The organism is Streptomyces sp. NPDC001604 (genome assembly GCF_042893475.1).
In the GTDB taxonomy this organism is placed as follows: Bacteria; Actinomycetota; Actinomycetes; order Streptomycetales; family Streptomycetaceae; genus Streptomyces.
Genome location: NZ_JBIAUY010000029.1, coordinates 57,672 through 104,578 on the forward strand (window position 1 = coordinate 57,672; position 46,907 = coordinate 104,578).

The window sequence follows — 46,907 nt, forward strand, 5'->3', positions numbered from 1 at the left end:
CCCTGCCAGCCGGGCGCGTCGCGTTCGGGATCCTCCGGCAGCGTCACCGCCGTACCGGCCCCGACGATGCTCACCACACCGTCCTGTGCCCGCACCTCTGCGGTCCCCCAGGGCTCGGCTGTGTCCAGACGCGCCCGCCCCAGACAGGGCAGGAACACGGCTGAGTCCCGCACGGGGACCCGCACCCGGAAGGGGGCGCCCGCCATGATCGACACGGTGGCCGCGAACTGGGCGAGGAAACCCAGCTCCACCCACAGCGGCACGTCCTGCGCGCTCTCGTCCCGCTCGGCCCGGGACAGCCGCCGGAGCAGGGCGGCAGCCCACAAGCCGACCTGCGGATCGAGCAGTACGGCGCGAACGGCCTCGGGGGCCCGCTTCTCGACGCTCTCCAGCAGCCGCCAAGCCTCCTCGACCCCGGCGGTCTCGGCCTCGGGAGTCCCGGCGCAGGAGTCCAGGATTCCCCGCATGAGCAGCAGCCGGCGGCTGTACTCCACGTCCAGGAGCACGGCTACCGCAGTGTCGTCCTCGGTGGTGGCCAGCAGGGAGCGCAGGACGGACACGGAGAGCTGGTGATGGTGCATCGGCACGATTTCCTCGATCCCGGCCAGGGTGACGTGCGGTGCAATCTAGTCGGTGACACCCGGCGCGGAGACTGCGTTGCCGAGTCTCGTGGGGACTGTGCAGGGGCGGTGCGGGAACTAGCTGCCGTTGCTGCCACCGATGGTGGACAGCGGTTGGTTGACGCAGAGCCTCAGGTGTTTGACGGAGGGCTCCAGAACCATGCTGTCCAGGCTGCTGAGCTCTCCGAGAGAAAGCCCCGAGAGGTCGGGAAGCCAGCTGGACATGGCTGTTTCCGACACTGCCACCTCGGATGGAGTGGCCTGATTCCTCGATGCCATGACGTCCCGCCGCTTCCCCAGATTCCACTACACGCGGAACGGTCGCCCGCGCAGGATAGACATGTGTCGAAGATTACACAACACCCTGCCCCTGCACAGACTCGGGGCAGGGTGTCAGGGGCGCTAGCGGACCGAAGCGAGATCCCCCTGGCGTGCGGGGGCATCCTGCGCGCCCCCGGTGCGCAGCTCCGCAGCATCGGCCCCCTCCGCCTGCTCCCCCGCCCGCTTCGGCAGAGCGAACATCAGGACGAAGATGGCCCCCATCACCGCGGCGACCCACCCCAGCGCATGCTGGAAGGCGTTCACGAACGCCGGGCCCACCTCGGATTGCGTCAGCCGGTCGCCGATCTCCCCGAAGAACACCACCGAGACCAGCCCGAGCCCCAGCGCGTTCCCCATCTGCTGCACGGTGTTGATGAGCCCCGACGCCGAGCCGGCGTGCTCGCGCGGCACGTCCGAGAGCACCGCGTCCGTCAGCGGGGCCACGATCAGGCCCATGCCGACGCCCATCACGACCAGGGGCAGCGCCATCTGCCAGGACGCGATGGCGAGGCCGTAGCGGCCAGACTCCCAGATGTAGATCAGGACACCCGCGGCCATGAGCAGCGCGCCCGCCTGGAGCACCTTGCGGCCGAAGCGCGGCACCAGCTTCTGCACGGACAGGCCGGCCGCCGTGGAGACGGAGATCGAGAACGGCACCCCGGTCAGCCCCGCCCGCAGCGGGCTCCAGCCCAGCCCGGTCTGCATGTAGAGCGTCCACACCAGGAAGAAGACCCCGAGCGCGATCCCGAACACGGTCTGCACGGCGATACCGGCCGCGAAGCTCTTCACCCGGAACAGCGAGAGCTCCACCAGCGGAGACCCGTCCCGTACGGCCTTGCGCCTCTCGTACGCCACCAGCACCGCGAAGACGACGAGCGCGCCGGCCATCGAGAGGTACCCCCACAGCGGCCAGCCCAGCTCACGGCCGCGGGTCAGCGGGTAGAGCAGCATCGTCAGCCCCAGGGTGACGAGGGCGACCCCGACCAGGTCCAGCTTCAGCGCCCGCGGCGCCTTCGACTCGGTGATGAAGCGGCTGCCCAGGACCAGGCCCGCGATACCGACCGGGAGGTTGATGAGGAAGATCGGCCGCCACTGAAGACCCCACAGGTTCCACTCGGTCAGCAGTGCGCCGAGCAGTGGGCCCGAGACCGCCCCGAGCCCCACGATCGCGCCGAACAGGCCGAACACCTTGCCCCGCTCGTGCGCCGGGAAGGTGGCGTGCACGATCGACAGCACCTGAGGCACCATCATCGCCGCCATGCCGCCCTGCAGGATCCGGGAGGCGACCAGCATCTCCGGGTTCGCGGCGAAGCCGCACAGCGCGGAGGCGAGGGTGAAGCCGCCGATGCCGACGAGGAACAGCCGCTTGCGGCCGTGGACGTCGCCGAGCCGCCCGCCGGTGATCAGCCCCGCGGCGAAGGCGAGCGCGTAGCCGGCGGTGATCCACTGGATCTGGCTGACGGAGGCGCCGGCGTCCCGCCGGATCGACGGGATCGCGATGTTGACGATCGTGACGTCGACGAGGTCCATGAAGGCCGCGGTCATCACGATGGCGAGGGCGAACCAGCGCCTGCGGTCGCCGGAGGCGGAAACGGATGGGATCTCGGTGGAGGTCATACCTCGAAGCTAGACCCCTACTAGGTCAGATCGTGTCCTAGTTCTGCGGCATGCTCTCACCATGACGACGGACACCCCGGCGCGACTCCTCCAACTCCTCTCCCTCCTCCAGACTCCCCGCGAATGGCCCGGCGGCGAGCTCGCCGAGCGGCTGGGCGTGTCGCGGCGCACGGTGCGGCGGGACATCGACCGGCTGCGCGAGCTCGGCTATCCGGTGCAGGCGACCCTGGGTGCCGAGGGCGGCTACCGGCTGGTCGCGGGCAAGGCGATGCCACCGCTCGTACTCGACGACGAGGAAGCCGTGGCGATCGCGGTCGGGCTGCGGGCGGGCGCCGGACACGCCCTGGAGGGCGTGGACGAGGCCTCCGTACGGGCCCTGGCCAAGCTGGAACAGGTGCTGCCCTCCCGCCTGCGCCACCGCGTCTCCACGCTCCAGGCCGCGACCACACCGCTGACCAGCGGGGACGGGGCGAGCATCGCACCCGAGACACTGACCGTCATGGCGTCCACAGTGGCCGGGCACGAGCGCCTGCGCTTCGCCTACCGCGCCGGCGACGGCACCGAGTCCCGACGCCTGACGGAGCCGTACCGCCTCGTCTCCACCGGCCGCCGCTGGTACCTCGTCGCCTACGACCTCGACCGCGCCGACTGGCGCACGTTTCGCGTCGACCGGGTGAGCGACCCGTTCGCAACCGGCGCCCGGTTCGCCCCGCGCGAGCTGCCGACCGGAAACGCGGCGGAGTATCTGCGCCGCTCGATGCAACGACACCAGGAGTCGTACGACTTCGAGGTCACCTTCGCCGCCCCCGCGGAAACCGTCGCGACCCGCATCCCGTCCTGGCTGGGCACCCCGGAACCACTCGACGACCACAGCTGCCGCCTACGCGCCCGCACAAGCGACGCAGCGGACTGGCTCGCGGTCCGGCTGGCCCTGCTGGGCTACGAGTTCACGGTACGGGAACCACCTGAACTGGCGGAGAGCGTACGAGAGTTGGGCGGACGGCTCGTACGGGCGGCGGGTAATTGACGCATCCTGCAAGTGGCCTCGCCGTGCGGCACAACCGCACCCTGAAGGGGCGCGGGGAGCTGCGCGAGCAACCCCCCAGAGACCCGCAGACGGATCACACGAGATCCGCCCACGGACGTCTCACCTCGGGCGGGTTAGCGAAACGTGACGACCCTATGGCAGAGTGTCACGCCGCGGGACACATGCGACGGCGGGCCACCCCAGTGTTCAGGTCTGGGGTGGCCCGCCGTCATGTGTGTCCCGGCGAGATCTCAGTGCGCCCCGAAAGAGAGCCGGGCCCCGGCGCCCGGGGGGAGGGGCGCCGAGGCCCGGCTCAGGAAAGTCCCGCCGCCGGGGGGGATGTGCGTCGGGACTTGGTCCGGTGGTTGCAGTGGGTCCGGTCGTTCAGGGGGTGGGACGGTGCCGCCGAACTCCTGTGCCCTGAAGTCTTGTTCCCTGCTTCTGACGGTTGAAGCGGCGTCGAACCGCCATGTTTGCGCGGTCTTTCGCCACCCGGCGTGCGCGGCCTCCGGCGCGTACGCCACCCGGCTCTGACCGCGTGCCGTACGCGCCCTGCGACCGCTCGTCAGGCCGCCGCCTCGAAGCCCGTGTCGCGGGCCAGCTTCTTCAGCTCCAGCAGGGCGTGCTTCTCGATCTGCCGGATCCGCTCGCGGGTCAGACCGTGCTCCTTGCCGACCTCCGTCAGGGTGCGCTCGCGGCCGTCCTCGATGCCGTAGCGCATCTTGATGATGGACGCCGTGCGCGGGTCGAGCCGGCCGATGAGGTGGTCGAGTTCCTCGCTGCGCAGCAGGGTGAGGACGGACTGCTCGGGGGAGACCGCGGAGGTGTCCTCGAGCAGGTCGCCGAACTGGGTCTCGCCCTCGTCGTCCACCGCCATGTTCAGCGAGACCGGGTCGCGGGCCCAGTCCAGGACGTCGATCACGCGGTCCGCGTTCGAGCCGAGCTCGGCGGCGATCTCCGCGGGCTCCGGGTCGCGGCCGTGCTCGCGGTTGAACTCGCGCTGCACACGGCGGATCCGGCCCAGCTCCTCCACCAGGTGGACGGGCAGGCGGATGGTGCGCGACTGGTCCGCTATCGAGCGGGTGATCGCCTGACGGATCCACCAGGTCGCGTACGTCGAGAACTTGAAGCCCTTGCGGTAGTCGAACTTCTCGACCGCGCGCACCAGACCGGCGTTGCCCTCCTGGATCAGGTCGAGCAGGGGCAGACCGCTACGGGGATAACGGCGGGCCACGGCCACGACCAGGCGGAGGTTGGAGCGGATGAAGATGTCCTTGGCGCGCTCGGCCTCGGCCACGAGGGCCTCGAGCTCCTCGCGGGTGGCCTCGGCCTTGGACTCCTCGTACCCGTCGAGAACCTGTCGCGCGAACACACCCGCCTCGATGATCTGGGACAGCTCGACCTCCTTGGCGGCGTCGAGCAGCGGTGTGCGCGCGATCTCGTCGAGGTACATGCCGACCAGATCACGGTCGGCGATCTCGCCGGCGTGGGCGCGAACACTGCTTGCCGCGTCGGCCGTCTCGCCGGTGGCGGACTTACGACGGGCGACGGCACGGGTTGCCATGCGTGCTCCCTTGCGATGGTGGGCTGGCGGGTGGTCTCTCAGACGCCGGGCACTCGCCTTCGAGTGCCGCTGAGCACTTTGGTCGGGTGCCCTGCATCCGATGGAAACAACGACTGGAATCCGGACAGAATTCCCAACCCGCCCCCCGATTTTTCTGATCATGCAGTACCCTGTCCGGCCACAGAGGGAGGCCGGAGGGTGTCGGAACGTACAGAGGTGCAGGTCAGACCGGGAGTCGAGGAGGACCTCGACGCCCTCACCGACATCTACAACCACTACGTACGTGAGACGCCCATCACATTCGATACCGCCGTCTTCACTCCGGAAGAGCGTCGTCCTTGGCTGCTCTCCCACCCTGTAGACGGGCCGCACCGGCTGATGGTTGCCACGGATGCGGACACACAGGAAATTCTGGGCTACGCCACATCCAGCCCTTACCGTGCGAAACCGGCCTACGGGACGTCGGTCGAGGTCACGGTGTACGTGGCCCCGCACGCGGGCCGCCGCGGCATCGGCACGCTGCTGTACAAGGCCCTCTTCGAGGCCCTGGCGGAGGAGGACCTGCACCGCGCCTACGCGGGCATCGCACAGCCCAACGAAGCGTCCACGCGGCTGCATGAACGCTTCGGGTTCCGCTATGTCGGCACGTACCGGGAGGTGGGCCGGAAGTTCGGCAGGTACTGGGACGTCGCCTGGTACGAGAAGGAGCTGTAGGCCCACAGGGTCTTGAGGCCCACAAGGTCATGAGGCCCACACGGTCACGAGGCCTCAGCCGAACTGCACCGACCGCTTCGCCATCCCCATCCAGAAGCCGTCGATCACGGACTTCTGCGCGTCCAGCTCGCCGGTGACGTCCGCCGCGCCCATGGTCACGAACAGCGGGGCGAAGTGCTCGGTGCGCGGGTGGGCGTAGCGACCGGCCGGGGCCTTGTGGAGGAAGTCCAGCAGCCCGTCCCAGTCCCGGGCCTCCAGCGCCCTGCGGCCCCAGTCGTCGAACTCCGAGGACCAGCTCGGCACTCCCCCGCCCGTGTGCCGCAGCGCGGCCAGGTTGTGGGTGAAGAAGCCGGAGCCGACGATCAGTACGCCCTCGTCGCGCAGCGGCGCGAGCTTGCGGCCGATCTCCATCAGCCTCACCGGGTCGAGGGTCGGCATCGAGATCTGCAGGACCGGGATGTCGACGGCGGGGAACATCTCGACGAGCGGGACGTAGGCGCCGTGGTCGAGGCCGCGGTCCGGGATGTCCTGCACGGGTATGCCGGGGGCGCGCAGCAACTTCCGTACGGAATCGGCGAGTTCGGGCGCGCCGGGGGCCTCGTACTTCACCTGGTAGTAGTGCTCCGGGAAGCCCCAGAAGTCGTAGACGAGCGGGACGGTCTCCACCGCGCCCAGCGCGAGCGGGGCCTCCTCCCAGTGGGCGGAGACCATGAGGATCGCCTTGGGGCGCGGCAGGTCGGCGGACCAGGCGGCGAGTTCGCCGGGCCAGATCGGGTCGTCCGCGAGCGGCGGCGCGCCATGGCTGAGATAGAGGGCGGGCATGCGCTCCTGAGTGGCGGCGGACATGACAGTTGCTCCCAATGCTTGAACTCTCAAACTCCCTGCTTCAGAGCATACGCCCCATTTGTTTAATATTCAAGGAGCCCTCTCGTACGATGGATACATGAATACGGCACCCGCATCCGCTGAAGAAGCAGACGCAGCGGCGAAACCCGCCGGGCAGACCCGCTGGCTCACCGACGACGAGCAGCGCATCTGGCGCTCCTACCTGCACGCCACCATGCTTCTCGAGGACCATCTCGACCGCCAGCTGCAGCGGGACGCGGGCATGCCGCACATCTACTACGGGCTGCTGGTCGGCCTCGCCGAGGCCCCGCACCGGCGGCTGCGGATGACCGAGCTGGCCATGAAGTCGAAGATCACCCGGTCCCGTCTCTCGCACGCGATCGCGCGGCTGGAGAAGAACGGCTGGGTGCGGCGCGAGGACTGCCCCTCCGACAAGCGGGGGCAGTTCGCGGTGCTGACGGACGCGGGCGCCGAGGTGCTGGGGCGGACCGCGCCGGGCCATGTGACGGCCGTACGGCAGGCGGTGTTCGAGCGGCTCACCCCGCAGCAGCAGGAGGCCCTCGGCGAGATCATGGAGATCGTCGCCGAGGGCCTGCAGCCCAGCGATGCGGGCGCGGACCTGCCCTGGCTCCGCTGAGCCGCTCACTCAGGAAGCCAGGACAGTTCCTGGGGTCGTACGCGAGAGGCGTCCCCTTCCTCTCGCGTACGGATGGTTCCGAAGGGGTACCGCCGGACGGTCGCCGTCAGTGGGCGACCACCGGGACGGCCAGCTCGTCCTCGACGCCGTCCGCCGAGCCCGACACGGTGGTCGAGCCGGGGCTGCCGGCGTTGACGAGGGTCACGACGATCGCGGAGGCCAGCACCAGCATGCCGACGGCGAACCAGATCGCGTTGGTGTAGCCGTGCACCGCGCCCTGCATCTGGACCAGCTGCGCCTGCGACTTGGAGGTCGCGGTCGCGATGTGGTCCTTGATGTACGCCGTCGTCGCGGACGCCGCGATCGTGTTCAGCAGGGCCGTGCCGATCGCGCCGCCCACCTGCTGCGAGGTGTTGACCATCGCGGAGGCCACACCGGCGTCCCGGGGCTCGACGCCCAGGGTGGCCAGGGACATCGCCGGCATGAACGCCGTACCCATGCCGAGGCCGAGCAGCAGCATCGCCGGCAGGACCAGCGAGGCGTACGACGAGCCGATCTCCAGCCGGGTCAGGAAGAACATGCCGCCGGCCGCGACCAGGAAACCGGGGCCCATCAGCGCCCGGGCCGGAACCCGGGTCATCAGCCGGGCGCCGATCTGGGTGGAGCCGACCATCATGCCCGCGATCATCGGCAGGAAGGCGAAACCGGTCTTGATCGGCGAGAAGCCCTTGATGACCTGGAGGTAGTAGGTCAGGAAGAGGAACGTGCCGAACATCGCGATGATCGCGATGCCGAGCGAGAGGTAGATGCCGCCCCGGTTGCGGTCGGTCACCACGCGCAGCGGCAGCAGCGGCGCCTTGACCTTCGCCTCGGTGACCACGAAGGCGATCAGCAGGACGGCCGACGCGACGAACAGCGAGACGGTGGTGGTGTCGCCCCAGCCGTCGGACTCGGCGCGGGTGAAGCCGTAGACCAGCGAGACCAGGCCGGCGGTGGAGAGCAGCACACCCGGGATGTCGAGCGGGTTGCGGTTGCGGCCGCCCTCCGGCTCACGGATGACGAAGTACGCGCCGAGCGCGGCGATCACGGCGAACGGGATGTTCACGAAGAACGTCCAGCGCCAGTCCATGTACTCGGTGAGCACGCCGCCGAGGATGAAGCCGACGGCGCCACCGCCACCGGCGATCGCACCGTAGATGCCGAACGCCTTGGCGCGCTCCTTGGCGTCCGTGAACATCACGGCGAGCAGGGACAGCGCGGCGGGCGCGAGCAGCGCGCCGAAGACGCCCTGCAGGGCACGGGCGCCGAACATCATGGCGCCGGTGGTGGCAGCTCCGCCCAGCGCGGAGGCAGCGGCGAAGCCGACGAGGCCGACGACGAAGGCACGCTTGCGGCCCCACAGGTCGGCGATCCGGCCGCCGAACAGGAGCAGACCGCCGAACGCGAGGGCGTAGGCCGTGACGACCCACTGCCGGTTGCCGTCCGAGATCCCCAGGTCGGTCTGGGCGGACGGCAGGGCGATGTTCACGATGGTCGCGTCGAGCACGACCATCAGCTGGGCGAGCGCTATGAAGACGAGCGCTTTCCAGCGGTTGGCGTCGCCGGTGTTCTCGACAGCGCCTGGAGCCTTTGAGGCTGTTGCAGACATGGGGGTACCCACTTCGGGACTTCGTGACGGAAAAAGGTGTCGTGACGGGGACGGCTCGCCTGCCGAGACGGCCGGTGAGTTTCGAGAGTGTCGACTCGCTTGGAGTCCTGAACTAATCGGTGCGGGTCCTAGTCGGTGCGGGTCCTAGTCGGTGCGGGCCCTGATCCGTGCAGGGCCCTGGTCGGTGCAGAGCCCTAGTCGGTGCAGGGGCGGCGCAGATCCTCCACGGTCACGGCTGCACCCGGCAGGACGGAGTGGGCCGGGGCCCGTAGTCCGTCCAGGAACAGTTGCAGATGGCGGTGTACGAAGCGGTCGCTGACGACGCAGTCGGTGCCGGCCGGGGGCCGGCTGAGCTGCGCCACGACGATCATCAGGTCCCCGACGCCCACGTCCGGGCGGAGCTGTCCGGCCCGCTTGGCGCGGTCCATCAGCTCCTCCACGAACTCCTCGACCCGCTTGCGGGCCGCCTCCAGGTCGGGGTGGTTCTGGTCGAAGGTGCTCTGGACCATCGGGCACAGCGCGCTGATCCGCTCGTCGGCGGCGGTGTGCACAAAGCGCTCGAGCGCCTCGAAGGCGTCCCCGGTCTCGGCGAGCGCGAACTCGGCCGCCTCCGACGTCCGGTCCATGACGGAGCAGACGACTTCGCGTACGAGTGCGTCGCGGTCGGGGAAGTTGCGGTACACCGTGGCGTTGCCCACGCCGGCCCTGCGGGCGATCTCGTCGAGCGGCACCTCGGGGCCGAACTCGGTGAACATCTCCCGGGCGGCAGTGACGATCCGCTCCCGGTTGCGCAGGGCGTCGGCGCGCGGCCGGGTCACCTTGCGCTGCGGGACCTTCGCGGTCGTCGTGGCGATCACGGTGTGCTCCTCGGTTGAGAGTTTCTGCGAATGGTCGGTGGTGCTGCGATGACCGATGGTGCTGCGATCCGGGGAAGCACTCCCCGTTTCACTCGGACACTGACTAAACGGGGAGACGCTCCCCGCTTATTTCAGGTTGACGAAGAGATTTAATGTGACCTGAGTCACAGCTCCCTCTCGGCGAAACCCCACGTTCGGGCTCCTCCAGCGCGCGCCCGCGCAGCCCCCGACCCAGGGTGATCGAAAGGGCGCAGTCCGATGCCGCCGGCTGCCATGGACGAAGGACGCGTGCATGCAGCTCTGCCGTGGGATACGTCCACGCCGCGCGGCCGCCCTCGCGTCCGTGACCGCCCTGACCTTCGCGGTCAGCACCTCGGCCGGCACCGGGCATCTGACGGTGCCCTCCGCGACCGCCGGAGCGGGCCCGATCGCGCCGGCCCGCAGCGCCGTGCTCAACCCCTGCATGATCAGGGGCGGCCACGCCATCCAGCTGTCGGAGGGCGTCCCGACGGGCGCCGGCTACTCCCGCTCCACGGGCACCGTCCACGCCCTGACCCTGATGGTCGACTTCTCCGACGCACCCGGCCCCGGCAACGCCCTCGACCGCTTCCACGAGTTCTTCCCGAAGACCCGCCAGTGGTTCCGCACCGCCTCCTACGGCCGCCTGGACTACCGCCCCGAGACCCCCATCCGGCACTGGCTGCGCATGCCGAAGCCGTTCAAGGCGTACGGCATAGAACGCGGCGCCCCCTTCGACTCCGGCTACCGCGAGCTCGTCCAGGACATCGTGAGCGCCGCCGACCCCAAGGTGAACTTCCAGGACTACGACTTCCTGAACGTGCTGGTGACGCCGAACGCCGGCCCGTCCGCCCTGGACACGGTCCTGTCGGTGACCTTCGCCGGCAACACGGAGGCACCGGTCGCCGACGGCATCCCCGTCGCCAACGTCTCCTTCGTCTACTCCCGCCAGGACGACGGCTCCGGCTCCTACGGCAGGACCGGCTACCGGGTGCTGCCGCACGAGAACGGCCATGTCTTCGGCCTGCCCGACCTCTACACCCAGGCGGGCGGCGGCGCGGTCGGGCACTGGGACATCATGAGCGAGGACTGGGGGGCCAACAACGACCTGCTCGGCTGGCACAAGTGGAAGCTCGGCTGGCTGGACCCGTCCCAGGTCAGCTGCGCCTCACGGCACGGCACCACGGAGCACACACTGACCCCGCTGGAGCGCACGGGCGGCCCGAAGCTGGTCTTCGTACCGCTCAGCAGCCGCACCGGGTACGCCGTGGAGGTGCGCACCCACGCGGGCAACGACGAGGCCGTGTGCCGCCCGGGCGTACTGATCTACAAGGTCGACGCGGCCGTCGACACCGGCATGGGACCGGTGAAGGTCTACGACTCCCGGCGCGACAGCGGCGGCTGCACCCGCAGCCCCAACGTGCACGCGGAACTCTCGGACGCCCCCTTCACCCCCGGCGAGGTCTTCAAGGACCCGAAGCGGGGAATCCGCATCGCGGTGGCGGGGACGGACGGCTCCGGAGGCTCGCGAAGCTACCGGGTGCTGGTGACCCGGCGGTGAGCGGCCCGCAATGCACCGGGGTTCTCCGCATTACGGTAGGCATGCCCCGACCGCCGTACCGGAGACCCGATGCCCGCCAAGCCCATGATGGACGCCGACGCCGCTGCTCCCGACGTACGGGCCGCGTCGTCCGCCGCACCGGCCGACGGCTCTGTCGACGTACCGGCCGAGGCGGTCGCGCCGCTCATCCGGGGGGTGGCCGTGCTGCGACGGCTCACCGAAGCAGGCGGGACGCTGAGCCCGAGCGCCCTGGAGCGGGCCACGGGCCTCGCCCGCTCCACGGTCGACCGGATCACCGCCACCCTCGCCCGTATGGGATACGTCCGCCTCGACGGCCGGGACGTGATCCTGACCCCCCGCCTGATGGAACTGGGCAACGCCTACCTCTCCGCCCTGCGCCTGCCCGCCCTGCTGGACGCACGCGCCGACGCCCTCGCCGACGAACTGGACGAATCCGTGTCCCTGGCGGTCGCCGACCGCGACGGCATCCGCTTCATCCACCAGGCCACCCGCCGCCGCGCGATGTCCCTGAGCTTCCGCATCGGCGACCTGCTGCCGGCCGAACGCACCGCGCCGGGCGCCCTGTTCGCAACGGAGTGGACGCAGGACGACTGGCGGGATTGGCGGCAGCGCAGAGCAGCGGACCCGGAGGGGACACTCTTCCCGGCCGTGCCCCCACCCCAACATCCGTCCCCCGACGAGGACTTCGAGCGACGGGTGGCCGAATCGACCGCGAACGGCTGGGCCTTGGACGACCAGCTGATCGAACCGGGCCTGGTCGCCGTGTCCGTCCCCGTACGGGACCCACGCACCGGCCGTATCGCCTGCGCGGCCAACGTGGTGAGCCACACCAGCCGGCACACCGCCGCGGACCTGCGCGACACCCTGCTCCCCCGGCTGCGGGCGGCAGTACGGGTGATGGAGGACGACCTGCGCGAGGTACCGCCGCCCCAGCCGTCCGCCGCGCCCTCCGGCCTCGCGACCTGGACCGGCGCGTCGAAGCAGGAACTGGGCCGGGAGTTCGTCGAATCCCTGGCCCGCGGCCTGACGGTCCTGACGGCCTTCGGCGAGGGCCGCGCCGCCCTGACCCTGACGGAGGTGGCAAAGGCGACGGGCCTGGCCCGCGCGACGGCCCGCCGAGCCCTGATCACCTACGAACACCTCGGCCTGGTCCACGCACAGGACCGCACCTTCACCCTGACCCCCCGCGTCCTGGCCCTCGGCTTCCCGCCCCTCTCCCGTACGTCCCTCCCTGAGATCGCAGCCCCGCACATGGCCGAACTCGCCCGGACGGTCCACGAGTCGACGTCCCTGGCTGTGCTGTCGGGCCACGACATCCGGTACACGGCCCGCGTCGCCACGAGCCGCATCATGAGCGTGAACATCACGGTGGGCACCCGGCTGCCGGCCTACGCGACATCCATGGGCCGCGTACTGCTGTCGGACCTCCCCCCGTCCGACCGCCCTCTCCCCCTCCCCCTGCACCCCCTCACCCCCCACACCCTGACCGACCCGGAGGCCCTGTCCCGCCTCCTCACCGAGATCCGGTCCCAGGGCCACGCCCTGGTCGACGAGGAACTCGAGGAGGGCCTCCGCTCGATCGCAGTCCCGGTCCGCGACCGCACGGGCCGAGCGGTCGCCGCCCTCAACGTGGCCATGCACGCGGCCCGCCACACGCCCGAGGAGTGCGAACGGGACATCCTGCCCCACCTCCGCGCCACGGCGACCCGCATCGAGCAGGACCTCCACGTGGCGGGCCGCTTCACCCGAGTACCGACGACCTGACCCCACCCCCCACCCGAACAGATCCGGTACGCTGACGCCTGTGGCCTCCACGGCCACGACCCCGCCTTCGTAGCTCAGGGGATAGAGCACCGCTCTCCTAAAGCGGGTGTCGCAGGTTCGAATCCTGCCGGGGGCACCAGGTCTGACCAGCGCGTTTACCTCTCCGAGGTAGGCGCGCTGTTCGTCGTAGCCGTGGCATTAGCCGTCAGTAGGTTCCACGTCATGGCAAACACCAAGGTCGAGACCACCCAACGAGGCCGCATCCGGCGCAATGGATCCGGCTAACAAGCGAGCGTCTACGTCGGCCGCGATCCGCTCACAAAGAAGAAGATCTACCTCTACGAGCAGGCCGCGACGCTCCCCGAAGCGGAGAAGGCCCGCACGAAACCTCTCCACCAGGTCGACGCGGTGCTGCAGCTCAACCACACCGGCTGAGCAGGATCGGGGACTCGCCTCTTCAGGGGCGATGTGGGGCGATCACACATGTGCCGTGCGGATTACCTGTCTTGGGCGGAGCTTGGCCGAGTTCACCGCTCCGTACCCTGACTCCCCGTTCGTACTGGTACCAGAGTGGCTCGGCCCTGGGACCGTGCCATGCCTCGTGAGTCCGCAGGAGGCCTGCCTCTGTCGTTCCTCAACTTGCGTTCGGGGGTGGAGCCTGCAGCGGCATCCAATGCGCCACCTCTGAGCAGGAAAGGGTCGTCGTCCACTGTCGTCGTCTGTCGGCGGCGGTCTTTCTCGGACGGCCCGAAGGCGGCCCGATACGTAGGGCGTGGTCTCGGTTCCTTCCACTGCCCGTGCTGTCGGCTTTGGTGCGAGCGCCACCGAGGTCGAGGCTTTGGAGAGGGACTGTGGGAGCGAAGCCGGGACTGCTCGTGTACGCCGACGGCGTGGTGCCGGGACTTCTACGACACGTGGGCGCGGCGGACTTGGCACGGACGTCCTCCATGGTGCGGCGCCTCTATCCGGGCTGCGAGATCGAACCCCGCGAGGGCACGGAGCCTTGGGAATGCCTGTCCTCGCCGAAGGGAACAGCCCACGCGGCTAGTTGGCCGGGAGGTGGATGTCGTGATGACCGCCATCCAGGAATCAGGGCCCGGGGCGGCCAAGATCGGGTGGCAGATCCATGCCAAGGCCGTGAGCCTAACTCGGGGTGGGTCCTGGGATCTGCTGGGGCCTTGTGAGATGTGCGCATTAGACGGGTTCACACGACGTTCGGCGGTCACGCGCGTCGCCGGACTCTCAGCTTGGGAAGCGACGGCGCTTGGGCGGGTTCATGGACCCTGGCCAGCGCAGATACCTGGTCCTTGAGGTGGCCGTGTGGGCGGGATTGCGCCGCTGTTGACCGTGGTTTTCCGCCCTTACGGGCACGCTATGGGCACGTCTCTGAGCCATTGGTCTGGGGGACGGGGCGACGGACATTCGGAGGATCCTGCGTCCAGGTGCCTCTTACCCAGGAGATGCGTGGTTGCGGATGCGTAGGTGGTTCGGCTTCCGGCTGTCATTCGACGTCGACTCCGTATGCCCGGGCGAGGCCGTCGAGGCCGTCCGCCCATCCCTGACCGAGGGCCCGTAGCTTCCATGCGGGTAGGCCGTCGACGGGGTGCCGATACAACTCGGCGACGACCATGGTTCGGATGTCCGGGTTTGCGGACGGCTGGAAAGCCCATGCCGCCCCGGTCACGCAGTCCATGTGCAAGGCGGCGTGGGTGAGAGAGCCGCAGTTCAGGCCCGTGTCGACGTCCATGTTGATGGCGATGGCGACGCGGTGCACTCGCTCGGGCAGGGCAGCCAGGTGAATGGTGGCGCGTTCGACGGAGTACGGGCCCTCCTGCTGCTTGCCCAGGAGCCGTGCGGCGCCGTCGGCGGAGCAGGGCTGGTTGTAGAAGACGAAGTCCTCGTCAGCCGCCACCCGGCCGTCCTCCCCGGTCAGGAAGAGGGTGAGGTCCGCGTCTGCGCCGGCGAAGCTGAAGGCGACGTGCAGGCCCTGCCAGGCGTCCTCGGGCAGGACGAGGGTCTGGCCGGGGATGAGCGAGGCACGCAGCGCGGGCGGTGTGGCGGGTACAGGAGGCGGTCCTGCCGACCTCTCTTGCTTCCATTCGGCGAACGGCTTGATCCGGTAGGGATCGGTGAGTGGCGCCCGGTCGTCGGGCGGGGCGGCATCGCGCTCCGCCTCCTGCTGAGCCCGCTCCCCTTGACGGCGCGCCCGGTCAAGTTGTGCGGCTGAGGGGGCGACCGTACGAGAGCGTGTCGTACGCCGTGTAGTCGTGCGCCGTCGATGGCCGCCGAGGGAACTCGACGCGTAGAAGGGGCCGAGCCCGGTCGACATCCTGGCGCCGCCGCTGCCCGCGCTGAGTCTCGCCGCACGGGGCCCGACCGAGGTGCGCACTCCACGAGTCGAGACCCGCACACTCATCCCAGGTACACCACACGGAAACCGAACCCCATGACGTACCCCTCTCCCCAGGAACAGTCTGGCACCCGGGGGGCGTGTGAGGTCGGCTCGGCTGGTCCTCGGCAACACGACATGGGGAGGTGTCCCGGATACATCAATCCGGTACATGGACTACTCTTGGTACATGTCCATGAAGCGCACCAACGTGTACGCCGACCCCGAGGACCTGGCGATCATCAAGGAGGCCGCCAAGCGCCGGGGTATAAGCGAGGCCGAGATCATCCGCCAGGGTATCCACCTAGCAGCGATGGCGAACCGGGTCTGGGACGAGCCGCTGTTCTCACGCACCTTCGAGGGCCCGGGGCGCACGCTCTCCAAGTCGGAGATCCGCGACACGGTCACCGACGCGGTTCGGCGTGAGACCGACTCGGGGTCCGGATCCGCCGCGTGATCATTGTCATCGCCGATACGTCCGGCCTTCTGGCAGCCCTGGACTCGGCTCATCCGGAACACCGGGCGGCGAACGAGGCCATCATGGCGGCGGGCCTGCTGGTCATGTCCCCTCTTCTGCTGGCCGAACTGGATCACGTGGCGACGCGTGAGCTCGGCAGGGAGGCTGCCCTCAGCGCGGTCGACGACCTACGGCGCTGGATGAGCCGGGGGCGTGTCGTCATGCCGGAGATCACCGAGGATCACCTGGGCGCAGCCCAGTCCGTCCGTGGCCGTTACCGCGCGCTGGACCTCGACCTCGCGGACGCGGTGAACGTGGCGCTTGCCGCCGACTACGACACGGACGCGATTCTCACCCTGGACCGACGGGACTTCCGGGCCGTACGCCCGTTGGGCCGCTACAAGGCGTTCCGGGTACTCCCCGACGACCTCCCGCTCTGACGCAGGATCCAAAGCGGTCAAGTGCCTGCTTCCACAAGGGCCTTGGGCAGCGCCCACGACGAAAACATGCAGGACGGGTGTCCGCCGCCGCCCAGGAACAGCGGGCTGAGGGGCTCGCCTCCGGCTCATCTACGTGAGAGTGCAGGTCAACGCCACGCTGCGACGCAATGGGGGCGCGCTCTCAAGGCGCTCGTGCCCTCTGCGTGCCCAAATCTCGGGCTACAGGAGCACTCGCAAAACGCAGCAAAAGCGCCCCCAATAAAACAGCCCCAGGCCGCTGACCTGGGGCTTCAAGAAGAGCGGTGACGAGAATCGAACTCGCGCTCTCAGCTTGGGAAGCTGAGGTGATCCAGCGTTCGAGGCAGGGCTGACCTGCGGTGGAAGGGTGTCGACGCCTGGTTGCGGGTCCGTTGATTCCCCGGAGTTCGCCGTCGTTCCCCGCAGGACCTGGCACGCGTCTGGCACGACCTCCTCGTCCTGAACGAACTTCGCTGGGCGCTTGACCTTGCACCGCTGTATCCCTCACCTGCTGCGGCGGTCCGCAGGCTTCCGCGGTCGTTCGCGCTGTTCGTCAGCATTGTCCCGCCGTGGATACTCATCCCAGGAGGCAGGTGGTGAGGTGTCAGGATGGCGGCGTGGTGATCCCTGGATATGAGGACGACCCTCTAGCGGTCAGTGAGGAATGGCTCGCCCTTCCCGGTTTCTGGCCCGCGCACCTGTTGTGGCTTGCCGAAGGCGAGGACGTGGATCCTGAGCCCGGATGGTTCGGTGCCGACGGCGCGGACACCGAGGAGGCCTACGGGACTCTCACTGACCCGGCTGCCTGGCCAGTCCTCCGGCTGCCCTTGCAGCGCGGACACACGATTCTGATCCTCTACCGCAACTTTCCCGAGGACTGCGGGATCGACTACTACTTGACCCACCCCAGCTGGGACCGACCACGGTCGCTCGGCAGCATTGACGGTCACTTCGCCGGCCCCGGTCTCGCCTGGCGCGAACTGGTCCATATCGCTCAGAATCCAGGTACGGGCCCCGGGGTCACCGCCCTGCATGCTCGCCTGCTCCTTCTATTGCCCGTTCTAGGCGACGAGGCACTACCCCCGGATGCCGTCAAAGTTGTCGAGAGTGCCCTAGCCGCCATTGGCGCACCGCCGCAGACTCGCACGGTTCTCGCCGAAGCGTTGCTGGACCACCCTTTCTGGGAAGCTCCTCCCTGGTACTTCCATGAGCCTGACGCTTCCCCTCTCAGCGGTGGAAACGCAACCCCCCGCCCCAGTCGAGTTCTGCGCTGCACGGGCAACTGGAGTCCGCGTACGGGGGGCTTCGGCCTCTCGCTCGATCAGGACATCCGCCTTGCAGAGGCCTTGGGTACTGTCAGCTGATCGCAGAACTGTAGAAGTGCTCATCTGGTGCGCTTGTGGTGCAGGCGTTCCTTGGCGCGGATGCCTGGCGGACCAGCAGTTGCGGCTCCTTAGCGCCGCGGCGATGGCCTTCCCCCTTCGCGCCGACATAACGGTTGTCTCTGGAGCAAAGTGGATGCCCGGTGTGGACGTCCACGAAGGAATGTCCACACCGGGCAGCGCGCAGTCACTAAATCAGGCGGCGGACTCCTCTGCCAGGATCGCGTCGCGTGTCACCTCATAAGCAGCCTCCGCTTCCGGGTCGCGTTCCATCATGCGCTCCCAGAAATCTCCCGCGATCCATTCCTTCGGCCCCATACTCAGCCCACCCCGCCGATAGATCTCCACACTCCACCGGGCCGGGATGACATCCGACACCTGCTCGAAGAATTTTCCGCTGTACAGGCCGGCGAGATCGTGCGGCGAGTGCTCGATGCGTAGGGAGGAAGACCCGTCGCTGCAGACATGGAGTTCGAGTACGACGTATTCCTGTCCCGGGGTGAAGTGGTACCTGCCGTCGACAGGATCGGGTGGCGCGTCCGGGGCGCCCAGATAGCGGACTCTCACTTTCTGTCCCTCCGCCCAGCTTGACCTTGTAGTCGGGGTTCATGCGCGGAATGGCGTACTTGCCCCACTGCTCGGCTCCGGATCTTCGTGGAACGCGCGACGGTCTCCGTGGTGAGGTCCCCGTCCATGGTGAACATCTTGGACGCCGCAGCCGCATCGCCCCCGTACTCCAGTGGCTTTCCGAGCCAGGCAAAGCCGCCCTCCTGGAACGTTCCAGGGGCGGCCAGACCACCAAAGTTCACCTCGCCGCCGAGCGCAAGTGCCATCTGCTGGCGTTCGTGCCGACCGCAGGTCAGGCTGCGGACAGCCCGCGATTCGTCCCCGTCCTGGGAAGGTACGGGTGCGCGGCCCCGTGGTCGTCCCCGCAGGATGGCTGTGCTCGCTGTGGGTGCCCGTCCTCCCGGATGCACGATCGCTACCGATGGCAGCTGCATGGCTTGGGCGTCGCGCTGGGGCCGCCCGGCGGATCCACATCGCGGTGGAGGTCCGCCGGTTCGTCCTGGGCGTCACCAACCAGACCGGCCTGTTCACGACGATCCGCGAAGCCCTGGGCCTGCGCTGACGACTTGAGTCGTGAATGCGTGAGGGGGCGGAGCGTCGGCGCTCACCTTGATCACTCGTGCGCCGGCGATCCCCAGTGCCTCGACGATCCGTCCTGCGATGGACGCGGAGAAGAGGCCGCTGGTCACGCTCAGGCCGAATTGCGGCGTGGGAGGATGCTCCGTCTCGCGCAGCAGGAGGAACGCCTCCCCCTCCGCCGGAGAGAAGGCGAAACAGAGCCACTCCGCGAGACTGTCGCAGGCTGTCTCCCCGCTGCCCCAGCGCTCCTCAAGCGCCGCACGGTCGATATCGACCTCTGCGAGCCACTTGATGTCGCGCGAACTGACATCCCCTTCAGGAATCCGCTTCAGCTCCACAGGGTTCAACTCTCTCACGGCCATCTCTACCGCGTCTCCGTGACGATGACCGGAATGGAGGCCCATTCGTCGCCGTCCATTTCGAATCCCTTGACGCCGTCTTCCACACCGGCCTCCCAGGAAGCATAACCAGGCCTGTTGTTGGCCTTGGGCTTCACGGTGGTGTAGAACTCCAGGCTTCCCGGCTTGGCGTCCTTGAGAATGGGACCCACGTGGGCGTGTGCCTGAGCCGTGGCGTTGCCGCCCCACCTCGGGATCTTGCCTCACAGCTCACCGGACTCGGCGATGCTCCGGGTCTGTGCGGCGTGAGCGAGCATGATCGGCAAGGCTCCGACGAGTTCCTCTCGGCCCCTCCGCCGGCGACATGAGCCGCCACGACTTGACAACATCATTAGGAGGTGAGTTCGGTCGGGAGGACGCTCTCGTCGGTTTCTGACTCGATCGGGCGGAGGCGGGTCTTGGCGAGCAGGGCGAGTCCCATGTAGCGGCGGGCTTCGGTCCACTGGTCGTTCTGCTCGGCGAGCACCGCGCCCACGAGCCGTCGTCGAGGAGCCCACGCCACAGCCATGCGCGGACCTCATGGCGGGCCTACCGTTTCCTGTGAGGCCCGCCGGCACCGCGACATCCCCGAACCGAGCGGCGGTGCCCGCCTCGAAGGATGGGTACAGGTCGAACAGTCCCCAACGGCCCTCATCCGCGTGGCCGGCGCGCACTCCGGCCACGGGTGGGAGAAGAGTGGCAGTGCCGTGGCGAGCGTCGTGCCGGCATATCACGCAGGGGCCGTGCTGCTACTTGAGCTCGTCGGCGGTGAAGTAGCCGTCGGTGAGCAGAAGTTCGTAGTTGGTCCTGTCGATGTCGACCGGCTGCAGCAAACGGGCGGGCACGTCCTTGACGCCGTTGTTGTAGTCACTTCTGTTGTCCACCCACGGCGCCCTGTCGCTGAGTATGTCGTCGGCCATGTCTGCGGCGGCTCTGGCAAGGTCGCGGACGTCCTTGAAGACGGTCTGGGACTGCTGGCCCGCGATGATGGACTTCACCGAGGGCAGTTCGGCGTCCTGACCAGTGATGACCGGGAGGGGCTTGCCGGCGGAGCCGTAGCCGTCCTGCTTCAGTGCGGACAGGACGCCCCTGGAGATGCCGTCGTACGGCGAGAGGACCGCGTCGACCTTCTTGCTGCCGTACCACTTGGTGAGGAGGGCACTCATGCGCTTTTGCGCGGTGGGCCCGTCCCAGCGCAGGGTGGTGATCTTGCTGAGTTCGGTCTGGCCGGACGGGACGACCAACTGCTTGCTGTCCAGGAACGGCTGCAGGAGCGTCATCGAACCGTTGAAGAAGTATTTGGTGTTGTTGTCGTCGGGGGATCCGGCGAACAGCTCGATGTTGAACGGCCCCTTGCCGTCCTCCAGGCCGAGCTTCTTGATGATGTGGTGGGCCTGGATCAGGCCGACCATCTCGTTGTCGAAGCTGACGTAGTAGTCGACGTTCTTGGTGCCGAGGATGAGCCGGTCGTAGCAGATCACCGGAATGTGCGCATCGGCGGCCTGTTGAAGCACGCCGTTCAGCGACCTGGCGTCGATGGCCGCGATGATCAGTGCGTCGACGCCCTGCTTGATCAGGTTCTGGATCTGTGAGACCTGGGCCTTCGGGTCGTCGTCGCCGTAGACCAGCTTGGTCGTGTACCCACTGCCCTTCAGGTCCTCGACGAGGCTCTTGCCGTCGGTGAGCCAGCGCTCGGAGGCCCGCGTCGGCATGGCGAGGCCGACGGTACCGCGCCCGGACCTGCGCACGGAGCTGCTCTCGCCGGTCTGCTCACAGGCGGACAAGGCGAGGGCGAGGCCGGCGGCTCCAGCGAGGGCCGATCTTCGGTTGAGCATGGTGATCGTTCCTTGTTCTTCTCGTCGTTGAGGAGGATGACGGCGTATCAGGCGTCGGCGCGGGCGGTTGAGCCGACGGGCGGTAGGCAGGCGAATCGCGAGCGAGTCGGACGCGCCGTACCCGCTCCCGGGGTTCCGGAGTCAGGTCCCGCAGAGGGGTGCCGTACGGGTGGATGCCCGGGCACCCTGGACGGACCGAACTTCAGACAGCGCGGTGCGCTGGGGCGGACCAGCTCGGCGCGCTCGTAGATCCGCACGTAGCCGCCGATGTCGTCGGGGGTCTTGGTGCACGAGTTTCAAGGCGAGTGAACAACCGGCGGGCTCGCTCGAGTGGTTGAGGCCAGGCCGGCCCGGCACGCTGCACGAGTCGGTGCTCATGCGCCTCGATGTCCCGCAGATCACCGATCCGGTCGCCGGTGTGTTCCTGTACGTACACCGGGCTTCGCCACGGCGTTCCGGCCACGTGCGTGCTGATTCCGGGGATGCACAGGACAATCGCCTTTCGAATGTTCGAAATCTCGTACCATGTTCGGAATGCTGGCGTGACGCTAGGGGCGGGTGTGCGGGGTGTCAACGGGGCGAACTGGAACGGTTACAGAAAGAGGTCGGAGATCGCTCATTCATCTGGCCAGGGCCCGAAGTGGACGTACGACGCCCAGGCCGTGGGCCGGTACGGCTCCCGACGGGGGGCGCGGTCGACCGTCTCGTGCACCGCGTGGGCCGTCGGGACGGATGGAGTGGGCTCGCTGGTCGGATGCCGACCGACGGGAAGGGAGCGCGAGCGACATCAGCGTGCCGGACGGATGGCAGACAGTACGCTGAATCCAGCGGGATCGGGCCCGCAGCACAGCGTCCGGGAGGTGCTTCATGACGGCCGAGATGGTGGCCCCGGCGTGGATGCATGAGCAGATCACCGCTGAGGAGTACGACTCCTGGTCCGAGGAGCAGTGCGCCGGTATCGAGGTCGTGGACGGGATGGTCGTCGTGAGTCCGAGTGCGTCCAAGCGGCACAACCGGCTCGCTCGGATTCTGGCGAACGCCCTGGATGGCGCCGCAGGCCCGGAGTGGAACGCGGACACGGACTTCGACGTCCGGCTTCAGGACGTCCCGCTCACCAATCGCCGCCCGGACGTCGTCGTGTACCGCGCAGACACGATCGACATCACCCCCACTCGACCTGAGCACGTGCTGCTGGTCGCGGAGGTGGTGTCGCCGGGCTCGGAGACCACCGACCGGATCGTGAAGGTCGACCAGTACGCCAAGGCGGGCATCGGCTTCTACTGGCGGATCGAGCAGGCGGCGACAGGCGTTCCTCTCGTGTACACCTACGTTCTCGACCCCGCGACGAAGACATACCGGGATGGAGACGTGTTCACCGGCGTCCTCAAGGTAGTGGCCCCTTTCCCGGTGGAGATCGACCTGGGGCAGGTCTGACCTGGCGCTGCGCACCAGTCGGCGGCGAGTGGCGGATCGACGGCGAACGGAGTCGCCATCGCCCAGTGCATGCCCCTCAACCAGTCCGACCAGGCCTGGACGATCCAGTGACAGGATGACCCCTCGCCCCGACGAGGCCCTTTCGTCAGCGGGCCGGCGGCTGGATGTAGTCCTCCAGGCGGGCGACGGCGAAGCCCTGCTTCTGGATGAGCCTGAGCATGTTGGCGAACATCTGCGTCATCGTGCGGCCCTTGAGTTCGGAGGGGCCGCGGAAGTGGGCCAGGATGATGTCGCCGTCGTGCAGCTTCTTGTCCGGTGTCTGGTACTGCATGCTGCGGATCTGCATCGATTCCCGCCACCACACGATCGCGCGGGGTCCGCACTCCCCGACCGCGGTCCTGGTGTTGGTGTTGTACGCGCCGTAGGGCGGCCGGAAGAGCAGCGGAGCGGTGCCGTACTCCTTGGTGAGGATCCTCTGGTCTCCGCACACCTCTTCCCGTTGACGGGCCAGCGGGACGGAGCTCATGACGGGATGGTGCAGGGTGTGGTTCTGGATGTGATTGCCCAGCGCCTGCAGCGGTTTGAAGTACGCGTAGTCCGACTTGATCGCGTCGTTCATCAGGAACATCGTGATCGGGACCTTCAGGTCCCGCATCATCTTGCTGAACTCGGGATCCTTCTCCTGGCCGTCGTCCACCGTGATGAAGACGACCTTCTGCGAGGTCGGTATGTGGGTGAAGACCGGGACGGTTCCGGTGGCCGAGAGCTTCACCGGCTTGTCTACCGGCGGCTGCGGAGCGGTCCGCAGCGGTGTCAGACCCCACCGGTGCCAGGCCGCGAGTTCGGCGGCGCGGGCAGTGCCGGCCGCGTCGCCCTTCGGCACGGCGCCCTGTGCCGTGGGGGTCGAGTGACCGGTCGCGCTGCCGCCGCCCGCACCGCAGCCGCTGACGGCGACCGTCACCGCGATCACCCCGGCCACCGACGTGTACAGCCTGCCCCGGCTCATCCGCTGCACCGTTCCTCGCTTCCGTACGGAATATGACGCTTGGTCAGAAATGTGATGCCTGGCCTGAATGAAAATATCTTGATCATCAAGAGGCATGATCACCCTGTTTGATGACGGATGCGGGGGCGGGGTTCCCGTCGGCCATGGGACCCGGGCAAGGGGTCGCGGGTCACTTCAGGACGTTGAGGTGTCGGCGGGGGCTGAAGGCTGTGGCGTTGGTGAGGGCGGCATAGAGCTGGTCCATGTACTGCGGCTCCCAGTCCTCGGGCGCGATGCCCTCCTGCTGCATCTGCGGGAAGAGGAAGCCCAGATGCTGGTGCGCGCCGGGGGCTCCGGCGAGCCCCCGGCGCCGCTTCTTCCGCGTTACTGCCGGGTCCACTTCTGGTTGGTGCCGCCGTTGCAGGTCCACAGCTCGACGAGGGCGCCGTTCGCGGTGGAGCCTCCGGTGACGTCCAGGCACAGCCCGGACTGGACGCTGGTGACGGTGCCGTCGCTGTTGAGGTTCCACTGCTGGTTGGTGCCGCCGGTGCAGTCCCAGATGACGACCTTGGTACCCGGGGAGGTTCCGAAGCCGCTGGCGTCCAGGCACTTGTTCCCGTAGACCCGCAGTTCCTTGGCGGAGGTGGCGGTCCACTGCTGGTTGGTGCCGCCGTTGCAGTCCCAGATCGCGGTCTGCACGCCGTTCGTGGTGCTCGCGCCGGGCACGTCCAGGCAGCGGTTGGAGCCGACGCCGCGCAGTACGTTGCCGCTGCCGCTGCCGCCCCCGGGGTTGGTGCCGGTGCCCCAGCCCCACTGGAGGCGGTCGAGACCGGACCGGTTGGTGAGGGTCAGGGACAGGTTGGTGCCGGTGCCGCTCAGGGAGGTGATGGCGCAGGAGGCGTTGTCACAGGGACCGGGGCCCTGGGTCTGGTTGGTCTCCTTGACGCCGGTCCACAGGACGGAGCCCATACCGAGGCTGCGTACGGTGTCGGTGATGGCGTAGAAGTAGGAGATGTTGTTGGTGCCGTCCTTGGGGCCGTTGTAGTCGACGCCGGTGTTCATCGGGACGCCGAACTCGGTCACCACGGCGCGGTCGGCATAGCCGCACAGGTTGTTGGTGAACTCCTTGACCCAGTCGGCCTCGGTGCTGTGGGAGGTGCCGAACATGCTGTAGATGTGGATGGACAGCAGGGTGTTGGACAGCCGCGAGTCGCCGCCGACAGCGCACAGATTCCCGTCGGACCACAGGCCGGGGACTATCACGTGGTCGCGGGGGAGGCTGGGGTAGTGCGCCAGCCAGTCGGCCTCGAAGTTGGTGAGGTCGGTGGCGTTGTAGCCGTACGGCTCGTTCATGATGTCGAAGTAGAAGTTGCTCTTCGTGCCGTACTTGTTGATCATCGTGTTCCACATCGCGTAGAACGACGCGGTGTCACTGACCTTCCCGTTCTGCAGCCACGGCGCGACGATGACCTTCATGCCCAGCGCGGTGGCGGCGTCCAGCGCCGCGGTGTAGCTGCCCCACCAGGCTCCCGAGGTGGTCGCCGCGTTGAATCCCATGCGGACGGTGTTGGCCCCCAGGTTCTGGAAGCCCTTGAGGATGGCCGTGGACTTCGTGTACGTGGTGGCGTAGTCGTCCGACGTCGACAGGCCGACGGGGATGTTCGGGCCGGTGATGAAGTTGTCGTTGGGGTCCGCCCAGTTCACTCCGTGGAACTGGCTGGTGGCCGCCGCCGGGGCGGCCTGCGCCTGCGTGGCGGCCTGGGCGGTGCCGCCGGTCAGCAGTCCCAGCAGCGCCAGGGCGGAGGCGGCTGCGCCGGCGATGAGGCGCCGGCCGGCCTGGAGGCCGCTGCGTCCGGCGCCCGGCCGTCTCGGTAAGCGCGTCGTCGTGATGTTCACGATGTCTCCTCACGGGGCCTTGTTTATTTGTGTTCGGTTCCAATCCATTGCGATGCAGCACGCATCGACGGCAGGCGGCATCGCCCGCTCGATACATGGGATGAAAAAGACGGGGCGGCTTGCATGGTCTCTACGGCGTAGCCCCGTACCCGACTTGCGAGGACCGGAAATGAGCTTGCCTGCGCCCAACAAGGGGGTCAAGACTCAGTACGCATATTTGTCAGCAGACATGGGATGAAGTGGCGGCCCTTTTGGCGCGTTTGATTGTGCGGCATCTTGTGGACTTGGACCTCATGCCTGGGCGGACGCACCGTCGAGGAAACGTCTGATCGTCTGCACGGCCAGCCGGTCCGTCGCCGCGCTCCGGCCGGACAGGCGGTGGACGACGATCCAGCCCTGGGGCACGGCCCCGGCGAAGACCGAGGCGCTGCCCGTTGCGCCGTTGTGCCACAGGAGGTGTCCTGCCTTCTGCCAGGCCGGGGCGGGTTCGCCGAGCCTGCGGTCGACGAGCAGACCGGTGACGAGACGGGCGGTGGCTTCGGGAGTGGCCCACAGGCCGCCGGCGGGCAGGATCGCGCCGGTCATGGTCCAGGGCCCCTGCGGTCGCCCGAAGAGCCCCCGGCGGCACAGCCGTCTGCCGGACGGCGGGTCGGCCGCGACGTCGGTGACGCCGAGGGGATCGAGGACATGCCGGTGCAGGAGTTCCTCGTACGGGGTGCGGGTGGCCGCGACCAGGGCGGCGCCCAGCAGGGCGTATCCGAGGTTCGAGTATTCCTCCGTGGTGCCCGCGGGCGCCGTGACCAGCGTGTCCAGCTGCCGTACGACCGCTTCCAGGGCTTGGGCGTCGAAGTCCGCGTAGGGGTCGCGGCCGCCGATTCCAGGGGGCAGCCGTGGCAGGCCCGAGGTGTGTTCGGCGAGGTGGCGCAGGGTGATTCCGGTGCCCTCGGGCGCGGGCAGGAAGGACTCCAGCGGGTCGTCGAGGCTCAGGGCAGCGCGGCCGGCCAAGGCGGTCAGGACGGTTGCGGTGAGCGGTTTGGTCAACGACCCGATCTGCACGAACAGGTCCAGGCTGTGGCCATTGCGCAGCTGGGGCGGCTCGAAGCTGCTGAGTACGCAGGTGGGAACTCGGATCATCTCGGACTTCCGTCGTGCGTTCGGGGCAGCGGGCATGCCACCGTACCCGCCGGTATGCAGTGCGTGCGGGGGGTTTTCGGCGATGGACGAGCGTGGTGCGGAGGTCCCCCGTGTGGATCTGTGCCGACGGCCACAGCGTTCGGGAGGCACGTGGGTCCATACTGAGCCATGACCAAGCCCGTGGCACCGAAGCGTCATCTGCCCACCAGCCCCTTCAAGGCCCCGGTCGCACCGGCCCCCAAGCACTTCGCGATGGGCGACCAAGTGACACACGATGTGTACGGCCTCGGCCGGGTGATCGGCGTCGAGGACGGGATCGCGGCGCTCGTCGATTTCGGTTCGACGCAGATGCGGATCTTGAGCCCGTACGCCAAGATGACCAAGCTGTAGCGCCGCCGTGCCCGGCCGCGGCACGCCAGGGCCCATCAGGGACCTGTAACGAAAGGCAGACCTGTCATCGACTCGACGTCGCTGTTCTCCGCCCCGCTGGAAGGGCGACCCCGCCGTTCCACGGCACCGTCGCCGCCTCCGACGACGACCCCCTTCCAGGCCCCGGACTTCGGAGAGGACGAGACCTTCTGGCCCGAGGACGCGCAGGAGCCCGTCCCGGACACCCGTGCCGCGCGATCCGAGGCTGCCTGAGAAAGCCGGGTCAAGGGCTGTATGAGCATGAGGAAGGCCCTCCGTGGAGATCACGGAGGGCCTTCCTCATGTGTGCCCGGGTGGGCTGCTTGCGGGTTACTTGCCGAAACTGACGGTGTTGTTGCAGCCCAGGCTCGAACCGACGTTGGTGTTCTGCGTGGCGGGTCGGCCGTCCGGGCCGAACGAGGCGGTCTCGCCCTGTACGTCGCTGTTGTCTTCGGTCACCGTGCAGGTGGTGCTCTGGTTGACACGGATCGTCTGGCTTGCGGGGCCGTGGTGCTCGCGCGAGTGACCCTGTCCGTGTTTGCTCCCGTGCCCGTCCCCGTGGGCGTACGCGGTGCCGGCGCCGAGGAAGCCGACGGTGCCGAGGAGGACTGCCACGACAACGGTCTTGCGAGGCTTGCGCATTTCTTCTCCGGGTGTTGAAACGGACGCGACCGAGATCCGCCACGTCTTAGGGTGACTGGAGGTTAATGCGCAAATTTCCTATATCTGCTCGTCGGCACGCCGGATCGTCCGATCAACGAGCGTCGGCGACGGGCCGGCTTCCGGCCCAAGTCCCCTGTACGGAAAGGCATCGCGAGGACGAAGCGGGCGTAGGCGCTCCGCGCGGAAACCACCCGTGCGGCGGTGTCGTGAGCGTGAGGCGGCCTGCGCCGTTCGGCTCCTCACGGCGACGGGTGCTCGTGGTGGTGGCCGACCGTGAAGAGAGGGTCGGGGCCAGGGCTCTCGAGTTCGTCGACCACGGCGACCGCCAGGTCCTCCGCGCTGATCCAGGACCGGCCGTCGGCACCGATGAGGAGGGTGTCGGTGCCGCGGTGGTAGCGGCCGGTGCGTACGCCCGGTTCGAGCAGGGCCGGTGGGCTCAGATAGACCTGATCGGCATGCATGTGGGGCCGGCAGGTGCGGAGTTGGGCGATTCCGGCGGTGGCGACGGCCTTGATCTCCGCGGGCACGTACGTCTCGTCGTCGGCGACGAGCAGGTGGCGGTCCTCGGGACTGCGCAGGGCTCCGGCGCCGCCGATCACGAGGACGCGGATGCCGAGGCCTGCGGCGATGTCCAGCACCGTACGCGTGGTGCCGACCAGGAACTCCTCGTCGACCGGCACGGTCCGCACGGTCAGCACCACGGCGTCCACGGCCCTGCGGGAGTGGGCACCGGCTGGCGGGTGCTGCCCGGGTCGCGCTTCGGGAGATCGCCGAGGAGACGTTCGTGGACTTCGTGAGCGGGACGCCCGCCCGGGCCCAGTCGGATCAGGCGTTCGCGGCCGCGGGCCTGGTGCGCGATGTCGCCTACGAGGCCGGTGTCGTGGAGCTGATCACCCGGCTGATCGCCCGCGGGCTCGGCATCGCGCTGCTGCCGTCGGCGTTCATCCGGCCGCGGGCCGCCGGCGATCCCGGACTGGCGCTGGTCCCGGTGGTCGACGGACCGCGCCGGACCGAGTATCTGGTGTGGAACCGGTTCAACCCCAGTCCGGCCACCCGGGCGATGCTCGGCGTCCTCGGGGTGCCGTCGACGGCGTGCTGACCCCGGTGTACTGGACCGCTACGGCCGGTAAGGTTTGCCGATCGGCTGCCAAAACCTCCCCAAGGTCGATGAAATCGCCTAAATTGCTCGGGGCGGATCCCCGAGCGGTGAGCGGAGGCGACAGTCGGGCGTGGTGAATGCCAGAGGCGCCGTGCGGCCGGAGCGGCAGCAGATGCGGATACGGCTGCTCGGCGCCGTGGACGAGGACCGGCGCGATGTCGAGGTGCTGCTGACCGCGCTGCAGCAGGCGGTGGCCGAGGTGCACGGCCTGGGCGGCATGGTGCATCTGCCGGGCGGCGGAATGAGCGGCGTCCTCTACCTGGTCGCCGACAGCGGGCTGCCGGAGTCGATGACCCGGCCCTGGCTGATCATCCCGGCCCGGGGCAAGGCGCCGCCCAGCAGGGCCGCCCGCAGTGACACCGTCGCCTGGCAGCCGGACCTGGCCCCGCCCGACCCGGTGCCCGGCCGGGACCCCGCCGCGCTGTGGCCTTCCGGGGTTCCCGTGGGCATCGGGCATCTGGCCGTCCCCGTTCCGGGCGCCGGCGGCAGGCGCGGAGCGCTTTCCGTGCTCTTCGCTCCGGGCACCGAGCCCGGCCCGGCGGAGCATGTGTTTCTGCACGAGGTGGCGGCCTGGATGTCCGGGAGGCTCAGGTCGTCCGGGATCCTGAATCCGTCCTGCACCCTGCTGCGCGCCCTGCAGCACGGGCCGGGGCCGCGGGACGCTCCGGCGGAGGAGGTGGAAGGGGCGCCGGCCCTCACGTACACCTGGGACCTGCGCACCGGCGAGCTGACCGCCGGCGGGCCCGTCGGCGAGGTGCTGCCCGGCATCGATCCGGAGATCATGACCGGCGGTATCGAGGCGTGGGCGGCGCTGATCCACCCGGACGACCTGCCGGCGGCGGTGGCCGGCTTCGACACGGGCATCCAGGAGCGCGGCGGCTTCCAGCACGAGTACCGGATCCGACGCCAGGACGGCACGTACATCTGGATCGAGGCCCGGGCCCGGACGATCACGGACGGGGCGGGGGTGCCGGTGAAGGTGACCGGCACCATCCGGGACAGCAGCGAGACGCACACGGCCGCCGAGTCGGTGGGGCGGGCGCTGCGGCACATGAGCGACGGCTTCGTCTCCCTGGACACGGACTGGCGCATCGAGTTCCTGAACCAGGCCGCCGAGCGGCTCTTCGGACCTGCGGGCGAGGTGGCCGGGGCGCTGCTCCGGGACGTTCCCGCGGTGCGTGCCGTGCCGGGTCTTGAGCAGCGGTGCCGGGCCATCGCGGCCGAGGGCCGGCCCGCCGGTTTCGACGTGCCGTGGCCGGACGGGACGTCCTGGTACCACCTGCGGCTGGTGCCGGTGCCGGAAGGCCTCACCCTCTACATCACCGACACCACCGAGCGGCATCTGCGGGAGGTCGAGCGGGCCGCCGCGGAACGGGCGGCGGCGGAACGGGCGGCCCTGGTGCAGCGGATCACCCGCGAGCTGGCCGAGGCCGTCACCGCCCAGGATGTGATGGCGGCGGTGGCCGACGGGGTGATGACCCCGCTCGGCGCCACCGGGCTGATCATGCTCGGCGTGGTCGACGACCGGCTGACCGTGGTCGGCTCCCGGGGATACCCGCAGCACTTCACCCGGGTGCTGGAAGGACAGTGGACGGTACGGGACACCACCAACCCGGTGGGCGACGCCCTGCACACCCGCACCCCCCTCCACATCGCTTCCCCGGAGGAGTTCCGAAAACGCTATCCGGGGGCCGAGGCCCTGATCCGGGAGGGCGGCGAGCAGGCGTGGGCCTTTCTGCCGCTCGCGGTGTCGGGGCGCGGGATCGGCGCGGCGGTGATCTGCTTCGACCGGCCGCGGGCACTGGACGACGACGAACGGACGCTGCTGACCGCCCTCAGCGGACTGATCGCACAGGCCCTGGAGCGGGCGGGGCTCTACGACGAGGCGACGACCCGGGCCCGTACCCTCCAGCGCAGCCTGCTGCCACAGGCGCTGCCCGAACTGCCCGAGGTGACGGTGGCCGCGCGCTACCACCCGGCCAAGCAGGGGGCCGACGTCGGCGGCGACTGGTACGACGTGATCCCGCTCTCCGCGGCCCGGGTGGCGCTCGTCATCGGCGACGTCATGGGCCACGGCATGGCCGAGGCCGCCACCATGGGCGGGCTGCGCACGGCCGTGCGCACCCTCTCGGAGCTGGAGCTGCCGCCCGACGAGATCCTCGGTCACCTCAACGACATCGTCGGTGAACCGGGCACCGACGCCTTCGCCACCTGCCTGTACGGCATCTACGACCCGGTGACCCGGCAGCTGTCGTACGCCAGCGCCGGTCAGCCGCCCCCGGCCGTGGCCCGGCCCGACGGCACGGTGACCTTCCTGCCCATGACGCCGGATCCGCCGCTGGGTGTGGCCACTCCCCCGTTCGAGACCCTGGAGGCCGAGCTGCCCGCCGAGAGCCTGCTCGCCCTCTACAGCGACGGACTCGTGGAGAGCAAGGACAGGGACGTCACCACCGGCATGAACCGCCTCGCCGAGCTGCTCTTCGAGTCCGTGAACGCCGGGCCGGGCGCACCCGCGGACGGGTTGGACGGCCTCTGCGCCGCCATCACCTCCGCTCTGCTGCCCGCCCACCGCGCGCTGACCGACGACGCCGCGCTGCTGCTGGCCCGCACCCACCCGCTCGCCGCGGAGAACGTCGCCGAGTGGCCGTTGCCGGAGGACCCGGTGGCGGCGGGCCGGGCCCGTGAGCTGGTCCGCGCCCAGCTCGCCGACTGGGACCTGGCCGACGAGGACCTGGTCATGACCACCGAGCTGCTGGTCAGCGAGCTGGTCGGGAACGTGATCCGGCACGCCTGCGGTCCCGTCCGGCTGCGTATGCTCCGCAGCCGGGCACTGATCTGCGAGGTCTCCGACGGCAGCCTGACCACACCGCACATCCGGCACACCTCCGCCACCGACGAGGACGGCCGCGGCCTGCAGCTCGTCTCCGCCCTCTGCCGGCGCTGGGGCACCCGCCACACCCGCACCGGCAAGTCCATCTGGACCGAACAGGCCCTGCCCGCCGGTTCGGTCGACGTCTGACCTCGCGAGCGGGTCCGTCCGGTCAGGTCAGGTCAGCGGGTCGAGGAACGTCAGTACGGAGGCGTCCTCCTCGATCAGCGGAGCGAGAGCGGCGTTGAAGGGGGCGCCGTACGGCTGCTTCAGATGCGCCTGGAAGGCGTCCTCGTCGCGGTACACCTCGAAGATCCAGAAGGCGCGCGGGCTGGAGGCCTTGGTGTATGCGTCGAAGGCGAGGTTGCCTTCCTCCTCGCGGACCTTCTCGGCGTACTCCCGCAGCAGACGGGCGACTTCGTCCTCCGTTCCCTCGCGGGCGGTGAACTCGGCGAACAGGGTCTTGGTCACAGCGGTTCCTCTCCTTGCGTTGTCGGGAATGTCCGGTGGGTGGTCAGGGTTGCGCCAGCTCGCTCTGCCACGGCGGGTTGGGCCCGGCGACCGCGCAGGTCAGGGCCGCGATCCGGGTGGCGAACACACAGGCTTCGGCGACGGCGGCGAGGTCCAGCTCCTTGAGCCGGCCACCGAGGAATCCGCGGGCGCCGAGGTGGTGCAGCAGGCCGGCCGTGAAGGAGTCCCCGGCGCCGACCGTGTCGACCACCCGGGTGGCGACCGCTGGGACCTGGATCCGTTCGCCGTCGAGGGAGGCCAGGGCCCCTTCGGCGCCGCGCGTGATCACGACGAGCCGCGCTCCGGCGGTGTGCCAGATGTCGCAGGCCTTCTCCGGAGGCGTGTCCGGCAGCAGGAGTGCCAGGTCGTCCTCGCTCAGCCGCAGTACGTCGGCGAGGCCGCACCAGTGCTCCAGCCGGGAGCGGTAGACCTCGGGACGCACCAGCAGCGGCCGTACGTTGGGGTCGATGCTGATGGTGGTGCGGGGCGCGGCGGCCGCCAGGAAGTCCTCCACCACGGCGGCGCCGGGCTCGCGTACCAGCGCCAGGGAACCGGTGTGCAGACAGGCGGTTTCGGCCAGGTCCACCGCTGCCAGTTCCGCTGGTGTCCACTGCCAGTCGGCGGTGTTCTGGGCGTGGAAGGAGAACGCGGCCTGCCCCAGGGCGTCCAGTTCCGCGACCGCCAGGGTGCTGGGTTCGGCGGCCTCGACGGCGTGGGACAGGTCCACTCCGGAGGCCTCCAGACGCTCCCGGAAGAGCCGGCCGAACACATCGCCGGAGAGCCGGGCGAGGAAGCGGGCCGGGGTGCCCAGTCGGGCCAGCGCCACGGCCGTGTTCGCAGGTCCGCCGCCTGGCAGCACCCGCAGGGCGAGCTCGTGCGGGGCGCTCGCCGGTTCGGTGAAGGCGTCCGCGACGCACTCTCCCAGGACGGTGATCTGACGCGGGCTCATGGGCTGGCCTTCTTTCCGGCTGCTTTCCGGCTGGATTCCTGCTGCGTTCCGGCTGCGGACCTGCAGCGGGGGAACGTTGCCGATTTGTGACGAGTGCAAGGCATTGACGTTGCCGCGAGCCGGAGTCCATCATCCTCGCCAGGCGGTGTCAACGATGACATAAGTCAACGATGACACCGCGGGCAGTCCGCTCCGATCAGACCGCCGCTCGCCGTCCCGCATCCCGCAGGAGTCGTTCATGTCTCGCACCACTCGCCTGTCCCCCTCCCTCCTCAGGGCCGCCGCGGTCACGGGCGTCGCGGCCCTCGCTCTCACCGCCTGCGGATCCGGCTCCGGATCGAGCTCCACCAGCGCCGGCTCGGGCAGCATCAAGGTCGGCCTGATCACCAAGACCGACACCAACCCGTTCTTCGTGAAGATGAAGGAAGGCGCGGAGAAGGCCGCCAAGGCGGACGGCGCCCAACTGATGACCGCCGCGGGCAAGTTCGACGGTGACAACGCCGGACAGGTCACCGCCATCGAGAACATGGTCGCCGCCGGGGTGAAGGGCATCCTGATCACCCCGAGCGACTCCAAGGCGATCGTGCCCGCGGTCCAGAAGGCCCGCGCCAAGGGTGTCCTGGTCATCGCCCTGGACACCCCGACCGAGCCGCAGAGCGCGGTCGACGCCCTCTTCGCCACCAACAACCTCGACGCGGGCAAGCTCATCGGCCAGTACGCGAAGGCCGCCATGAAGGGCAAGACGGCGAAGATAGCCACCCTCGACCTCGCGCCGGGCGTCTCCGTCGGCGTCCTGCGTCACAACGGTTTCCTGCAGGGCTTCGGCGCCACCGACAAGGACGTCGCCTGTGCCCAGGACACCGGCGGCGACCAGGCCAAGGGCCAGACCGCCATGGAGAACTGCCTCCAGAAGAACCCGGACATCAACCTCGTCTACACGATCAACGAGCCGGCCGCGCTGGGCGCGTACACCGCGCTGAAGGCCAAGGGCCGCGAGAAGGACGTCCTGATCGTCTCCGTCGACGGCGGCTGCACCGGCACCCAGGCGGTCAAGGACGGCAAGATCGCCGCGACCTCGCAGCAGTACCCGCTGAAGATGGCCGCGGAGGGCGTCAAGGCCGTCGTCTCCTACGCCAAGAACGGCAAGAAGGCGTCCGGTTACACCGACACCGGCGTCAACCTGATCACCGACAAGGCCCAGCCGGGCGTCACCTCCAAGGACACCGCGTTCGGCCTGCAGAACTGCTGGGGCTAAGCCCCCCGGGCCCGCGACAACTTCCCTTCCCCCTCGGCGGGGCGGCCGGCTCCTCCTCCCCGCCCGGGACGGCCGCCCCCTCGTCCTCCAGTCCTCCTGCCAGGAACGTGCCGGGCGGACAAGGACTTCTGTCTTCCGACAAGGACTTCGCATGACTGCCACGACCACGCCCCCGGGCACGTCCTCGCCGTATGCCGACCTCAAAGCGCCGACCACGCTCCGCAGACTGCTCACGGCACCGACCACCGGTCCCCTGGTCGCGCTGCTCCTGGCCTGCACCTTCTTCTCGATCTCGACCGACCAGTTCCTCACCGGCGGTAACTTCTCGCTGATCGTGCAGCAGGTCATGGTCGTGGGCACCCTCGCCATCGGCCAGACCCTGATCATCCTCACCGCGGGCATCGACCTGTCGTGCGGTGCAGTGATGGCCTTCGGCAGCATCGTGATCGCCAAGATGGCTGCGGGCGGCACCCTGCCCCCGCTCGTCGCGATCGCCCTGGGCATCGCCGTGTGCGCCGGATTCGGCCTGCTCAACGGGTTGTTGGTGCAGAAGATCCCGCTGCCGCCGTTCATCGTCACGCTCGGCATGCTCAACGTGGCGTTCGCGCTGACCCACATCTACTCCAACGAGCAGACCATCACCAGCCTGCCCGGCCCGCTGACGGCTCTCGGGCAGACCTTCCCGCTCGGCCACACCGACATCACCTACGGCTCCCTGGTCACCATCGCCCTGTTCCTGCTGCTCGCCTACGCGCTGAGCAACACCAGTTGGGGCCGGCACGTCTACGCCCTGGGCAACAGCCAGGAGGCCGCACGTCTGAACGGCATCCGCACCTCCCGCCTGACCATCGGCATCTACGCGGTCGCGGGTCTGCTCTACGGCATCGCCGCCCTGCTGCTCATCTCCCGCACCGGAGTCGGCGACCCGCAGGCCGGTCAGACCGACAACCTCGACAGCATCACCGCGGTGGTGCTCGGCGGCACCAGCCTCTTCGGCGGACGCGGTTCGGTCCTGGGCACCTTCATCGGCGTGCTCATCGTCGGTGTGTTCCGCAACGGCCTGCAGCTGATGGGCGTCGCCTCCATCTACCAGACCCTGATCACCGGTGTGCTGGTGATCCTCGCGGTGACCGTCGACCAGATCTCCCGGAAGAAGGCCCGATGACCGCCACCTCCTCCCCCACGCCCGTGCTGCAGGCCCGCGGTCTGGTCAAGCGCTACGGCCATGTCACCGCCATCGACGGCGCGGACTTCGACCTGCTGCCCGGCGAGGTGCTCGCCGTCATCGGCGACAACGGCGCCGGCAAGACCAGCCTGATCAAGGCGCTCACCGGCGCGCTGGTCCCCGACGCGGGCGAGATACGCCTCAACGGAAAGCCCATCACCTTCTCCGGTCCGCAGAGCGCACGCGCCCACGGCATCGAGACCGTCTACCAGGACCTCGCCGTGGCCGCCTCCATGGACATCGCCTCGAACATGTTCCTCGGGCGCGAGCTGCGCCGTCCCGGTGTCCTCGGCAGTGTCTTCCGCATGCTCGACAAGAAGCGCATGCGCGAGGAGGCCTCCGAGCACATGGCCGACCTGAAGATCGGCCTGCGCTCGCTCACGCAGTCGGTGGAGACCCTCTCCGGCGGACAGCGGCAGGCCGTCGCGGTCGCCCGGTCCGTCGCCTGGGCCGGCAGCGTCGTCGTCATGGACGAACCGACCGCCGCCCTCGGCGTCAAGGAGTCGGGACAGGTCCTGGACCTGATCCGGCGCGTCCGCGACAAGGGCCTGCCGGTGGTTCTGATCAGCCACAACATGCCGCATGTCTTCGAGATCGCCGACCGGATCCACGTCCACCGGCTGGGCAAGCGGGCTGCGGTGATCAAGCCGTCCGACTACTCCATGGCGGAGGTCGTCGCCATCATGACCGGCGCGCTCACCGTCGATGCGGCCGGAGGTACCGTCGTAGCGGATTCCGAGGCCGCGAAGGCGGCCGGAGTTCAGGCCAACTGACCACACGACCCAGCTCCCGCATGTTCCGGCCGAGGCCGCGGCCGGAAACCGGGGGCTGACAGGAGACGTTCCTCCATGGCTGCGAGCCGCCGTCCCACCCTGGCCGACGTCGCCCGGGAAGTAGGTGTCAGTGCCAAGACGGTTTCCCGGGTCCTCAACGAGGACGGCCCCGTCTCGCCCCGGACCAGGGAACAGGTCCTCGCCGCCGTCGCCAAGCTCGGCTTCCAGCCGAACCTCATGGCCCGCAACATCCGCGTCGGCGGCCCGGACACCACCATCGGCCTGGTCATCCCCGACCTCGCGAACCCCTTCTTCGGAGCCGTGGCCCGCGCCATAGAGGACACGGTCGGCGAACGCGGGCTCACGCTGCTCATGGGCTCCTCCGCGGACGACCCCGACCGGGAACGGGCCCTGACGGACAAGTTCCTGGCCCGGCGCGTGAGCATCCTGATGATCGTGCCGTCCGTGGGCGCCGACCACTCCCACCTCAAGAGCCACCGCGCGGCGGGACTGCCCGTGGTCTTCCTCGACCGTCCGGGCGTCGGCCTGTCCACGGACAGCATCGTCAGCTCCAACCGTGCGGGCACCCATGACGGTGTCGCCCATCTGATCGCCCACGGCCACCGCCGTATCGGCTTCATCGGCGACCTGCCCGTGAAGCTGTACACCCGCCGCGAGCGTCTGGCCGGATACCGTACGGCCCTCCAGGAGGCCGGTCTCGCCTACGACCGCTCGCTGGTCACCAACGCCCACGACCAGCCGGCGGCCGCGACGGCGTCCGCCCAGCTGCTCGCCCTGTCCGATCCGCCCACGGCCCTGTTCGCCGGCAACAACATGGTCGCGCTCGGCATGGTCGCCGAGCTCGCCCGCAGCAAGCGGAAGGATGTCGCCGTCGTCGCGTTCGACGACGTACCGCTCGCCGAGGCGCTCGAACCGGCCCTGACCGTGGTGGCCCAGGACCCGGAGGAGATCGGCAGGTCCGCTGCGGCGACCGCGCTGGCGCGGCTCGACGGTGACCGGTCGCGGGCGCGGACGATCACCGTGCCTACGCGGTTGATCGTCCGGGGCTCCGGCGAGCGGACTGCACCTGCGGTGCGGGACGCTTGACCGCGGGCTCTGCGGGTGGGGCTGTTTGTCGTCTGCGGCGCCGTTGTGGCTGGTCGCGCAGTTCCCCGCGCCCCTATAGGGGCGCTCAGGAACCGTGCGCTTCACAGCAGCCGTCCCGCCGCATCAACCGTCCCAGCCCCAGCCAGTCCTCCTCCGCCGCCCTCGTGTGTGCCGCCGACGGCTCGAAGGCGGCGATCAACTCCGCAGTTGTGTACGGCACTCCGCCCCTGAGCACCGAGACCGTGCGGACAAGGGTGGCGAAGTCCGTGAACGGGTCGCCGTCGACGACCGTCAGGTCGGCGAGCTTGCCCTGCTCGACCGTGCCGAGGTCGCCGTCGACGCCGAAGAGGCGGGCGGGGAGGGCCGTGGCGGTGCGCAGGGCCTGGGCCGGGGTGAGGCCGCCCCGGTGCAGGGCGCGCAGGCCGAGGTGGAGGGAGAGGCCGACCGGGACGAGCGGCTGGTCCGTGCCGAGGGCGACCAGGCCACCGGCGGCCAGGATGCGCCGGTAGATGTCGGTCTCCGTGCGGAGGGTGGCGAGTTGGGCCGGAGTGGGCGGGACGCCCACCGACTGGCGGACGGCGGCCGTGTCCCACGGGGGCATCACCACCGTGACCCGCGGGTCGTCGGCGAGGGCGGGGTCCGCGCCGAGGAGGGGTGCGGAGGTGAAGGGGGTGGCGATCATGGAGAAGTGCGCCGCGGGGGCGGTGTAGATCTCCGTGACGTCCTGGTAGGCGCGGCCTCGTGCCGTGATGGCGTGCCCGAACTCGGCGCGTTGCGTGGCCTGCAGATGGGTCGTCAGGTCCTGGCCGAGTTGTACGCCCGGTGAGAGCAGGTGGCCCCCGGTGCGTACGCCGAGGCGTTGGTGGGCGAAGCGGGCCGCCTCCTCCATGATCCAGCCGGGCGCCCGGACATATGTCTTGACGAAGTCCCAGTCCAGGTCGGCGCCCCGTTCCAGGGAGCGGCGCAGGCCCTCCCGGGTCCGGTGGGCGCGGCCCATGCTGTAGGCGACGCGAGCACCGTCGAGGAGTTCGCCGGTGGTCAGCAGCCGCGGCCCGGCGAGCTGTCCGGTGGCCACTGCCTCGCGGATGCGGGCCTGCTCGTAGGCGAAGCCGCCGAGCGAGACGGCGGTGGTGATGCCGTAGGTGAGCTGGCCGGCGGTCTGGCGGCCGCCGTAGGTGGTCTGCCAGGGGTGGGTGTGGGTGTCCCACAGGCCGGGGACCACGGTGCGCGCGGAGGCGTCGACGCGACGGAGGGCGGCCGTACGCCCGGACGACCGGTGGGGTTCCACCGCGGTGATGCGTCCGGCCCGTACGACGATGTCGGCGTCGTCGAGGGTCGTCTCACCCGTGCCGTCCCAAAGGCGTCCGGCGTGCACCACCACGTCCGCGGGGGTGGGTCTGGGGGCGTCGAGGGGGACGCGGACGGTGCGGGCGGGGCCGCCGTCGACGGCGATCAGCCGGAGCCGGCCGCCGGACAGGTACAGCAGCGTCGTCGAGTCGCCGGACCAGGACGGATGGTCGGCCGGTTCGGTGGTCAGGGTGCGCAGCTCGCCGGCCGGGGTGCCGTCGGGGGTGACGGGCAGCAGACAGAGCGCCGACTCGACGATCACCGCCATCCAGCGGCCGTCGGGCGACCAGACGGGCCCGGAGTCGTACCGGTCGGAGATCGAGGTGTGGGGCGCCACCGTGTGCAGCCGGTCGGTGCCCGTGGTGGTGTCGACGATCCGGACGAGGTTGTAGCCCTCCCGGAAGCGGGAGTTGAGGCGGTTGCGGTCGCAGAGGGCGAGCCGGCGGCCGTCGGGCGACCAGCTGGGGCGGCCGGGCAGTCCGCCGCCGCCGAGGGGGGTGGCGAGGACGCGTTCCTCGCCGGAGGCCAGGTCGCGGACGAGGAGCCGGCCGGTCAGGTCGAGGCAGGCGAGCCGCTGCCCGTCCGGGGAGAGCGCCGGGTGGACCCGGCCGCCGGTCGCGAGCGCGGTCTCCTCGCCGGTGGCGAGATCGTGACGGTACACACCGAGGAGGCCGTCGCGGTCGTCGGCGTAGAGGAGCGACCGGCCGTCGGGAGCCCAGGTGGGCGCGAGCAGATACCGGGTGCGGGACGCGGTACGCAGTCGCCGGGGCGGAAGCCCGCCCGAACTGCCTGCCAGCCAGAGCGAGTTGAGCGCCGCGAAGGCGATCTGTCGGCCGTCGGGCGACAGCGCGGGCAGATGGATGCCACGCACCGGTCGGGCCCGGCCCGGCTCCCCGAGGTCGTACTCCTTGGTCCGGTACCGCGGCCGCCGCACGGGGAGCACCCCCTCGAAGGGGATGGTCCGGGGCTGCTCCGGCTTCTCCGGTCGTACGAGGGTGAAGGCGCCGTCGAGCGTCAGCAGCAGCTCTCCCGCCGCCGTCCAGCGCGGGGGCACCGGAGCGATGTCCCCCGTCACCGGGACGGTCTGGCCGTCCACGACCAGCGTGCAGGAGCCGTTCGGGGCGGCCGTGGTGCGCAGATGGGCCAGCCGGCCGTCGGCGGCCAGGGCCGGGGTCATGACCTGCGCGGCCTCGGTCTCGGTGTGGCGCACGACGACCTGTCCGGTGCCGTCGGCGGGGACGGCGGCGATCGTACGGGCCTCCACGGTCAGGCCCAGGGCGGTGGTGACCGTCTTCGCACGGACGAACAGAATGCGGGTGCCGTCGGGCGACCAGGTGGGGTCGAAGTCCTCCCACGCGCCGTCCTGCAAGGGGCCGTCCTGGCCGGTCAGGCCGGTGACTCGGGTGATACGGCCGGTGCGCAGCTCAAGCACGTGGATGCGGTACGGGCTTCCGCTCGCGGCGCCTTCGGGGTCGCCGCCGCGTTCGGAGGCGAAGGCGAGCCGGGTGCCGTCGGGCGACCAGGCCGGGCCGCGGTCGTCCCAGGGGCCGTCGGTGCGCCGACGCAGCTCGGAGCCGTCGGGGCGCACGGTCCAGAGGTGGAAGCCGCCGCCACGGTAGGCGCAGAAGGCGACGAGGGTGCCGTCCGGGGAGTGGGTGGGGCGGTTGGGTTCGAGGTCGGCCGAGGTGAGGGGGTAGGCCTTGCCTCCCGCGCGTGGCAGCGACCAGAGGGTGCCCTGCACTTCGGCGATCAGGCGGTCGCCGGCCGGGGCGAGGGTGGCGGAGCCGTTGGTTGCCTGAGTGAAGGACAGGGAGGGGATGCCGGTGCGGGGGCGTGCGACCGCCGCCGGGGCTACGCCGACCAGCGGCACGGCGCTTGCGGCGGCGAGGAGTTGACGACGGGTCGGACGGAAGGAGGAGGCGGCGGAGGTCTCGGAGGTCCGGTCACAGTCCATGGCAGCAACACTGCTGCACCGGCAGCCTCGGGCTCAACGCTGTCCCCGGCCATCACTCTGTCGTGCCGCGGCGCGCGGCCATGGTCGCGTGTCAGCGCGGTGCGTCTCGGCAATTGGGGTGCGTAGTTGCACACCATGGACGGGTTCACGTACACGGCGTATGCCCTGAGCGACCTGGCAGGTGGGACCCGGCAGGACGAGCGGTTCGCCGACTTGCGGCGGATCGTTGACGCCCAACTCCACGGTCGACAACCGCTTTAGGAGTTCGATCCATCCCCGGTGCGTTGGAGTCTATCCGCATACCCTGAGGCCATGGGCGACCGCCAACCGCTACAGCTGTGCGTAGTCGTTGATGTCAGCGTTGGATGTCATTGAATCAGCTCTGGCCCTGAGCAGAACCGCTGAGTCGGGGTGTGAACGGATGCGTCGTGGAGGGTGGTGTACCGCAACCACGCAGTCAGTTGTAGTCGGGGTCTCGTGCCCATCGGCTTGAACTAAAGCAGGCTGCCAACCAGGTGGCCTCGTCGTCATCGAGGATGACATCTCCCACTGTCGGAACGTTGGCGAAGGTCCGCATCCATTCAGGCAGCTCGTCAAGCTTGTATCCGGCAGTGAGTCCCCCAGAGAAGCGCAGCATGTCTGGTCTGATGCATTGGGGATCCCAGTCCAGGTCACTGTGAAGCAGGGTGGCGAAGTCCTCACCTCTTCGCTGCCAGAAGATCAGATCTTCGCCGTGGACATTGATGAAGTGCAAGACGAGATCAGCCGTCCCGAACTCCACGCCGGCCATCTCACCTAGCTCTGTAAGCAGGGCTCGGTTGCCGCGATAGCGGCCCACGTAATGACGCACCCGGGAGACGAAATCGGGCAGCGAGGCATCGTTCAGCAGCGCCTCGGAGGGTACCCGGATGGTCTTCAGCGCCACGCGCTCTCGACGCGCCTGCAGCAACTGAGCTGTCGCGTTTGCCCAGTACAACTCTTCGCCGCCTGGGTCGTAAACCACACAAATAACCGGGACATTTCCATTGGCCCACGTCTCGGAGTGCTGCGCGACAGGCACGCCGTAGCCGTACGAGCGACGCCAGGACTTGCCGCCCTTCACCTGTACCTTGACTACGTCACCGGTGGTTTGTCCGTCATCGGTGAAGGTGACGTACAGGTCCTCACCGAAGTCGTTCTGTCCATCGACCTCCTGAACGATGTGATCATGCCGCTCCAGTAGCGCTCGGAGACAGTTAACTGCCGCTCGTCCGGTCCGTCGACTGCGCGGTACCCCCGCCATATGCCCTCCCCTGCAGCCCTTCGACTGGAAGGAGAACTGTAGGAGAGGGCAGTGACAACTGCTTGCCCCTCTGGTCCATAGTTCTACAGAGATCGGTCAGAGAACCTTCGAGGTCCGCGGTCAAGGGGGTGGACACAAGGGCCCCAGGCAGCCACCTCGGGACTATGTTGCAGGCCGCAGACCCCACCCCCCTCACCACCTGGCCAACACGCTTTCCAACTGTGGGGGTGGAGTGGTGGGCGGCGTTCGGGGGCGTTCACCTGGGTTCATGCGTGGCCGATCGTCCGGGCTGGGACGACTCCAGGTCCCGCCTGAACGGCCGTGAACGGCGCTGAATGAGACGGAAACTGAGACGGCCCGCGACACCGGGCCTCACTCGAGGATCTCGAAGCGCTCTCGAACCTGGTCGTCCAACTTGCCTTTGTCTAGATCGCTCAGCGCAACTGCGTATCCGGCCATGACCGCCTCGTGTATGACGTCGTGGAGGTCTGCCGGGATCGTGTCGAAGACGCCAGAGCAGATGTTCGCGGCTGCGTCATGTGCGGCTCGGTGGTGCGTTTCGTGGATGCCGGCGCCCAAGCTGTTGACGAGGCCGTGTAGTTCTTTCTTGTGGTCATCGCTCACGCCGCCGTCACTACCCGCGTGCCAGGGGCGAGAACCACGCTTCCGTAGGCCTCGGCCGACGACAGGCAGTCACGGTGGCGCGTCAGCCAACCGACACGGTGCGCGTGTGCCTCGCCGCACCACCACCGGCCTCAACCACGCTGCCGGTGCTGTTGACCGGAACAAGCCGCGACGGCAGACCCTTGGGGAGAACTCCGAGGCGGCTTGGCTCCCAAAGGTTAGGTTAGGGCAACTGCGAGCGCAGGGGCCGGTGCCACCGGTGCGGCTTTGGTCTATCACTCAGTCGCCGAGGTGAGTTTTCTTCGGATTCGTTGAATTTCACCCTCTCTTTGATTTTTCATAAAGTTCCCTCAGGTCGCGACGGTAGGGGAATTCATTCCGGATTTCATAAATGAATCGACTTAAGCCATCTTCGACATATCCGCTTTTAAGATCTCCCACCACCTCTTCCCAGAAAATGCGCGAACGAGAGCAGGTTCCTCCATTTCTCGTCGGGAGGCGCCCATCCGGGAATCCCAAAGATTTCAAGGTAACTCGACCCAGTTTCTTGAGACCCAGGACTTCGTCAAGTACCGAGACCAGTGACTCGGTGTCTTCCTGACTCCAGTTGGGCGGAACAGATGGGATCCTTCCAGTTTCATGCTGGGAAACAGCCGTTTCCCGTAGCCGAATTAGGCGGGCGCGCTCCGAACCTTGAACACCGAGCACATCCATAATTCTTTTCAAGGTTCTTAGTGAAGGTGGTCCGGCATCGGGTTTTCCGAAAGCCTTTTGGATGGTTACCCGAGATAGCTTGGTGCGCGTGGCAAGTCGATCCTTAGTCAAGCCTGAACGCTCTAGGGCCTTCTCAAGGAGGGCGCGCAGTAGTTGTAGCGCTGCCGCTGGACTCGGTTGATTGTTCATGGACATGGGCTCCGGATGCTTCTTCGTGTTCAGCGATGTTTACTTTGTTCAGCTTTGTTAATTGGCGTAGACCGGCGAGGGTCCAGTTCGCAATGCTGGCTGCAAGGCGGAATCAACGCATCGAAAGGGACCGTAGCCATGTCCGACCGCATCATTTTGATCATTCTTGCCTATGGCTTTGTAGTGATCGTCGCCACTTTGGTCGCGGTGGGTGCCGCCTATCTGGCCCGCCTCGACAGTGCCAGCTATCCCGCCGCACTGAATCGTGCTGCGATCGCTTTTGCGGCCAGCCTCACTCTCGCCGCTACTCTTCTTTCTGTGGTCCACTAACCGGGGGGGCGGCCTATTGAGCCTTATGGAGCCGAGCGCCGCCGCATATTCCTAGCGAGTGCTACATCGCGTCTAGCTCGGAGCTAGAATCCCACTGTTTGCTGATCATTTTCACCTTCAAGTGGACTGTTCACCTTAATGGGTGAAGGGCTGGCCAGGTGTTGTATGAGATTTGTGGGATGATCCTGAAGCGGATGCCCTCCTTATGGAAGGCACTTCTCATCAGGCTTCTATCGACGAGGTTGGTGGAGTCTTAATGAGCTCTTTCAGCGATGCCGCTCCAGGGTGAGGACGGCCTTGGCGATTGACGTCATGCGGTTGGGGCTCCATCGGGCTCTGCGGAAGATTCGCCAGGATTTGAGGCGGGCGATTCCTCGTTCGACGGGTGCGCGGGCGGCGGACAAGGCTCGGTTGGCCGTCTGATCGGTCGGGGTGAGTTCGCCCTGGGGTGGCCGGCGTTTGGGGGTGGTGACCCACTCGCCCGCGCCGATGTAGGCCATGTCAGCGAGGACAGGGACGCCCTGGCGCTCGCAGATCCTGATGATTTTGTGGGTGCGGGCGGCGGTCAGGTCGTGGGTTCGGCCGGGCAGGGCGGGTGAGAGCCACAGTGTGCAACCGGCCGGGTCCGTGATGACCTGCACGTTCACGCCGTGCCGCTTGTGCTTCGTCGAATAGTCTGCGCGCCCGTCGCCGACCCGGTCGCACTCGGCGAGCGTGCCGTCCACGAGGACGTAGTCGGGGTCTGTCTCGCGCAGGACCTTCAGCAGGCCCGGCGCCATGTCGGCCAGGTGCTCGACGACGCTGGTGACGTACGCGTGGGTGGTGCCGACGGAGATACGGAATCCTGCGGCGAGCTGAGCCAGGGGGTCGTGCCGGCGCAGGTATGCCAGAGCGATCACCGCACGCTCGGACGGCCGGAGTTTGCAGCGGCGGTCACCCTCACGGGTGACGATCAGCATCGTCACCCACTCCACGAGTGCGTGCGGCAGGTCGAGTGCGGCAGGATACGGGACCAACAGGGTTCCTGAGCTGAAGAGTTGAGACCTAGACACCTCTCTCAACGGCACGGGGACCCTGTCCGTTGCTTACGGTCCCGCCGTCACCCGTCCGGGGGCCACCCTGAAAACCCTCAATGACCGAGTCAACCCGTCGGGGTGCCAGTCCCTTCCTCCCATGCCCACTCGTGACGGCAGTCGGTGCAGGTGAGGTGCGTGGGCAGTGACTCTGAGGTGCTGTGTGTGATGCGGAAGAGGTCGTCCTCGTCGGTGGTGGTGGGCACGATCACGATGAGGACGCGGTCGGTTGCTGCTCCGCAGCGGGGACACTGCGTGGGCGGATGAGTGCGCGGCCGCATGCATCATCTCCTCAGTCGGTTGATCGTCAAGGTAGCCAACCCCGGTGTGCACCGCCGGTGATCGGGAGGGCCGAGGGCTTCGTGCTCGGTCAGGCTGCTGCGCTCGTCGCTGTCCCTGCTGGTGGCGTGGTGGTGAAGGGGCGGTTGTCGCGGAGCAGGACCCAAAGTACGTCGACGCGGCGGCGGGCGAGGGCGATGACGGCAGGTATGTGCTTGTGGCCCTGAGCTCGTTTCTTGAGGTAGTAGGCCCGGTTGGGTCCGTCGCGAATGATGCTGGTCTGCGCGGAGAGGTAGAACACTCGGCGCAGGCGACGGCTGTAGCGCTGGGGTCGGCGGAGGTTGCCGGTGCGGCGTCCGGAGTCTTTGGCGACGGGGACCAGGCCGGCAGCGGAGGCCAGGTGACCGGCGTCGGGGTAAGCGACCAGGTCACCTGCCGCGACGAGGAACTCGGCGCCCAGTATGGGGCCGATCCCCGGCATTGACTCGATGACCGCGGCCTGTGGATGGGTGCGGAAGGCGTCGCTGATCTGCCGGTCGAGCCGCTTGAGCCGTTCGTCCAGGGCCAGCACTTGCCCTGCGAGATCGGCGGTGATGCCCGCGGCCGTGTCCTGCCCGGGCAACTGGACGTGCTGGGCATGCGCGGCAGGGCGTGCGGTGGCAGCGACCGTTTCGGGGTGGCGCACGCCTCGGGCGGCGAGCCAGCGGGTCAGGCGGGCCTGACCGCAGCGGCGTAGGGCAGCGGGGGTCTGGTAGCCGGTGAGCAGGACCAGGGCGCCCTTGTGGTCGGCGTAGTCGAATGCCGCTTCCAAGGCAGGACTGATGCCGGTGAGCACGTCGTGGAGGAGGTTGAGCAGCCGGACCCGGTCGGCGATCAAATCGGAGCGGTGGGTCGTGAGCAGAGCCAGGTCAGCAACCAGGTCCGTGGGCACCTCGACGGGGGCGAAGTCCCGCCGCAGACGGGCTGTCTCGGCGATGACGTAGGCGTCACGGGCATCTGTCTTGGCCTCGCCCCGGTAGGCGCCGGCCATGCGGTTGACCGTTCGACCCGGCACGTAGACGACTCGTTGGCCGTGGTCGGCGAGCAGGGCCAACAACAGGGCAGGCGCGGTGCCGGTGAGATCCACAGCCCAGCGGACCTCACCGGCCAACGCAAGGACCTCGCTGAGGCCGGCGAGGATGCCGCCCTCATCGTTGCTGACCTTCCTGCTCCAGACGGTGGTGCCTGTGTCGTCGATGGCGACCCACCAGTGGTGGGCCTTGCTGGCATCGATACCGACCCATAAACAGGGCACCTGTGTGGTCATGTGCGTCTCCTCGGCCTCGGACAGCGTGCCGTTCCGGTCCGAGGACACCCCGCCGTCAGCTCCGTAAACAGCGACCGATTCGCACATCTACTGACCTTGTTGGGGTGATGTCGTGAGGGTCGACACGTTGTGGTTGGCGCAGTAGGCCGGTCACATGAGGTATCCGCAAGGGGGAGGGCTGAC

45 protein-coding genes, 1 tRNA gene and 2 pseudogenes (1 of these 48 only partly in view) are annotated in these 46,907 nt (G+C 68.7%); 20 read left to right on the forward strand and 28 right to left on the reverse strand.

The features are described from left to right. The 3 genes from ACFY1E_RS45350 to ACFY1E_RS45360 all read right to left on the reverse strand — a co-directional run. Positions 1-581 carry the 5' portion of an HEXXH motif domain-containing protein gene (locus tag ACFY1E_RS45350; RefSeq protein WP_389087788.1) on the reverse strand. It extends 1,210 nt beyond the left edge of the window, so only the first 581 of its 1,791 coding nucleotides appear in the window; its start codon is at positions 579-581; its stop codon lies off the left edge, out of view. Positions 582-698: 117 nt separating this feature from the next. Continuing rightward, positions 699-845, reverse strand: a complete 147-nt coding sequence (locus ACFY1E_RS45355) for a hypothetical protein (RefSeq protein WP_389087790.1) — start codon at positions 843-845, stop codon at positions 699-701. A 177-nt stretch (positions 846-1,022) separates the two neighbouring features. Further along, entirely contained in the window at positions 1,023-2,558 is a 1,536-nt protein-coding gene (locus ACFY1E_RS45360; protein WP_389087793.1) for an MFS transporter, read from the reverse strand. A 61-nt stretch (positions 2,559-2,619) separates the two neighbouring features. Between ACFY1E_RS45360 and ACFY1E_RS45365 the strand changes: the two genes are divergently transcribed. Next, positions 2,620-3,585, forward strand: coding sequence for a helix-turn-helix transcriptional regulator (locus tag ACFY1E_RS45365; RefSeq protein WP_389087795.1), 966 nt, complete (start codon positions 2,620-2,622; stop codon positions 3,583-3,585). A gap of 565 nt (positions 3,586-4,150) precedes the next feature. Here the strand turns inward: ACFY1E_RS45365 and ACFY1E_RS45370 are convergent. After that, on the reverse strand, positions 4,151-5,149 hold the full coding sequence (locus ACFY1E_RS45370; RefSeq protein ID WP_389087798.1) for an RNA polymerase sigma factor RpoD/SigA: 999 nt from the start codon (positions 5,147-5,149) through the stop codon (positions 4,151-4,153). 198 nt (positions 5,150-5,347) lie between these two features. Between ACFY1E_RS45370 and ACFY1E_RS45375 the strand changes: the two genes are divergently transcribed. Further along, positions 5,348-5,863, forward strand: a complete 516-nt coding sequence (locus ACFY1E_RS45375) for a GNAT family N-acetyltransferase (protein ID WP_389087800.1) — start codon at positions 5,348-5,350, stop codon at positions 5,861-5,863. Positions 5,864-5,917: 54 nt separating this feature from the next. Here the strand turns inward: ACFY1E_RS45375 and ACFY1E_RS45380 are convergent, their stop codons facing one another. Next, positions 5,918-6,709, reverse strand: coding sequence for a dioxygenase (locus ACFY1E_RS45380; RefSeq protein WP_389087803.1), 792 nt, complete (start codon positions 6,707-6,709; stop codon positions 5,918-5,920). A 97-nt stretch (positions 6,710-6,806) separates the two neighbouring features. Here ACFY1E_RS45380 and ACFY1E_RS45385 point away from each other — a divergent pair, with 97 nt between their 5' ends. After that, positions 6,807-7,346, forward strand: coding sequence for a MarR family winged helix-turn-helix transcriptional regulator (locus tag ACFY1E_RS45385; protein ID WP_389087805.1), 540 nt, complete (start codon positions 6,807-6,809; stop codon positions 7,344-7,346). Between the two features lie 106 nt (positions 7,347-7,452). Here the strand turns inward: ACFY1E_RS45385 and ACFY1E_RS45390 are convergent, their stop codons facing one another. Together ACFY1E_RS45390 and ACFY1E_RS45395 are read right to left on the reverse strand one after the other, a co-directional pair. Then, complete coding sequence (locus ACFY1E_RS45390) at positions 7,453-8,994, reverse strand: MFS transporter (RefSeq protein WP_389087808.1); 1,542 nt, start codon at positions 8,992-8,994, stop codon at positions 7,453-7,455. 194 nt (positions 8,995-9,188) lie between these two features. Next, complete coding sequence (locus tag ACFY1E_RS45395) at positions 9,189-9,851, reverse strand: TetR/AcrR family transcriptional regulator (protein ID WP_389087810.1); 663 nt, start codon at positions 9,849-9,851, stop codon at positions 9,189-9,191. A 292-nt stretch (positions 9,852-10,143) separates the two neighbouring features. On the opposite strand from ACFY1E_RS45395, the gene ACFY1E_RS45400 reads away from it, so the two are divergent. The 4 genes from ACFY1E_RS45400 (at position 10,144) to ACFY1E_RS45415 (ending at position 14,399) form a co-directional block, all read left to right on the forward strand. After that, complete coding sequence (locus ACFY1E_RS45400; protein WP_389087813.1) at positions 10,144-11,430, forward strand: M6 family metalloprotease domain-containing protein; 1,287 nt, start codon at positions 10,144-10,146, stop codon at positions 11,428-11,430. 69 nt (positions 11,431-11,499) lie between these two features. Next, entirely contained in the window at positions 11,500-13,215 is a 1,716-nt protein-coding gene (locus ACFY1E_RS45405) for an IclR family transcriptional regulator C-terminal domain-containing protein (RefSeq protein WP_389087815.1), read from the forward strand. A gap of 63 nt (positions 13,216-13,278) precedes the next feature. After that, positions 13,279-13,354: transfer RNA gene (locus ACFY1E_RS45410), tRNA-Arg, on the forward strand. Between the two features lie 736 nt (positions 13,355-14,090). Continuing rightward, positions 14,091-14,399: a DUF6928 family protein gene (locus tag ACFY1E_RS45415; protein WP_389087891.1), complete on the forward strand. Its 309-nt coding sequence runs from the start codon at positions 14,091-14,093 to the stop codon at positions 14,397-14,399. A 317-nt stretch (positions 14,400-14,716) separates the two neighbouring features. Here ACFY1E_RS45415 and ACFY1E_RS45420 read toward each other — a convergent pair whose 3' ends face one another. Next, complete coding sequence (locus tag ACFY1E_RS45420) at positions 14,717-15,604, reverse strand: TerD family protein (protein WP_389087818.1); 888 nt, start codon at positions 15,602-15,604, stop codon at positions 14,717-14,719. A gap of 190 nt (positions 15,605-15,794) precedes the next feature. Here ACFY1E_RS45420 and ACFY1E_RS45425 point away from each other — a divergent pair, with 190 nt between their 5' ends. The 3 genes from ACFY1E_RS45425 (at position 15,795) to ACFY1E_RS45435 (ending at position 17,883) form a co-directional block, all read left to right on the forward strand. Next, entirely contained in the window at positions 15,795-16,061 is a 267-nt protein-coding gene (locus ACFY1E_RS45425) for a CopG family transcriptional regulator (RefSeq protein WP_389087820.1), read from the forward strand. After that, positions 16,058-16,501, forward strand: a complete 444-nt coding sequence (locus ACFY1E_RS45430; protein WP_389087823.1) for a PIN domain-containing protein — start codon at positions 16,058-16,060, stop codon at positions 16,499-16,501. The genes ACFY1E_RS45425 and ACFY1E_RS45430 overlap by 4 nt, the downstream gene beginning before the upstream one ends. Before the next feature lie 635 nt (positions 16,502-17,136). After that, positions 17,137-17,883, forward strand: coding sequence for a hypothetical protein (locus tag ACFY1E_RS45435; RefSeq protein ID WP_389087825.1), 747 nt, complete (start codon positions 17,137-17,139; stop codon positions 17,881-17,883). 213 nt (positions 17,884-18,096) lie between these two features. Here the strand turns inward: ACFY1E_RS45435 and ACFY1E_RS45440 are convergent, their stop codons facing one another. Continuing rightward, positions 18,097-18,468 carry a hypothetical protein gene (locus ACFY1E_RS45440; RefSeq protein ID WP_389087827.1) on the reverse strand — a complete coding sequence of 124 codons (372 nt, stop codon included), beginning with the start codon at positions 18,466-18,468 and terminating at the stop codon, positions 18,097-18,099. Positions 18,469-18,889: 421 nt separating this feature from the next. Here ACFY1E_RS45440 and ACFY1E_RS45445 point away from each other — a divergent pair, with 421 nt between their 5' ends. Next, positions 18,890-19,030 carry a hypothetical protein gene (locus ACFY1E_RS45445; RefSeq protein WP_389087829.1) on the forward strand — a complete coding sequence of 47 codons (141 nt, stop codon included), beginning with the start codon at positions 18,890-18,892 and terminating at the stop codon, positions 19,028-19,030. Here the strand turns inward: ACFY1E_RS45445 and ACFY1E_RS45450 are convergent. From ACFY1E_RS45450 to chvE, 4 genes and pseudogenes are all read right to left on the reverse strand, one after another. After that, positions 18,996-19,409, reverse strand: a complete 414-nt coding sequence (locus ACFY1E_RS45450) for a hypothetical protein (RefSeq protein ID WP_389087831.1) — start codon at positions 19,407-19,409, stop codon at positions 18,996-18,998. The two genes, ACFY1E_RS45445 and ACFY1E_RS45450, sit on opposite strands and share 35 nt — an antisense overlap. Before the next feature lie 2 nt (positions 19,410-19,411). Beyond that, positions 19,412-19,597, reverse strand: coding sequence for a hypothetical protein (locus tag ACFY1E_RS45455; RefSeq protein ID WP_389087834.1), 186 nt, complete (start codon positions 19,595-19,597; stop codon positions 19,412-19,414). Between the two features lie 179 nt (positions 19,598-19,776). Further along, positions 19,777-19,926, reverse strand: a pseudogene (locus tag ACFY1E_RS45460) (IS256 family transposase); the annotation flags it as partial. Positions 19,927-20,173: 247 nt separating this feature from the next. Continuing rightward, entirely contained in the window at positions 20,174-21,259 is a 1,086-nt protein-coding gene (gene chvE, locus ACFY1E_RS45465; RefSeq protein ID WP_389087836.1) for a multiple monosaccharide ABC transporter substrate-binding protein, read from the reverse strand. 867 nt (positions 21,260-22,126) lie between these two features. Here chvE and ACFY1E_RS45470 point away from each other — a divergent pair. After that, positions 22,127-22,693, forward strand: a complete 567-nt coding sequence (locus ACFY1E_RS45470; RefSeq protein ID WP_389087838.1) for a Uma2 family endonuclease — start codon at positions 22,127-22,129, stop codon at positions 22,691-22,693. Positions 22,694-22,838: 145 nt separating this feature from the next. Here the strand turns inward: ACFY1E_RS45470 and ACFY1E_RS45475 are convergent, their stop codons facing one another. From ACFY1E_RS45475 to ACFY1E_RS45490, 4 genes are all read right to left on the reverse strand, one after another. After that, positions 22,839-23,699 (reverse strand): polysaccharide deacetylase family protein, encoded by an 861-nt coding sequence (locus ACFY1E_RS45475; protein WP_389087840.1) that lies wholly within the window; start codon positions 23,697-23,699, stop codon positions 22,839-22,841. Between the two features lie 169 nt (positions 23,700-23,868). Beyond that, positions 23,869-24,078, reverse strand: coding sequence for a hypothetical protein (locus ACFY1E_RS45480; protein WP_389087842.1), 210 nt, complete (start codon positions 24,076-24,078; stop codon positions 23,869-23,871). Beyond that, positions 24,063-25,574: an RICIN domain-containing protein gene (locus tag ACFY1E_RS45485; protein WP_389087844.1), complete on the reverse strand. Its 1,512-nt coding sequence runs from the start codon at positions 25,572-25,574 to the stop codon at positions 24,063-24,065. The genes ACFY1E_RS45480 and ACFY1E_RS45485 overlap by 16 nt, the downstream gene beginning before the upstream one ends. A 291-nt stretch (positions 25,575-25,865) precedes the next feature. Further along, entirely contained in the window at positions 25,866-26,708 is an 843-nt protein-coding gene (locus ACFY1E_RS45490) for a serine hydrolase domain-containing protein (RefSeq protein WP_389087847.1), read from the reverse strand. A gap of 168 nt (positions 26,709-26,876) precedes the next feature. On the opposite strand from ACFY1E_RS45490, the gene ACFY1E_RS45495 reads away from it, so the two are divergent. Next, on the forward strand, positions 26,877-27,098 hold the full coding sequence (locus ACFY1E_RS45495; RefSeq protein WP_389087849.1) for a hypothetical protein: 222 nt from the start codon (positions 26,877-26,879) through the stop codon (positions 27,096-27,098). Between the two features lie 348 nt (positions 27,099-27,446). On the opposite strand, the gene ACFY1E_RS45500 is transcribed toward ACFY1E_RS45495, so the two are convergent. Both ACFY1E_RS45500 and ACFY1E_RS45505 read right to left on the reverse strand, forming a co-directional pair. Beyond that, positions 27,447-27,758, reverse strand: a complete 312-nt coding sequence (locus tag ACFY1E_RS45500) for a hypothetical protein (protein WP_389087851.1) — start codon at positions 27,756-27,758, stop codon at positions 27,447-27,449. A 260-nt stretch (positions 27,759-28,018) separates the two neighbouring features. Next, a complete protein-coding gene (locus ACFY1E_RS45505) occupies positions 28,019-28,489 on the reverse strand; it encodes an NAD(P)-dependent oxidoreductase (protein ID WP_389087854.1) in 471 nt (156 codons plus the stop codon). 11 nt (positions 28,490-28,500) lie between these two features. On the opposite strand from ACFY1E_RS45505, the pseudogene ACFY1E_RS45510 reads away from it, so the two are divergent. Together ACFY1E_RS45510 and ACFY1E_RS45515 are read left to right on the forward strand one after the other, a co-directional pair. Further along, positions 28,501-28,878, forward strand: a pseudogene (locus ACFY1E_RS45510) (LysR substrate-binding domain-containing protein); the annotation flags it as partial. Positions 28,879-29,008: 130 nt separating this feature from the next. Beyond that, the gene (locus ACFY1E_RS45515) at positions 29,009-31,957 is read left to right on the forward strand and encodes a SpoIIE family protein phosphatase (protein WP_389087856.1); all 2,949 of its coding nucleotides are present in this window, start codon (positions 29,009-29,011) and stop codon (positions 31,955-31,957) included. A gap of 27 nt (positions 31,958-31,984) precedes the next feature. Here ACFY1E_RS45515 and ACFY1E_RS45520 read toward each other — a convergent pair whose 3' ends face one another. After that, complete coding sequence (locus ACFY1E_RS45520) at positions 31,985-32,278, reverse strand: putative quinol monooxygenase (RefSeq protein ID WP_389087858.1); 294 nt, start codon at positions 32,276-32,278, stop codon at positions 31,985-31,987. Between the two features lie 43 nt (positions 32,279-32,321). Further along, positions 32,322-33,266: a carbohydrate kinase gene (locus ACFY1E_RS45525; protein WP_389087860.1), complete on the reverse strand. Its 945-nt coding sequence runs from the start codon at positions 33,264-33,266 to the stop codon at positions 32,322-32,324. A 238-nt stretch (positions 33,267-33,504) separates the two neighbouring features. Here ACFY1E_RS45525 and ACFY1E_RS45530 point away from each other — a divergent pair, with 238 nt between their 5' ends. The 4 genes from ACFY1E_RS45530 (at position 33,505) to ACFY1E_RS45545 (ending at position 37,626) form a co-directional block, all read left to right on the forward strand. Next, a complete protein-coding gene (locus ACFY1E_RS45530; RefSeq protein WP_389087862.1) occupies positions 33,505-34,521 on the forward strand; it encodes a sugar ABC transporter substrate-binding protein in 1,017 nt (338 codons plus the stop codon). 151 nt (positions 34,522-34,672) lie between these two features. Continuing rightward, positions 34,673-35,686, forward strand: coding sequence for an ABC transporter permease (locus ACFY1E_RS45535; protein ID WP_389087864.1), 1,014 nt, complete (start codon positions 34,673-34,675; stop codon positions 35,684-35,686). Then, positions 35,683-36,519, forward strand: coding sequence for an ATP-binding cassette domain-containing protein (locus ACFY1E_RS45540; protein ID WP_351474094.1), 837 nt, complete (start codon positions 35,683-35,685; stop codon positions 36,517-36,519). Before ACFY1E_RS45535 ends, ACFY1E_RS45540 begins: the two co-directional genes overlap by 4 nt. 75 nt (positions 36,520-36,594) lie before the next feature. Next, positions 36,595-37,626: a LacI family DNA-binding transcriptional regulator gene (locus ACFY1E_RS45545; protein ID WP_389087867.1), complete on the forward strand. Its 1,032-nt coding sequence runs from the start codon at positions 36,595-36,597 to the stop codon at positions 37,624-37,626. Between the two features lie 85 nt (positions 37,627-37,711). Here the strand turns inward: ACFY1E_RS45545 and ACFY1E_RS45550 are convergent, their stop codons facing one another. From ACFY1E_RS45550 to ACFY1E_RS45565, 4 genes are all read right to left on the reverse strand, one after another. Then, a complete protein-coding gene (locus ACFY1E_RS45550) occupies positions 37,712-40,927 on the reverse strand; it encodes an amidohydrolase family protein (RefSeq protein WP_389087870.1) in 3,216 nt (1,071 codons plus the stop codon). A gap of 457 nt (positions 40,928-41,384) precedes the next feature. Further along, complete coding sequence (locus tag ACFY1E_RS45555) at positions 41,385-42,209, reverse strand: DUF4365 domain-containing protein (protein WP_389087872.1); 825 nt, start codon at positions 42,207-42,209, stop codon at positions 41,385-41,387. 372 nt (positions 42,210-42,581) lie between these two features. Beyond that, entirely contained in the window at positions 42,582-42,833 is a 252-nt protein-coding gene (locus tag ACFY1E_RS45560) for a hypothetical protein (protein ID WP_389087874.1), read from the reverse strand. Between the two features lie 318 nt (positions 42,834-43,151). Further along, positions 43,152-43,742: a helix-turn-helix domain-containing protein gene (locus ACFY1E_RS45565; RefSeq protein ID WP_389087876.1), complete on the reverse strand. Its 591-nt coding sequence runs from the start codon at positions 43,740-43,742 to the stop codon at positions 43,152-43,154. 132 nt (positions 43,743-43,874) lie between these two features. Here ACFY1E_RS45565 and ACFY1E_RS45570 point away from each other — a divergent pair, with 132 nt between their 5' ends. Beyond that, positions 43,875-44,066, forward strand: a complete 192-nt coding sequence (locus ACFY1E_RS45570) for a hypothetical protein (RefSeq protein WP_389087879.1) — start codon at positions 43,875-43,877, stop codon at positions 44,064-44,066. A 266-nt stretch (positions 44,067-44,332) separates the two neighbouring features. On the opposite strand, the gene ACFY1E_RS45575 is transcribed toward ACFY1E_RS45570, so the two are convergent. The 3 genes from ACFY1E_RS45575 to ACFY1E_RS45585 form a co-directional block, all read right to left on the reverse strand. Continuing rightward, positions 44,333-45,082 carry a transposase family protein gene (locus tag ACFY1E_RS45575; RefSeq protein ID WP_389087882.1) on the reverse strand — a complete coding sequence of 250 codons (750 nt, stop codon included), beginning with the start codon at positions 45,080-45,082 and terminating at the stop codon, positions 44,333-44,335. A gap of 125 nt (positions 45,083-45,207) precedes the next feature. Then, a complete protein-coding gene (locus ACFY1E_RS45580) occupies positions 45,208-45,420 on the reverse strand; it encodes a hypothetical protein (protein WP_389087884.1) in 213 nt (70 codons plus the stop codon). Positions 45,421-45,509: 89 nt separating this feature from the next. Next, positions 45,510-46,724 carry an IS110 family transposase gene (locus ACFY1E_RS45585; protein WP_389087887.1) on the reverse strand — a complete coding sequence of 405 codons (1,215 nt, stop codon included), beginning with the start codon at positions 46,722-46,724 and terminating at the stop codon, positions 45,510-45,512. Positions 46,725-46,907 lie beyond the last annotated feature (183 nt).

Excerpts from the sequence above, each read along its gene's own strand:
- ACFY1E_RS45355 (WP_389087790.1), bottom strand. The coding sequence starts at position 845 with ATGTCCAGCTGGCTTCCCGACCTCTCGGGGCTTTCTCTCGGAGAGCTC.
- ACFY1E_RS45360 (WP_389087793.1), bottom strand. The coding sequence starts at position 2,558 with ATGACCTCCACCGAGATCCCATCCGTTTCCGCCTCCGGCGACCGCAGG.
- ACFY1E_RS45365 (WP_389087795.1), top strand. The coding sequence starts at position 2,620 with ATGACGACGGACACCCCGGCGCGACTCCTCCAACTCCTCTCCCTCCTC.
- ACFY1E_RS45370 (WP_389087798.1), bottom strand. The coding sequence starts at position 5,149 with ATGGCAACCCGTGCCGTCGCCCGTCGTAAGTCCGCCACCGGCGAGACG.
- ACFY1E_RS45380 (WP_389087803.1), bottom strand. The coding sequence starts at position 6,709 with ATGTCCGCCGCCACTCAGGAGCGCATGCCCGCCCTCTATCTCAGCCAT.
- ACFY1E_RS45385 (WP_389087805.1), top strand. The coding sequence starts at position 6,807 with ATGAATACGGCACCCGCATCCGCTGAAGAAGCAGACGCAGCGGCGAAA.
- ACFY1E_RS45390 (WP_389087808.1), bottom strand. The coding sequence starts at position 8,994 with ATGTCTGCAACAGCCTCAAAGGCTCCAGGCGCTGTCGAGAACACCGGC.
- ACFY1E_RS45400 (WP_389087813.1), top strand. The coding sequence starts at position 10,144 with ATGCAGCTCTGCCGTGGGATACGTCCACGCCGCGCGGCCGCCCTCGCG.
- ACFY1E_RS45405 (WP_389087815.1), top strand. The coding sequence starts at position 11,500 with ATGCCCGCCAAGCCCATGATGGACGCCGACGCCGCTGCTCCCGACGTA.
- ACFY1E_RS45425 (WP_389087820.1), top strand. The coding sequence starts at position 15,795 with ATGTCCATGAAGCGCACCAACGTGTACGCCGACCCCGAGGACCTGGCG.
- ACFY1E_RS45445 (WP_389087829.1), top strand. The coding sequence starts at position 18,890 with ATGGCAGCTGCATGGCTTGGGCGTCGCGCTGGGGCCGCCCGGCGGATC.
- ACFY1E_RS45450 (WP_389087831.1), bottom strand. The coding sequence starts at position 19,409 with ATGGCCGTGAGAGAGTTGAACCCTGTGGAGCTGAAGCGGATTCCTGAA.
- chvE (WP_389087836.1), bottom strand. The coding sequence starts at position 21,259 with ATGCTCAACCGAAGATCGGCCCTCGCTGGAGCCGCCGGCCTCGCCCTC.
- ACFY1E_RS45470 (WP_389087838.1), top strand. The coding sequence starts at position 22,127 with ATGACGGCCGAGATGGTGGCCCCGGCGTGGATGCATGAGCAGATCACC.
- ACFY1E_RS45475 (WP_389087840.1), bottom strand. The coding sequence starts at position 23,699 with ATGAGCCGGGGCAGGCTGTACACGTCGGTGGCCGGGGTGATCGCGGTG.
- ACFY1E_RS45490 (WP_389087847.1), bottom strand. The coding sequence starts at position 26,708 with ATGATCCGAGTTCCCACCTGCGTACTCAGCAGCTTCGAGCCGCCCCAG.
- ACFY1E_RS45495 (WP_389087849.1), top strand. The coding sequence starts at position 26,877 with ATGACCAAGCCCGTGGCACCGAAGCGTCATCTGCCCACCAGCCCCTTC.
- ACFY1E_RS45500 (WP_389087851.1), bottom strand. The coding sequence starts at position 27,758 with ATGCGCAAGCCTCGCAAGACCGTTGTCGTGGCAGTCCTCCTCGGCACC.
- ACFY1E_RS45525 (WP_389087860.1), bottom strand. The coding sequence starts at position 33,266 with ATGAGCCCGCGTCAGATCACCGTCCTGGGAGAGTGCGTCGCGGACGCC.
- ACFY1E_RS45530 (WP_389087862.1), top strand. The coding sequence starts at position 33,505 with ATGTCTCGCACCACTCGCCTGTCCCCCTCCCTCCTCAGGGCCGCCGCG.
- ACFY1E_RS45535 (WP_389087864.1), top strand. The coding sequence starts at position 34,673 with ATGACTGCCACGACCACGCCCCCGGGCACGTCCTCGCCGTATGCCGAC.
- ACFY1E_RS45540 (WP_351474094.1), top strand. The coding sequence starts at position 35,683 with ATGACCGCCACCTCCTCCCCCACGCCCGTGCTGCAGGCCCGCGGTCTG.
- ACFY1E_RS45545 (WP_389087867.1), top strand. The coding sequence starts at position 36,595 with ATGGCTGCGAGCCGCCGTCCCACCCTGGCCGACGTCGCCCGGGAAGTA.
- ACFY1E_RS45550 (WP_389087870.1), bottom strand. The coding sequence starts at position 40,927 with ATGGACTGTGACCGGACCTCCGAGACCTCCGCCGCCTCCTCCTTCCGT.
- ACFY1E_RS45555 (WP_389087872.1), bottom strand. The coding sequence starts at position 42,209 with ATGGCGGGGGTACCGCGCAGTCGACGGACCGGACGAGCGGCAGTTAAC.
- ACFY1E_RS45565 (WP_389087876.1), bottom strand. The coding sequence starts at position 43,742 with ATGTCCATGAACAATCAACCGAGTCCAGCGGCAGCGCTACAACTACTG.
- ACFY1E_RS45570 (WP_389087879.1), top strand. The coding sequence starts at position 43,875 with ATGTCCGACCGCATCATTTTGATCATTCTTGCCTATGGCTTTGTAGTG.
- ACFY1E_RS45580 (WP_389087884.1), bottom strand. The coding sequence starts at position 45,420 with ATGCGGCCGCGCACTCATCCGCCCACGCAGTGTCCCCGCTGCGGAGCA.
- ACFY1E_RS45585 (WP_389087887.1), bottom strand. The coding sequence starts at position 46,724 with ATGACCACACAGGTGCCCTGTTTATGGGTCGGTATCGATGCCAGCAAG.